Source organism: Roseicyclus mahoneyensis, assembly GCF_003148775.1.
Lineage (GTDB): Bacteria > Pseudomonadota > Alphaproteobacteria > Rhodobacterales > Rhodobacteraceae > Roseicyclus > Roseicyclus mahoneyensis.
This window is the reverse complement of the sequence record NZ_QGGW01000004.1, coordinates 54533-109625: the sequence shown is the minus strand read 5'-3', so window position 1 is coordinate 109625 and position 55093 is coordinate 54533. Positions and strand designations below refer to the sequence as shown.

The 55093-nt window shown below is 66.0% G+C and carries 58 protein-coding genes (2 of these 58 cut by a window edge); 36 read left to right on the top strand and 22 right to left on the bottom strand.

The genetic code is table 11. The annotated features are described in order from the left end of the window. Positions 1–93 carry the 5' portion of a guanine deaminase gene (gene guaD / locus C7455_RS09770; protein ID WP_109667749.1) on the bottom strand. The gene continues 1194 nt to the left of window position 1, outside the view, so the window shows 93 of its 1287 coding nt (coding positions 1–93); its start codon is at positions 91–93; its stop codon lies beyond the left edge, outside the window. Positions 94–202: 109 nt separating this feature from the next. Here guaD and mgtE point away from each other — a divergent pair, with 109 nt between their 5' ends. Continuing rightward, positions 203–1609 carry a magnesium transporter gene (gene mgtE, locus C7455_RS09765; RefSeq protein ID WP_109667748.1) on the top strand — a complete coding sequence of 469 codons (1407 nt, stop codon included), beginning with the start codon at positions 203–205 and terminating at the stop codon, positions 1607–1609. 44 nt (positions 1610–1653) lie between these two features. Here mgtE and C7455_RS09760 read toward each other — a convergent pair whose 3' ends face one another. Further along, a complete protein-coding gene (locus C7455_RS09760) occupies positions 1654–4767 on the bottom strand; it encodes a hypothetical protein (protein ID WP_109667746.1) in 3114 nt (1037 codons plus the stop codon). A 208-nt stretch (positions 4768–4975) separates the two neighbouring features. After that, complete coding sequence (locus C7455_RS09755) at positions 4976–6268, bottom strand: O-acetylhomoserine aminocarboxypropyltransferase/cysteine synthase family protein (RefSeq protein WP_109667745.1); 1293 nt, start codon at positions 6266–6268, stop codon at positions 4976–4978. A gap of 323 nt (positions 6269–6591) precedes the next feature. Between C7455_RS09755 and C7455_RS09750 the strand changes: the two genes are divergently transcribed. The 3 genes from C7455_RS09750 (at position 6592) to C7455_RS09740 (ending at position 8106) form a co-directional block, all read left to right on the top strand. Continuing rightward, positions 6592–6969 carry an NADH:ubiquinone oxidoreductase subunit NDUFA12 gene (locus tag C7455_RS09750; RefSeq protein ID WP_109667743.1) on the top strand — a complete coding sequence of 126 codons (378 nt, stop codon included), beginning with the start codon at positions 6592–6594 and terminating at the stop codon, positions 6967–6969. Positions 6970–7060: 91 nt separating this feature from the next. Next, positions 7061–7519, top strand: coding sequence for an outer membrane lipid asymmetry maintenance protein MlaD (mlaD, locus tag C7455_RS09745; RefSeq protein ID WP_109667741.1), 459 nt, complete (start codon positions 7061–7063; stop codon positions 7517–7519). Then, positions 7516–8106: a DUF2155 domain-containing protein gene (locus C7455_RS09740; RefSeq protein WP_245904284.1), complete on the top strand. Its 591-nt coding sequence runs from the start codon at positions 7516–7518 to the stop codon at positions 8104–8106. The genes mlaD and C7455_RS09740 overlap by 4 nt, the downstream gene beginning before the upstream one ends. Here C7455_RS09740 and aat read toward each other — a convergent pair. The 3 genes from aat to accB all read right to left on the bottom strand — a co-directional run bounded on the left by aat (position 8070) and on the right by accB (position 10739). Beyond that, positions 8070–8732, bottom strand: a complete 663-nt coding sequence (aat, locus tag C7455_RS09735) for a leucyl/phenylalanyl-tRNA--protein transferase (RefSeq protein ID WP_109667738.1) — start codon at positions 8730–8732, stop codon at positions 8070–8072. The two genes, C7455_RS09740 and aat, sit on opposite strands and share 37 nt — an antisense overlap. Positions 8733–8892: 160 nt before the next feature. Next, a complete protein-coding gene (gene accC / locus C7455_RS09730) occupies positions 8893–10239 on the bottom strand; it encodes an acetyl-CoA carboxylase biotin carboxylase subunit (protein ID WP_109667736.1) in 1347 nt (448 codons plus the stop codon). 11 nt (positions 10240–10250) lie between these two features. Next, entirely contained in the window at positions 10251–10739 is a 489-nt protein-coding gene (gene accB, locus C7455_RS09725) for an acetyl-CoA carboxylase biotin carboxyl carrier protein (RefSeq protein WP_109667735.1), read from the bottom strand. Positions 10740–11041: 302 nt separating this feature from the next. Here accB and C7455_RS09720 point away from each other — a divergent pair, with 302 nt between their 5' ends. Genes C7455_RS09720 through preA form a run of 3 tightly spaced genes read left to right on the top strand, consistent with a single transcriptional unit; the run spans position 11042 to position 14242 of the window. Beyond that, positions 11042–12385, top strand: a complete 1344-nt coding sequence (locus tag C7455_RS09720; protein WP_109667733.1) for an NAD(P)-dependent oxidoreductase — start codon at positions 11042–11044, stop codon at positions 12383–12385. Next, complete coding sequence (locus tag C7455_RS09715; protein WP_109667731.1) at positions 12382–12912, top strand: hypothetical protein; 531 nt, start codon at positions 12382–12384, stop codon at positions 12910–12912. Before C7455_RS09720 ends, C7455_RS09715 begins: the two co-directional genes overlap by 4 nt. A gap of 25 nt (positions 12913–12937) precedes the next feature. Beyond that, positions 12938–14242, top strand: coding sequence for an NAD-dependent dihydropyrimidine dehydrogenase subunit PreA (gene preA, locus C7455_RS09710; RefSeq protein ID WP_109667730.1), 1305 nt, complete (start codon positions 12938–12940; stop codon positions 14240–14242). A 127-nt stretch (positions 14243–14369) separates the two neighbouring features. On the opposite strand, the gene C7455_RS09705 is transcribed toward preA, so the two are convergent. Next, entirely contained in the window at positions 14370–14984 is a 615-nt protein-coding gene (locus C7455_RS09705; protein ID WP_109668163.1) for a TetR family transcriptional regulator C-terminal domain-containing protein, read from the bottom strand. Between the two features lie 277 nt (positions 14985–15261). Between C7455_RS09705 and aptA the strand changes: the two genes are divergently transcribed. Genes aptA through C7455_RS09660 form a run of 9 tightly spaced genes read left to right on the top strand, consistent with a single transcriptional unit; the run spans position 15262 to position 23703 of the window. Continuing rightward, positions 15262–16593: an omega-aminotransferase AptA gene (aptA, locus tag C7455_RS09700; RefSeq protein ID WP_109667728.1), complete on the top strand. Its 1332-nt coding sequence runs from the start codon at positions 15262–15264 to the stop codon at positions 16591–16593. Positions 16594–16628: 35 nt separating this feature from the next. Next, positions 16629–17879, top strand: coding sequence for a Zn-dependent hydrolase (locus tag C7455_RS09695; protein ID WP_109667727.1), 1251 nt, complete (start codon positions 16629–16631; stop codon positions 17877–17879). Continuing rightward, positions 17876–18133: a hypothetical protein gene (locus tag C7455_RS09690; protein WP_109667725.1), complete on the top strand. Its 258-nt coding sequence runs from the start codon at positions 17876–17878 to the stop codon at positions 18131–18133. The genes C7455_RS09695 and C7455_RS09690 overlap by 4 nt, the downstream gene beginning before the upstream one ends. A 29-nt stretch (positions 18134–18162) precedes the next feature. Continuing rightward, a complete protein-coding gene (gene hydA, locus C7455_RS09685) occupies positions 18163–19617 on the top strand; it encodes a dihydropyrimidinase (RefSeq protein ID WP_109667724.1) in 1455 nt (484 codons plus the stop codon). Beyond that, positions 19617–20438, top strand: coding sequence for an ABC transporter ATP-binding protein (locus tag C7455_RS09680; RefSeq protein ID WP_109667722.1), 822 nt, complete (start codon positions 19617–19619; stop codon positions 20436–20438). The genes hydA and C7455_RS09680 overlap by 1 nt, the downstream gene beginning before the upstream one ends. A 9-nt stretch (positions 20439–20447) precedes the next feature. After that, positions 20448–20783: an EamA family transporter gene (locus C7455_RS09675; protein ID WP_109667720.1), complete on the top strand. Its 336-nt coding sequence runs from the start codon at positions 20448–20450 to the stop codon at positions 20781–20783. Beyond that, positions 20780–21769, top strand: a complete 990-nt coding sequence (locus C7455_RS09670) for an ABC transporter permease (protein WP_109667719.1) — start codon at positions 20780–20782, stop codon at positions 21767–21769. Before C7455_RS09675 ends, C7455_RS09670 begins: the two co-directional genes overlap by 4 nt. Continuing rightward, the gene (locus C7455_RS09665; RefSeq protein ID WP_109667717.1) at positions 21766–22683 is read left to right on the top strand and encodes an ABC transporter permease; all 918 of its coding nucleotides are present in this window, start codon (positions 21766–21768) and stop codon (positions 22681–22683) included. The genes C7455_RS09670 and C7455_RS09665 overlap by 4 nt, the downstream gene beginning before the upstream one ends. A 36-nt stretch (positions 22684–22719) precedes the next feature. Next, positions 22720–23703 (top strand): ABC transporter substrate-binding protein, encoded by a 984-nt coding sequence (locus tag C7455_RS09660; protein ID WP_109667716.1) that lies wholly within the window; start codon positions 22720–22722, stop codon positions 23701–23703. A gap of 55 nt (positions 23704–23758) precedes the next feature. On the opposite strand, the gene C7455_RS09655 is transcribed toward C7455_RS09660, so the two are convergent. Next, positions 23759–24088 carry a hypothetical protein gene (locus C7455_RS09655; RefSeq protein WP_146199972.1) on the bottom strand — a complete coding sequence of 110 codons (330 nt, stop codon included), beginning with the start codon at positions 24086–24088 and terminating at the stop codon, positions 23759–23761. A 188-nt stretch (positions 24089–24276) separates the two neighbouring features. Here C7455_RS09655 and C7455_RS09650 point away from each other — a divergent pair, with 188 nt between their 5' ends. Then, a complete protein-coding gene (locus C7455_RS09650; RefSeq protein ID WP_109667713.1) occupies positions 24277–25602 on the top strand; it encodes a short-chain fatty acyl-CoA regulator family protein in 1326 nt (441 codons plus the stop codon). Between the two features lie 24 nt (positions 25603–25626). Here the strand turns inward: C7455_RS09650 and C7455_RS09645 are convergent, their stop codons facing one another. Beyond that, positions 25627–25776 carry an LPXTG cell wall anchor domain-containing protein gene (locus C7455_RS09645; RefSeq protein WP_170119048.1) on the bottom strand — a complete coding sequence of 50 codons (150 nt, stop codon included), beginning with the start codon at positions 25774–25776 and terminating at the stop codon, positions 25627–25629. Positions 25777–26026: 250 nt separating this feature from the next. Between C7455_RS09645 and acnA the strand changes: the two genes are divergently transcribed. The 4 genes from acnA (at position 26027) to C7455_RS09625 (ending at position 31197) form a co-directional block, all read left to right on the top strand. Further along, positions 26027–28726, top strand: a complete 2700-nt coding sequence (acnA, locus tag C7455_RS09640; protein ID WP_109667709.1) for an aconitate hydratase AcnA — start codon at positions 26027–26029, stop codon at positions 28724–28726. Between the two features lie 304 nt (positions 28727–29030). Then, a complete protein-coding gene (locus C7455_RS09635) occupies positions 29031–29879 on the top strand; it encodes a Hint domain-containing protein (RefSeq protein WP_109667708.1) in 849 nt (282 codons plus the stop codon). A 69-nt stretch (positions 29880–29948) separates the two neighbouring features. Beyond that, positions 29949–30401: a methyltransferase family protein gene (locus tag C7455_RS09630; protein WP_109667706.1), complete on the top strand. Its 453-nt coding sequence runs from the start codon at positions 29949–29951 to the stop codon at positions 30399–30401. Positions 30402–30489: 88 nt separating this feature from the next. Continuing rightward, a complete protein-coding gene (locus tag C7455_RS09625; RefSeq protein ID WP_109668161.1) occupies positions 30490–31197 on the top strand; it encodes a DUF1223 domain-containing protein in 708 nt (235 codons plus the stop codon). An 11-nt stretch (positions 31198–31208) separates the two neighbouring features. On the opposite strand, the gene C7455_RS09620 is transcribed toward C7455_RS09625, so the two are convergent. The 3 genes from C7455_RS09620 to C7455_RS09610 are packed head-to-tail and all read right to left on the bottom strand — an operon-like array spanning position 31209 to position 33522. Beyond that, complete coding sequence (locus tag C7455_RS09620; RefSeq protein ID WP_109667705.1) at positions 31209–32171, bottom strand: lysophospholipid acyltransferase family protein; 963 nt, start codon at positions 32169–32171, stop codon at positions 31209–31211. Between the two features lie 35 nt (positions 32172–32206). Continuing rightward, the gene (locus tag C7455_RS09615; protein ID WP_281269410.1) at positions 32207–33046 is read right to left on the bottom strand and encodes a DMT family transporter; all 840 of its coding nucleotides are present in this window, start codon (positions 33044–33046) and stop codon (positions 32207–32209) included. 44 nt (positions 33047–33090) lie between these two features. Continuing rightward, positions 33091–33522: a protein tyrosine phosphatase family protein gene (locus C7455_RS09610; protein ID WP_109668159.1), complete on the bottom strand. Its 432-nt coding sequence runs from the start codon at positions 33520–33522 to the stop codon at positions 33091–33093. A gap of 160 nt (positions 33523–33682) precedes the next feature. Between C7455_RS09610 and C7455_RS09605 the strand changes: the two genes are divergently transcribed. From C7455_RS09605 to C7455_RS20130, 3 genes are read left to right on the top strand one after another with little or no spacing between them, the layout of a single operon-like run. Further along, positions 33683–34000, top strand: a complete 318-nt coding sequence (locus C7455_RS09605) for a TraR/DksA family transcriptional regulator (protein WP_109667702.1) — start codon at positions 33683–33685, stop codon at positions 33998–34000. Positions 34001–34044: 44 nt separating this feature from the next. Beyond that, the gene (locus tag C7455_RS09600; protein WP_109667700.1) at positions 34045–34296 is read left to right on the top strand and encodes a hypothetical protein; all 252 of its coding nucleotides are present in this window, start codon (positions 34045–34047) and stop codon (positions 34294–34296) included. 42 nt (positions 34297–34338) lie between these two features. Then, positions 34339–34512, top strand: coding sequence for a hypothetical protein (locus C7455_RS20130; RefSeq protein ID WP_170119047.1), 174 nt, complete (start codon positions 34339–34341; stop codon positions 34510–34512). A 28-nt stretch (positions 34513–34540) separates the two neighbouring features. Here the strand turns inward: C7455_RS20130 and pdxA are convergent, their stop codons facing one another. From pdxA to lptF, 5 genes are all read right to left on the bottom strand, one after another. Next, a complete protein-coding gene (pdxA, locus tag C7455_RS09595; RefSeq protein ID WP_109667699.1) occupies positions 34541–35524 on the bottom strand; it encodes a 4-hydroxythreonine-4-phosphate dehydrogenase PdxA in 984 nt (327 codons plus the stop codon). Next, positions 35521–36750, bottom strand: a complete 1230-nt coding sequence (locus C7455_RS09590; protein WP_170119046.1) for a peptidylprolyl isomerase — start codon at positions 36748–36750, stop codon at positions 35521–35523. Before C7455_RS09590 ends, pdxA begins: the two co-directional genes overlap by 4 nt. A gap of 74 nt (positions 36751–36824) precedes the next feature. Then, a complete protein-coding gene (locus tag C7455_RS09585) occupies positions 36825–38972 on the bottom strand; it encodes an LPS-assembly protein LptD (RefSeq protein ID WP_109667697.1) in 2148 nt (715 codons plus the stop codon). Continuing rightward, entirely contained in the window at positions 38969–40063 is a 1095-nt protein-coding gene (gene lptG, locus C7455_RS09580) for an LPS export ABC transporter permease LptG (RefSeq protein ID WP_109668155.1), read from the bottom strand. Before lptG ends, C7455_RS09585 begins: the two co-directional genes overlap by 4 nt. Next, entirely contained in the window at positions 40060–41238 is a 1179-nt protein-coding gene (gene lptF / locus C7455_RS09575; RefSeq protein ID WP_109667696.1) for an LPS export ABC transporter permease LptF, read from the bottom strand. Before lptF ends, lptG begins: the two co-directional genes overlap by 4 nt. A gap of 135 nt (positions 41239–41373) precedes the next feature. On the opposite strand from lptF, the gene C7455_RS09570 reads away from it, so the two are divergent. Continuing rightward, positions 41374–42840 carry a leucyl aminopeptidase gene (locus tag C7455_RS09570; RefSeq protein WP_109667694.1) on the top strand — a complete coding sequence of 489 codons (1467 nt, stop codon included), beginning with the start codon at positions 41374–41376 and terminating at the stop codon, positions 42838–42840. A gap of 11 nt (positions 42841–42851) precedes the next feature. Further along, positions 42852–43310, top strand: coding sequence for a DNA polymerase III subunit chi (locus C7455_RS09565; protein WP_109667692.1), 459 nt, complete (start codon positions 42852–42854; stop codon positions 43308–43310). Here C7455_RS09565 and C7455_RS09560 read toward each other — a convergent pair. From C7455_RS09560 to C7455_RS09545, 4 genes are all read right to left on the bottom strand, one after another. Next, positions 43307–43894, bottom strand: a complete 588-nt coding sequence (locus C7455_RS09560) for a retropepsin-like aspartic protease family protein (protein WP_342767628.1) — start codon at positions 43892–43894, stop codon at positions 43307–43309. The genes C7455_RS09565 and C7455_RS09560 overlap by 4 nt on opposite strands. Positions 43895–43943: 49 nt before the next feature. Next, positions 43944–44570 carry a MarC family protein gene (locus C7455_RS09555; protein ID WP_109667691.1) on the bottom strand — a complete coding sequence of 209 codons (627 nt, stop codon included), beginning with the start codon at positions 44568–44570 and terminating at the stop codon, positions 43944–43946. A 44-nt stretch (positions 44571–44614) separates the two neighbouring features. Further along, the gene (locus tag C7455_RS09550; protein ID WP_170119044.1) at positions 44615–45106 is read right to left on the bottom strand and encodes a cytochrome b; all 492 of its coding nucleotides are present in this window, start codon (positions 45104–45106) and stop codon (positions 44615–44617) included. Between the two features lie 88 nt (positions 45107–45194). After that, on the bottom strand, positions 45195–47048 hold the full coding sequence (locus C7455_RS09545; RefSeq protein ID WP_109667688.1) for an ABC-F family ATP-binding cassette domain-containing protein: 1854 nt from the start codon (positions 47046–47048) through the stop codon (positions 45195–45197). On the opposite strand from C7455_RS09545, the gene C7455_RS09540 reads away from it, so the two are divergent. The 4 genes from C7455_RS09540 to C7455_RS09525 all read left to right on the top strand — a co-directional run bounded on the left by C7455_RS09540 (position 47029) and on the right by C7455_RS09525 (position 50043). After that, positions 47029–48363, top strand: coding sequence for a multidrug effflux MFS transporter (locus C7455_RS09540; RefSeq protein ID WP_245904282.1), 1335 nt, complete (start codon positions 47029–47031; stop codon positions 48361–48363). The two genes, C7455_RS09545 and C7455_RS09540, sit on opposite strands and share 20 nt — an antisense overlap. 73 nt (positions 48364–48436) lie before the next feature. Then, on the top strand, positions 48437–48859 hold the full coding sequence (gene ndk, locus C7455_RS09535) for a nucleoside-diphosphate kinase (protein WP_109667686.1): 423 nt from the start codon (positions 48437–48439) through the stop codon (positions 48857–48859). Between the two features lie 304 nt (positions 48860–49163). Further along, entirely contained in the window at positions 49164–49415 is a 252-nt protein-coding gene (locus C7455_RS09530; RefSeq protein WP_146199971.1) for a hypothetical protein, read from the top strand. Between the two features lie 28 nt (positions 49416–49443). Continuing rightward, on the top strand, positions 49444–50043 hold the full coding sequence (locus C7455_RS09525) for a Hint domain-containing protein (protein WP_109667683.1): 600 nt from the start codon (positions 49444–49446) through the stop codon (positions 50041–50043). 83 nt (positions 50044–50126) lie between these two features. Here C7455_RS09525 and C7455_RS09520 read toward each other — a convergent pair whose 3' ends face one another. Beyond that, complete coding sequence (locus C7455_RS09520; protein ID WP_109667681.1) at positions 50127–50864, bottom strand: hypothetical protein; 738 nt, start codon at positions 50862–50864, stop codon at positions 50127–50129. Positions 50865–50968: 104 nt separating this feature from the next. Here C7455_RS09520 and flgB point away from each other — a divergent pair, with 104 nt between their 5' ends. From flgB to flgG, 6 genes are all read left to right on the top strand, one after another. Next, positions 50969–51355, top strand: a complete 387-nt coding sequence (flgB, locus tag C7455_RS09515; RefSeq protein WP_109667679.1) for a flagellar basal body rod protein FlgB — start codon at positions 50969–50971, stop codon at positions 51353–51355. Continuing rightward, positions 51352–51771, top strand: coding sequence for a flagellar basal body rod protein FlgC (flgC, locus tag C7455_RS09510; protein WP_109667678.1), 420 nt, complete (start codon positions 51352–51354; stop codon positions 51769–51771). Before flgB ends, flgC begins: the two co-directional genes overlap by 4 nt. Before the next feature lie 28 nt (positions 51772–51799). Then, positions 51800–52486: a flagellar hook assembly protein FlgD gene (locus C7455_RS09505; protein ID WP_109667676.1), complete on the top strand. Its 687-nt coding sequence runs from the start codon at positions 51800–51802 to the stop codon at positions 52484–52486. Between the two features lie 30 nt (positions 52487–52516). Beyond that, the gene (locus tag C7455_RS09500) at positions 52517–53770 is read left to right on the top strand and encodes a flagellar hook protein FlgE (RefSeq protein ID WP_109667675.1); all 1254 of its coding nucleotides are present in this window, start codon (positions 52517–52519) and stop codon (positions 53768–53770) included. 15 nt (positions 53771–53785) lie between these two features. Further along, on the top strand, positions 53786–54547 hold the full coding sequence (locus tag C7455_RS09495; protein ID WP_109667673.1) for a flagellar hook-basal body complex protein: 762 nt from the start codon (positions 53786–53788) through the stop codon (positions 54545–54547). Between the two features lie 74 nt (positions 54548–54621). Then, a protein-coding gene (gene flgG, locus C7455_RS09490) for a flagellar basal-body rod protein FlgG (protein WP_109667672.1) crosses the window boundary here: on the top strand, positions 54622–55093 show its 5' portion. The gene runs 317 nt beyond the window's last position; 472 of the gene's 789 nt are visible here — the first part of the coding sequence; it begins with the start codon at positions 54622–54624; the stop codon falls past the right edge of the window.

Sequence of the window (55093 nt, the reverse complement as noted above, 5' to 3'; positions counted from 1 at the left end):
GCTTTGGGTCTCGTGGCGGGCGACCCCCGGCCCCTCGAGAAAAGGGTCGCCCGCAAAGGCAAGCGTCTGGCCCAGGATCAGGCGGTCGGTCATGGAGCGGGTCCCCGGTTTTCTGCCCAATACGTCGCCTCCGGTGATAGCCCCCCTTGGCGCGCTATGTTAGGGGCAAACCGGAGGAGCGACGCGAGATACGGGGGTGGCCATGGCGGACCGGGACGAGGACACGATCCTGCGCGAGCGGGCGGCCGATGAAAGCCGAGATGCCTACGCGCTGGATGACACGCTGCGCGCGCAGCTGAAGGCAATGGTCGCAGCGCGCGACGTTGCGGCCATTGATGCGCTGATGGAGCCGCTGCATGCAGCCGACATCGCCGACCTGCTGGAACAGGTCTCCGAGGGCGAGCGCGCGGCCTGGCTGGCTCTGTGGTCCAAGGGGATCGATGGCGAGGTGCTTTCGGAACTCGATTGGGGCCTGCGCGAGGAGGTCATCGATCTTCTGCCCGATCAGGTGCTGGCCGATGCGGTGCGCGAGCTTGATTCGGACGATGTGGTCGATCTGGTCGAGGATCTTGAAGAGGCGCAGATCGAGGCCATTCTCGAGGCGCTCGAACCCGCCGATCGTGTTGCGGTCGAACAGGCGCTGGCCTGGCCCGAGGAATCTGCTGGCCGTCTGATGCAGCGCGAAGTGGTCCATGCCCTCGAGCATTGGACCGTTGGCCAGATGATCGATCATTTGCGCGCCAATACCCAAGGGCTGCCCGAACAATTCTATCACGTCATCCTGACCGATCCGCGACTAAAGCCGGTCGGCTATGTGACTTTGGGACGGATGCTTGCCTCGGCCCGCACGACAGAAATGCGCGCCATCACCGAGGACAGTTTTCGCACCATCCCCGCGACCCAGCACGAGGATGACGTGGCCTACGCCTTCAACCAGTATCACCTGATTTCCGCGCCGGTGGTGGACGGGGACGGGCGGCTGGTGGGCGTCATCACCATCGACGACGCGATGATCGTGCTGGACGAGCGCAACGAGGAGGACCTGTTGCTGCTTGGCGGCGTGAACGACGAATCCAGCCTGTCGGACGGGGTGATCGAGACGACGCGCCGCCGGGTGCCCTGGCTGGTGGTGAACCTTGGGACGGCGGCCTTGGCGGCGCTGGTGATCGCGCAGTTCGAGGCGACGATTTCCGCTCTGGTGGCACTGGCGATCTTGATGCCGATCGTGGCCTCGATGGGCGGCAACGCCGGCACGCAATCCCTGACCGTGGCAGTGCGCGCCATTGCCACACGCGATTTGACGCGCGCGAACACTTGGCGCTTTGTGCTGCGCGAAGCCGGGGTGGGGGTGTTCAACGGGTTGTCGCTTGCCCTGCCGCTTGCGCTGGTGACGGGGCTGGTCTTCGGGTCTGTTGGTCTTGGGGTGGTGATCGGCGCCGCGCTGATCATAAATCTTTTCGTTGCGGCCGTGGCGGGAACCTTGGTGCCGCTCGCGCTGGACCGGCTCAACCTCGACCCGGCACTGGCCTCGGGCGTGTTCGTGACGACGGTGACGGATGTGATCGGATTCTTCGCATTTCTGGGGCTGGCGTCGCTTTTCCTGCTCTGATCCCTATCGTGAGGGCATTGACGCCGCACCCGTCGCATAATCCGTCAGCCCGGGATTTCCAGCGTCACATTGCGGCCGTTTCGCACGTATTGCAGCGAGGTCTCGCCAATGGCGGCGACACGGCCGCCATCCAGACGGTCGCCCACGCCCACCCGCACGAACCGGCCCGACGGCAGACGCACAAGCGCGCGCCGGTCGTTGGGCGTGCCGGTCACGCCGATCAGATTGACATCGCGCAGGCGGATCGCGTTGCGCTCGGTCGCCGCCCGGGTGACATCGGCGCTGGACGGAATGGAGGGTGCGCGGGCGATGGCTTCGGTGGCGACGGCCGGGCCGGGTGTTTCGGCGGCGGCAGCCACAAGCGCGTCGATATTGGCGGGCCGCGCAGCAGGCAGGCGCGACGCGGCAACGGCCAGAGGCGTGGCCTCGATCACGGCGGCGGGCGCCGCGGTTTCGGTTTCTATTTCCGGCTCGGGCTCGGTGGCAGGTGCTGCATCCGTTGCAGCTTGAGGAAAGAGCGAGGCTTGCGCCGCCGCCTCCTGCGCCGAGACGGGACGGGGATCGGGGCGCAAACCGGCCAGCTCAGTCGCGGAAAAGCCGCCCAACACCTGTCGCTCGCGCGTTTCGTCCAGATCGGCCGGGCGCGGTGATGGCTGGAAGGTGCCGAGGACCGCATCCTCGACATCCTCTTGCGGCACCGCCTCAACGGCAGGCGCGATCTCGCGCGGGCGCGGGATGGCAGCCACAGGGGGCCGCCCCAGAACGACAAAAGCCCCCTCGGGGGTCAGCACGCCTTCGGGCGTCGGAGCGATGAGCCCAAGCGCGGTGCGGTCCGGCGTGGCACCGAAAGGCGGCGGAGGCGGCACCCGTCTCAGCACCTCGCTCGGATCCAGCTGCGGATCGGACAGCGCGATGGCATCGGTGATAGGCACCTCGGGGTCGATGGAGGCGACGTAGATGTCATTGGCGCTGCTGAGCGCGCCAAGAACCGGCAGATCGGGCGGGCGCGGCCAGATGCCGTCTTCGGCATAGATGCGCTCGGTCTCCTCGAGCGACGGCAGCAGCTCTTCGGGCAAAGGCGGCAGGGGGGGCAGATCAAGCTCGGCATCGATATCCGGGAGCGGCGCTTGGGCGATCTGTTCGGGCGATGTTTCATCCGTCTCGGGCCCGTCGGTCTCGGGAACGGGCAGGACGGCTGTCTCGCTGTCGATGATGGGCGCGTCCGAGACGGCCTCCGACACGGCGCTTTCCGGATCCAGCGCACCAATTGTGGGCGGCGCACTGATCGCCAGAGGCGGCGCGGGGCTGTCGGCCCGTTGACTGGCCTCGCTGTTCGATCCGGAGCTGAACAACCGCGCGATCGGGCTGTCGGGCAGGAACATGGCAGACCAGATCGCGATCAGTGCCAGCAAGACCAGCAGGACCAACGTCAGGATCAGCCCCATGCGAAAGGACGGGCCCGAAGCCTCTGCGGGTTTGCGCGCCAGCAAGCCGCTGGCAAAGGCATTCTGGCCACTGGCGACGGAACCTGTCGACGGGGCGGGGGCCGCCTCGGATTTTCGGCGGCGCGCGAAGCCGTAGCCGCCGCGCCCGGCCGTCTGGGCATCCTTGGCGGGGACGGCGGACGCGGTGCTTTCGGGCTCGGCCCGGGTCGGACCTTCGGTCAGGGGGTCAAGGGCCGTGCCCCCGCGCGGAGGCGGCGCAACGGCCGGTTGCGGCTTTGTCTTGCTGGCATCCCTAACACGCGCCAGCTGTGCCGCCAACAAGGTGCCGGGGCGCGCCGGCGTCGTGGCGGGGGCCGGTCTGACGGGCGCCGCGTCCGGGTGCAGCACCGGGCCGCCGGTCGCGTCGGATGGGGTGCCGAAGCCAAGCCGGGATTGGCGCGTCGACACGATGTCGCCCGAGGTGGCTTTAGGGGCCTTGCCCCGCCGCGCGGCAAAGCCGAGCGTGGGGGTTGCGTCATCTGGACTGTCGGTTTCCGTGCCGTCTCCGCGCAGCTCCGTGGCCGACAGTCCGGCGGTCGGGTCGATCCCCCGCCCGGCGACCTCTTCTGGTTTGGATGCGGTCAGCGGCCGCGTCGACGGGCCTGCCACCCGCCCGCGCGTTGCCGTCGGCATCGGCGGTATGTCATCTGGAAGATCGTCAACGGGGTTTGGGGCAGGTGCCGCCTCTGGTGTCTGGGGCGTCAGATCGCCGGACGGCTCCGGGTCGAAATCCCATGGCCAGATCGTCTCGGGCGGTTCCTCCAAGCTGGTTTCTTGCTCGGGCCAGGGCCTATCGGCGTCCGACAGGGGCGCGACCGGCTGCTCCAGCGTCGGATCGGAGATCGCGACGGGGGCGTCGAACCCTGCAGGACCATCGGCTTCGACGGTCTTCGGGTCACTGGCAGCATCATCGGGCTGCTGCACCACTTCGGCAGTCGCCACCACCGCTTCAGCCGGGTTGCCCGCCGCTTCGAACAGATCCACCGGCACCGGGGGCGGCGGCTCGGGGGCCATGTCGGATGTCGGGGCGTCCGCAGGCTCTGCGTGCAGGTGTTCCGCCGGCGGCTGTAGTTCCGTGACATCTTCCGCCTCGGTCTTAGCGGGAGTAGCCGGCATCTCCGACGTTTCGGGGGCGGGCGCGATCCAATCGTCGCCGCCAAAGGCCAGCCCGCCGCGGTCAAGCCCCAGAGCGCTGCTTTCCGGCCCGAACAGCGGCATGCCGGGAAACCGTTCGGCCGGGGGCATGGCCGCAAAGCCAACCGGCTTGAAGCCATGGGCCGCCACGAACTCCGTCGCCTCGCCCAGGGTTTCGCGGGCCACGACCGCGACCTTGATCCGGTCTTCCTCGACCTTGCGCCAATCGTAGACGAGGTCGGCCACGGCATAGGGCGTCATGCCGTCCAGACCTTCGACGATCCTGTCCGCGACAAGATCGGCATCGTCCGCGGGCGCCAGGAAGGAGGTATAGAGCACCTGATCATCAGGCAGGACCAGCAGCACGGGCGCCTCCGCCCCACCGCGGTCCGCAGCAGTGGATTTCAGACCGGCCATCGCGGCCTCGAGGTCATCGGTATCCAGCCGCGCCTCTGCGACCAGCGCCCAATGGCCCTTGGGCTGGCGATGGGCCAGCGCGATGCCTTCCGGCGATACAAACAGCGCGAATTCGACAGTCACATCCGACCCCGGTCGTCCTACACAGACAGGTCACACCATGGTGTGCGCCCTTGTCACGCCGGTCTACAGCACAAATCCCGCCGGGAAAACACTTGCCCGTCGTTGTCTGCAGATATCGGCGGAAATCAGTCTATGTCCAAATGCAGCAAGAAAAAAGGGGCGCAAACACGTGGCGCCCCTTTGGATCGTCCCGATATGGCGGCGGCGATCAGCCGACCGCTTTTGCCAATGCCTGATCGAGATCGGCAATCAGGTCGGCCGCATCCTCGATTCCGATCGACAGGCGTACGACATTGGGGGCGGCGCCGGCCGCCACCTGCTGTTCCGGGGTCAATTGCCGGTGCGTGGTCGAAGCCGAGTGGATGATCAGGCTGCGCGTGTCGCCCAGATTGGCCACATGGCTGAAGATCTGCAGCGAATCGACCAGCTTGACGCAGGCCGCGTAGCCGCCCTTGACCGCAAAGGTGAACAGCGCACCCGCGCCCTTGGGGCAGACGGTCTTGGCCCGTGCGAAATAAGGCGAGCTTTCCAGCCCCGCATAGGTCACGAAATCGACGCGTGGATCGGCCTCCAGCCATTTGGCGATGGTGACCGCGTTCTGCACATGACGCTCCATCCGCAAGGACAGCGTCTCGATCCCCATCAGCGTGTAATGGGCGGCCTGCGGGTTCAGCGTCATGCCCAGATCGCGCAGCCCGATAGCGATGCCGTGGAAAGTGAAGGCCAAAGGTCCGAAGGTCTCGTGGAACTTCAACCCATGATAGGCGGGTTCTGGCGCCGAAAGGGACGGGAACTTGTCGCTGGCCGACCAGTCGAAGCGCCCCGAATCGACGACCGCGCCTCCGGTGACCGTGCCGTTGCCGGTGAGATATTTGGTGGTCGAATGTACCACCAGCGTCGCGCCATGCTCGATCGGGCGGCACAGGTAGGGGGTGGCGGTGGTGTTGTCGATGATGAGCGGGATGCCCGCCGCATCGGCGATATCTGCGATGGCGCGCACATCCATGATGTAGCCGCCGGGGTTGGCGATGGCCTCGCCAAACACCGCGCGGGTGTCCTCGTCGATGGCCGCGGCCACGGCGTCGAGATCATCGAAATCGACGAACTTGGCCGACCAGCCGAAGCGCTTGATGGTCTGCGAGAACTGCGTGACCGTCCCGCCGTAAAGCCGCGTAGAGACCACGATGTTGCGCCCCGGTGCCATCAGCGGGAACAGCGCCATGATCTGTGCTGCATGGCCCGAGGAACAGCAAACGGCTCCCACGCCGCCCTCCAGCGTGGCGATGCGTTCTTGCAACACTGCCACGGTCGGATTGGTCAGGCGCGAATAGATGTAGCCGACCTCCTGCAGGTTGAAGAGGGCGGCGGCATGTTCTGCGTCGCGGAACACATAGGCGGTGGTCTGGTAGATCGGCGTCTGCCGCGCGCCCGTCGCGGGGTCGGGCCGGGCGCCTGCATGGATCTGCAGCGTGTCAAAGCCATAGGATGGTGCGTCGGTCATGTCTGTCTCTCTCTCCGTGAAAGCCGGTCTTTGGCGCAGCATTAGGCAAACCCGACCCGCCGGGCAATCTGCGGCATGCCGGAAAGGTCGCCCGTTCGCCGCACGCAAAGTCCCGATGACGCGCATCCTGCCCATGTCCGACACCGGGTCGTGGTGTTCTTCCCTTCTTCGTTTCAAAAATATCCTCGGGGGGTCGAGGGGGGCAGACAGCCCCCCTCGCCTCCGCCCGTCATCCCGCGCGACCCCATGGCACTGGACGCCCTGCGCCACATCGGGCAAAACGCAGGGCAACAGACCATACAGCCGCCCGAAGGGTTTCGCCCATGTTCAGCTTTCTCAACCGCCTCGTGACCTGGTGGAACGGCCAGACGGTCGGCACCCAGATCTGGACCGCGCGATACGGCACCAAGGTGGGGCAAGACGATCAGGGCAACATCTACTACCGTTCCAAGGACGGAAAGCGACGCTGGGTGATCTTTAACGGCGTGGCCGAGGCCAGCAGGATCAGCCCCGACTGGCATGGCTGGTTGCACCACACCTGGGCCGAGACCCCGACCGAGCGTCCGCTGGTCCACAAGGGCTGGGAAAAGCCGCATCTGCCCAATCCTACCGGCACGCCGCTGGCGCATGCCCCGGCCGGGTCAATCCGCCGCCCCGATCCCGTCGAGCGCCGCGATTACGAGGCCTGGACGCCCGAGTGACGGCGGGTTTCGGCCACACGATGGCGCAAGACCCCTTGGAACGCCCGCGCCCAGTTGCGATAAGCGGCGGGTGACAAGAAGGGCAGGACCGATGGCCGCGCAGGACAACACGATCACCGAGGTTCTCGTCGGCGCCGCCGTCATGGCGGTGGCCGTGGGCTTTTTCGTCTATGCCTCGAACAGCACAGGCGGCGGCCCCTCGGGCGGCGCCTATGCCATGTCGGCTTCGTTCCGCAGCGCCGACGGTATCTCCGTCGGGACCGAAGTGCGGCTGGCGGGCGTGCGCGTGGGCACGGTCACGGGCATGGCGCTGAACCCCCAGACCTTCCGGGCCGAGACCACCTTCACCATCCGCGACGACATCGAACTGCCCGATGACAGCGCCATCGCCATCTCCTCCGAGGGGCTTCTGGGCGGCAATTTCGTCGAGATCATTCCCGGTGGCTCGCCCTTCAGCTATGCGCCCGGCGACCAGATCATGGACACGCAGGGCTCGGTCAGCCTGATCACCTTGCTGATGCGTTTCGTCACCGGCGACGAAGGGGAATGAGCATGCGCGCCCGGCTCCTTGTCGCTGCGCTGGCGCTGGGATGCGCGGCGCTTGCAGGGGCTGGCCCGGCCGTGGCGCAGCAGTTCGACAGTTTCGGCGACGGCCCGTTGGAAGGTTTCGCCCTCGACGATCAGGGCACGGCCGACCCGACCGCACCCAGCCTGAGCGACGAGGGCGTGCTGCAACCCGTGGGACCCGAAATCCAGCTGCAGATCACCGAAGGCCAGTCCAGCGTGACCTTGCGCAGCTTTCCGGGCACCGGCTCGCCGGTCACGTCGGTGTTCCAGCCCGAGACCTCGCAGGCGCCGCGTGTCGTCTTGCGGGCGCTGGACAAGATGTTGGGCCGGCCCACGGATGTGGATCTCGCGATGGGGGAAACGGTTGTCTTCGGCCGGCTTGCGATCCGCGCCATAGAATGCCGCTTTCCGACCGAGGACCCGTCCTCGGACGCCTTCGCGCACGTCGAGATCCTCGATACCGAGGGTGTCACGCTCTTTGACGGCTGGATGGTCGCGTCATCCCCCGCGCTCAGCGCGCTGGAGCATGCGCGTTACGATGTCTGGGTGCTGCGCTGCTCGGAGGGCTGATCGGCGCAACGCTCCGGCGCGAAGAAATCCGCCGGGCTGCTGATGGCCATTTGCAATTGGCGCCGATAATCCGCGCGCGGAACCTCGATCGCGCCCAGGCTCTCGAGATGGCCGGTGGTGAATTGCGTGTCGAACAGCTGAAAGCCCCCCATCCGCAACCGCTCCACCAGATGCACCAGCGCCAATTTCGAGCCGTCGGTGCGGCGTGAGAACATGCTCTCGCCGAAAAACGCCGCGCCCAGCGTCACACCGAACACGCCACCCGCCAGCGCGCCATCCATCCAGACCTCGACCGAATGGGCCTGTCCCAAGGCATGCAGCGCCATGTAGGTGCTGAAGATGTCGGCGTTGATCCAGGTCTCGTCGCGGTCGGCGCAGGCGGTAACGACACCGGCGAAATCGCGGTTGACTGCAATCTCGAAGCCACCCTGCCGGAGGCGGCGGCGCAGACTGCGCGAGACGTGGAACCGGTCCAGCGGGAACACCCCCCGCCGCTGCGGGTCCACCCAGAAAATGCTGTCATGCTGCGCACCGTCCGACATCGGGAAGATGCCGGCCGCATAGGCCCGTATCATCAGTTCCGGGGTCAGCGCCGGGCGGGCCGGCGTGAACATGTCATGCGCCATAGCGGGGGATATGGGGTGCCATCCCGGAAAGTCATGGGGGAAACGAAAAAGTCTTGCGAGCGGCATTCCGGTGCCAAGCTCGACCAGCGGCCTGCCCTCGGGCAGGGCCCCAATCGCCTCGGGCGGGATGGGCCGCGACAGGGGTCTGTCGCGGGAGGGATCAGCCGAGGTTCTCGGCAAGCCAGCCTTCCAGCCAGTGGATCGTGTAATCGCCCGATTGCACGGCAGGCGCGTCAAGAAGGGCGTGGAACAGCGGCACCGTGGTGTCGACGCCGTCCACGATCAACTCGCCCAATGCCCGGTGCAGACGCGCCAAAGCCTCGGGCCGGTCGCGGCCATGCACGATCAGCTTGCCGATCAGGCTGTCGTAATAGGGCGGGATGCGGTAGCCGTCATAGATCGCGCTGTCCATCCGCACGCCCAGGCCACCGGGCGCGTGATACTGGGTGATCTTGCCGGGGCTGGGCGAGAAATTCGGCAGTTTCTCGGCGTTGATCCGGACCTCGATGGCGTGGCCGTTCACCTTGAGATCCTCTTGCACAAACGACATCGGCAGGCCTGCGGCCACCCGGATCTGTTCGCGCACCAGATCGACGCCAAAGATTGCTTCGGTCACGGGATGCTCGACCTGAAGCCGGGTGTTCATCTCGATGAAGAAGAACTCGCCATCTTCATACAGGAACTCGATCGTGCCGGCCCCCTCGTAGCCCAGATCGGCCACGGCCTTGGCGCAGGTCGCGCCGATCCGCTCGCGGGTGGCGGTATCGATGCTGGGGCCGGGCGCTTCCTCGAACACCTTTTGGTGACGGCGTTGCAGCGAACAATCGCGTTCGCCCAGATGCACGGCGCGACCACGGCCGTCGCCGAAGACCTGCACCTCGATATGGCGCGGCCGACCGAGGTATTTCTCGATATAGACTTCGTCATTGCCGAAGGCGGCCTTGGCCTCGGTCCGCGCGGTGCGGAACGCGGTTTCCAGTTCCGCCTCGGAGCGCGCCAGCTTCATGCCCCGTCCGCCGCCGCCGGCGGTGGCCTTGACGATGACCGGGTAGCCCGCCTCGCGCGCCACCGTATAGGCCGTGTCGAGGTGATGCACGCCGCCCTCGGAGCCGGGCACGCAAGGCACGCCCAGCTTCTTCATCGTGTCCTTGGCGGTGATCTTGTCGCCCATCAAGCGGATATGGGCCGCCGAGGGCCCGATGAACTTGATCCCGTGATCCTCGACCGCCTGCACGAAATTGGCGTTCTCCGACAGGAAACCGTAGCCGGGGTGGATGGCTTCCGCCCCGGTGATCTCGCAGGCCGAGATCAGCGCGGGCATCGAGAGGTAGGATTGCATGCTGGGCGGTGGGCCGATGCAGATCGCCTCGTCGGCCATGCGCACATGCATCGCGTCGCTGTCGGCGGTGGAATGCACCGCGACGGTCGCCACCCCCATCTCGCGCGCGGCCCGGATGACACGCAGCGCGATCTCGCCGCGGTTGGCGATGAGGATTTTCTTGAACATGCCCGCCCCGCTTACTCGATGATCATGAGGGGCGCGCCGTATTCGACGGGCGCGCCATCCTCAACGAGGATGCGCTTGACGGTGCCCGCGCGCGGCGCGGGGATCTGGTTCATGGTCTTCATCGCCTCGACGATCAGCAACGTCTGACCCTCGACCACCTGATCGCCGACCGAGACGAAGGGTTTCGTGCCCGGCTCGGACTGCAGATAGATCGTGCCCACCATGGGCGAGGTCACGGCGCCCGGCGCTTGTGCGGGGTCGCTGACAGGCGCGGAAGAGGCCGTCGCCACCGGGGCGACATGCGTGGCGGGGGCAGGGGCGTAGGCCACGGGGGCCTGCATCATCACGCCGCCGCGGGCCACGCGCACGTTGAGCCAGTCGTTCTCGCCATACTCGCGCTTGACCTGGATCTCGGTCAGGTCGTTTTGGTCCAGAAGCTCGGCCAGAGCCTTGATGAAGGCCACGTCGCTGGCGCGGGTTGCATCCGTTTCGTCGCTCATGTCTGTCCTCGCACTCCGGGCCGGTGTCTTGGCCGCGGTCCCATCCTGCCCTGTTGGTCGGGCGTCTGGACGACGGCTATAGCGCAGGGTTTCCCCAAGGAAAACCCGCTCTGTGCACCGCATATGGGGTTGTATCGCGGTGATGTGAGTCCAAGCCTGCCCGAATTTTCGGCAAATCCTCCCCTGCGCGAGGAAATTGCCGCAACAGGGCCTTCGCCAATAAATTTACCATTTGATAAAAAATGGGACCCATGCCAGCGTCTCCCCACACCCAGCCATTCGCCGCCAGGGAGACGCGCCCGATGACGAACAGCCCCTTCACCCCCGGCATCGCGCCCGCGCGGCTTGACGCTCAGACGCTGGCCTCGAATTTCGCCGACCTGCACGGCCCCCTCGACGCGCATGAGGCGCTGGTGGCCGCCGACCGCTGCTATTTCTGCCATGACGCGCCCTGCATCACGGCTTGCCCGACCTCGATCGACATTCCGCTCTTCATCCGCCAGATCGCCACTGGCACGCCCGAGGCGGCTGCAAAGACCATCTTCGACCAGAACATTCTGGGCGGCATGTGCGCGCGGGTCTGCCCCACGGAGACACTGTGCGAGGAGGCCTGCGTGCGCGAAGCGGCCGAAGGCAAACCGGTCGAGATCGGGCGGCTGCAGCGCTACGCCACCGACACGCTGATGGCGGCGGGGGTGCATCCCTATGTGCGGGCAGCGGCCACGGGCAAGCGTGTCGCTGTCGTGGGCGCGGGGCCTGCGGGGCTTGCCTGTGCGCATAGGCTGGCCATGCAGGGGCATGACATTACGATCTTTGACGCTCGGCCCAAGGGTGGCGGGCTCAACGAATACGGGATCGCCTATTACAAGGCGGTCGGCGGTTTCGCCGGCTCGGAGGTCGACTGGCTGCTCAAGATCGGCGGGATCACGATGGAGACCGGCAAGGCGCTGGGGCGCGATATCACGCTCGACGGGTTGCGGGATGACTTCGACGCCGTGTTCCTCGGAATGGGTCTTGCGGGGGTCAACGCACTGAGCGCCGAGGGCGAGGCGCGCGCGGGCGTGTCGGACGCCGTGGGCTTCATCTCGGACCTGCGGCAGGCGTCGGACCTGACGACGCTGCCCGTGGGGCGCAACGTGGTGGTGATCGGCGGCGGCATGACCGCCATCGACGCGGCCGTGCAATCCAAGCTCTTGGGCGCGGAAAATGTCACCATCCTCTACCGCAGGGGCAGGGATGCGATGCCCGCCAGCCGCTACGAGCAGGATCTTGCGGCGTCAAAGGGGGTGCGCTTTGTCTTTGACGCGATGCCTGTAGCCATCCTCGGCAATGGGGCCGTGACGGGTGTTCGGGTGGAATACACGCGGTCCGAGGGCAAATCGCTGGTGGGCACGGGCGAAACCTTCGAGATCCCCGCCGATCAGGTGCTCAAGGCCATCGGTCAGGCCCTGCAAGGCGCACCGGGGGGCCTTGAGATCACCGGTGGCAAGATCGCGGTCAGCGACGTGGGGCGCACGTCGCTGCCCGGTGTCTGGGCGGGCGGCGATTGCGCGGCAGGCGGCGAGGATCTGACCGTGACGGCGGTGGCCGAGGGACGCGACGCCGCGATGGACATCCACGCGGCGCTCACCCATGGTATCCCATGAGCAAAAAACCCAAAAAACCCGCCCACTCCGCCGCGCCTTCCGCCGAGAAGCTGGAAAACCGCAATGCGGCTGCCTTGGCCCGTGTGGCCGACATGACCGACCCCGAGGGGCTGCGCAACCTGATGGCCAATGCCACGCGTCTTGGGGTCGAGCCGGTGCGTGAGGCCGCCTTCAAGCGCCTTGCCGCCGTGCAATCCGACGGGGATGAGGGCAGCGTTGAAAACGCGGTCTGGCAAATGATCCACGCCGTCGAGCAGATCAAGCGCGAGGACAGCGGCAAGACCATCCGCCTGAGCATGTTGCGCCGCGACATCCAGAAGGTCGGCGAGGCCGCCGCCATCGGCAAGATCGTGGCCAAGCCCGGCCCCTCTGAGCGGTTCGACGAACTGATGGCGCGCGCGCTGCCCGGCTACACCGCCGAGGCCATCGTTCTGACCCATCCCGACGCTTTCGACGACGCCACCCGCGCCGCCGCGACCGCCCGCCTGACCGACGCCGGGGTCGATCCGGCGACACTGATGACCTGAGACCCGAGCCCCAAGGAGACGCGCCATGGCCGACCTGACCTCCGACTTTCTGGGAATCAAATCGCCCAACCCGTTCTGGCTCGCCTCTGCGCCGCCGACCGACAAGGAATACAACGTGGTCCGCGCCTTCAAGGCGGGCTGGGGTGGCGTGGTCTGGAAGACGCTGGGTGAGGCGGGACCGCCGGTGGTCAACGTCAATGGCCCGCGCTACGGCGCGATCTGGGGGGCGGACCGGCGGCTTTTGGGGCTGAACAACATCGAGCTGATCACCGACCGCCCGCTGGAGGTGAACCTGCGCGAGATCAAGCAGGTCAAACGCGACTGGCCGGATCGCGCGATGATCGTGTCGATCATGGTGCCCTGCGAGGAAGCGGCGTGGAAGGCGATCTTGCCCTTGGTCGAGGAGACGGGCGCGGACGGGATCGAGCTGAACTTCGGTTGCCCGCACGGCATGAGCGAACGCGGCATGGGCAGCGCGGTGGGGCAGGTGCCCGAATACATCGAGATGGTCGCGCGCTGGTGCAAGCAAAACACCCGCATGCCCGTGATCGTCAAGCTGACGCCCAACATCACCGACATCCGCTACCCCGCCCGGGCGGCCAGGCGCGGCGGGGCGGATGCGGTCAGCCTGATCAACACAATCTCGTCGATCACGAGCGTCAATCTCGAGACGTTCAGCCCCGAGCCCTCGATCGACGGCAAGGGCAGCCACGGCGGCTATTGCGGGCCTGCGGTCAAGCCCATCGCGCTGAACATGGTGGCGGAAATCGCGCGCGACGCGGAAACCCGGGGCATGCCCATTTCGGGGATCGGGGGCGTCACCACATGGCGCGACGCGGCCGAATTCCTCGCGCTTGGGGCGGGCAACGTGCAGGTCTGCACGGCGGCGATGACCTACGGGTTCAAGATCGTCGAAGAGATGAAATCGGGCCTGTCGCAGTATCTGGACGGCCACGGCATGAGCCTGTCGGACCTGATCGGGCGCGCGGTGCCCAATGTGACCGACTGGCAATATCTGAACCTCAACTACGTCACCAAGGCGCGCATCGATCAGGACGCCTGCATCAAATGCGGACGCTGCTATGCGGCTTGCGAGGATACCTCGCACCAGGCGATTTCGATGTCGCCCGACCGGGTGTTCGAGGTGATGGATGACGAATGTGTCGCCTGCAACCTGTGCGTGAATGTCTGCCCCGTCGAGGGCTGCATCACGATGGAGGAAATGCCCGCGGGTGCCATGGACCCCCGGACCGGCAAGCCCGTCGATCCCGCCTATGCCAACTGGACGACGCATCCCAACAATCCGGCGACAATCAAGGCGGCTGAATAGGAATTTCGCCGCGCTTTGCGCGTCGACCCGAGCGAGGGGGCTGTCTGCCCCTTCGGTCGCCATCGTCACTCGGACCGATGGCGCTTCGATGGCGACCCCCGAGCATATTTTTGGAAAGGTGAGGGGATCAGGGCGCGAGAAGGCGGGTGAACAGCGTGTCCAGGAAACGCGCGGCTTCCTCGATGGGGTCGCGGTTCTGCCCAAGCACCGCACGGACCTGCACGTCGAAATCCGCGTAATGCTGGGTCAGCGCCCAGATCGAGAAGATCAGGTGATGGGGGTCCACCTGCGCGATGCGGCCGCCCTCGGCCCAACCGCGGATGACGGCCGCCTTGTCATCCACCAGCGCCTTGAGATCGGTGGCGAGCGCCGCTTGCATCCGGGGCGCGCCTTGCACGATTTCATTAGCGAAAAGCCGCGATTCGCGGGGAAAGTCGCGGCTCATCTGCAGCTTGCGCCGGACGTAGGCGAGGAGTTCGGCGATCGGGTCGCCCGCGGCGTCGAGGTCGCGCAGCGGGTCGAGCCAGGTGTCCATCAATTGGCTCAGGAGCGCGACATGGATCGCCTCCTTCGACGGGAAATAGTAGAGCAGGTTGGGTTTCGACAGGCCTGCCTCGACCGCGATCATGTCGAGCGTCGCGCCGCGGAAGCCATGCTGGGAAAACACTTCGAGCGCGGCCTCGAGAATGGTCTCGCGGTTGCGGGTCTGGATCTTGGTGCGTGGTGTCTTTTGCGGCCCCATGCGACCATCAGACCCGCGGGCGCGGAGCCGCACAAGCCCTGTTTCAGGACCCGCCGCCCGGAACGTTTCGCGCGCCGCCCATGCGTCGGGCAGGGATGCCCCGACATGCATCATTTGCCTTGTCTTTGCGCGCCTGCTCGCGGACAATCCTGTCATCGTTCCGAACAGGCCGTTGACTGGTATGGCGCCTCTGCTAGCGTGGCCTTGACCGTTTGGTCAAAAACAACACACGGGTTCGGCGGCGCGCGACCGGACCGGCAAGACAGGGACTGCCGCCATGGCGCTTGACCGATCCAACCCGGTGCCGAACGATCTGTCCGCGTTCTGGATGCCCTTCACCGCCAACCGCCAGTTCAAAAAGGCGCCGCGGATGATGGTCTCGGCCGACCGCATGCATTACAAGACGGCGGACGGGCGCGAGGTTCTGGACGGCACGGCGGGACTGTGGTGCTGCAACGCGGGCCACAACCGACCCAAGATCGTCGAGGCCATCCGCCAGCAGGCAGGCGAGCTGGATTATGCCCCTGCCTTCCAGATGGGCCACCCCAAGGCTTTCGAGCTGGCCAACCGGCTGCGCGACATGGCGCCCGAGCCGTTCGAGCATGTGTTCTTCACCAATTCCGGCTCCGAGGCGGTGGATACGGCGCTGAAAATCGCCATCGCCTATCAGCGCGCCATAGGTCAGGGTACGCGGACCCGCCTGATCGGGCGCGAGCGGGGCTATCACGGCGTGGGCTTCGGCGGCATTTCGGTGGGCGGAATCGTCAACAACCGCAAGTTCTTCGGCACGCTTCTGAACGGCGTCGACCACCTGCCGCACACGCATCTGCCGGCGCAAAACGCCTTCACCCGCGGCCAGCCCGAACACGGCGCGCATCTGGCCGATGAGCTGGAGCGCATCGTGGCGCTGCACGGGCCCGAGACCATTGCCGCCTGCATCGTGGAGCCGATGGCGGGCTCGACCGGTGTCTTGATGCCGCCCAAGGGCTATCTGGAGAAGCTGCGGTCGATCTGCACCAAGCACGGCATCTTGCTGATCTTCGACGAGGTCATCACCGGCTTCGGCCGTCTGGGCAGCCCCTTTGCCGCCGACCATTTCGGGGTGATGCCCGACATGATCACCTGCGCCAAGGGCCTGACCAATGGCGTGATCCCGATGGGCGCGGTGCTGGCCACCAAAGAGATCCACGAGGCCTTCATGCAGGGCCCAGAGCACATGATCGAGCTGTTCCACGGCTACACCTATTCGGGCAACCCGATCGCATCCGCCGCGGGCCTTGCCACGCTTGAGCTGTACCGCGAGGAAGGGCTGTTCGAGCGCGCCGCCGGAATGGCGTCCTATTGGGAGGATGCGGTGCATTCCTTGCGCGATTGCCCCCATGTGATCGACATCCGCAACATGGGGCTCATCGCCGGCATCGAGCTGGAACCCATCGCGGGCGAGCCGACCAAGCGCGCCTTCACCGCCTTCCTCGACGCCTACGAGCATAACGTGCTGATCCGGACCACGGGCGACATCATCGCGCTGTCGCCGCCGCTGATCATCGAGAAGGCGCATATCGACACGCTCTTCGGCACCTTGCGCGACATTCTCAAGCGGCTGCACTGACACCGCGCCGTCCATCACCGGATCAAGGGGAAGCCATGCCCGCCGCGGCCGAGAACATGACCATCAACGGCGAACGGCTGTGGGATGCGCTGATGGACATGGCGCAGATCGGGCCGGGCGTGGCGGGCGGCAACAACCGCCAGACCCTGACCGATGAGGATGCGGCAGGCCGCGCGCTGTTCCAAAGCTGGTGCGAGGCGGCGGGCATGACCATGGGCGTGGACGAGATGGGGACCATGTTCGCCACCCGCCCCGGCACCGACCCCGACGCGCTGCCGGTCTATATCGGCAGCCATCTGGATACGCAGCCCACGGGCGGCAAATATGACGGGGTTCTGGGCGTTCTGGCGGGGCTGGAGGTCGTGCGCACGCTCAACGATCTCGACATCAAGACCAAGCACCCCATCGTCGTGACCAACTGGACGAACGAGGAAGGCACGCGCTTTGCCCCTGCCATGCTGGCTTCGGGTGTCTTTGCGGGCGTTCTGGATCAGGACTGGGCCTATGCGCGCACCGACGCCAAGGGCCTGACATTCGGCGAGGAACTCAAGCGCATCGGCTGGAAGGGCAGCGAGAAAGTCGGCGCGCGCAAGATGCACGCGTTTTTCGAGCTGCACATCGAACAGGGTCCGATCCTCGAGGCTGAGGGCAAGGATATCGGCGTCGTGACCCATGGGCAGGGGTTGCGCTGGATCGAATGCACCGTGACGGGCAAGGGCCAGCACACGGGCTCCACGCCGATGTACATGCGCCGCAATGCTGGGCGGGCGCTGGCCCGTGTGACGGAGCTGGTGCACGAGATCGCCATGCGCCACCAGCCCAATGCCGTGGGAGCGATCGGCCATATCGATGTCTACCCAAACAGTCGCAATATCATCCCGGAAAAGATCGTCTTCACGGTGGATTTCCGCAGCCATATTCTCGAGGTCATTGAAACGATGGTGGCCGAACTGAACGCCCGCGCGCCCGCCGTCTGCGCCGAGGTGGGTGTGAAGTTCAAAGCCGAGGTCGTGGGCTTCTTCGACCCGCCTGCCTTTGACGAGACGCTGGTCGCCCGCGTGCGCGACGCGGCCGCGCGGTTGGGTTACAGCCACATGGACATCGTGTCGGGCGCGGGGCATGACGCATGCTGGATCAACCGCCTCTATCCGACCACGATGATCATGACGCCGTGTGTGGATGGGTTGAGCCATAACGAGGCCGAGGAAATCAGCCCCGGATGGGCGACCGCCGGCGCCAATGTATTGTTCCACGCCGTCGTGGAAACCGCGGAGATTGTTGAATGAACGTAATGCGTTATCTGGGTATTGCCGCGATCTTGGGCCTGTCGGCCTGTGTTTCGACCACGCCGGAAGGGCAAACCGAGGAGCTGAGCGAGGAGGTGCGCGCGCTGGCCGCCCCGAACCAGGACCTGACGCAGGTCCGCATCGAAAGCGACGGCTGCTACTGGTACCGCTACGAGGGGCGGGTGGAAACGACCTTCCTGCCGCTGATGACGCGCGACAACCGGATGATCTGCGTCCGCGCGCCGACGACCTGACCGATACGCCAAACCGGGGGAAAGATGCGATGAGCACGGTAATCAAGGGCGGCACCGTCGTCACGGCGGACCTGAGCTATGCCGCCGATGTCCGCATCGAGGGCGGGCGCATCACCGAGATCGGGCCGGACCTGAAGGGCGACACGGTTCTGGACGCCACGGGCTGCTACGTCATGCCGGGTGGCATCGACCCGCATACCCATCTGGAAATGCCCTTCATGGGCACCTATTCCGCCGATGACTTTGAATCCGGCACCCGCGCAGCGCTTTCGGGCGGCACCACGATGGTGGTCGATTTCGCACTGCCCGCGCCCGGTCAGGGGCTGCTCGACGCGCTGAAGATGTGGGACAACAAGGCCGGTCGCGCCAATTGCGATTACTCCTACCACATGGCCGTGACCTGGTGGGGCGAGCAGGTTTTCGACGAGATGAAACCCGTGATCGAGGATCGGGGCATCAACACCTTCAAGCATTTCATGGCCTACAAGGGCGCGCTCATGGTCAATGACGATGAGATGTTCGCCTCGTTCAACCGTTTGGCGGAACTGGGCGGGATCGCCATGGTCCATGCCGAGAACGGCGATGTGGTGGCCGAGTTGACCGCGAAACTGCTGGCCGCAGGCAACACCGGCCCCGAGGCGCATGCCTATTCCCGCCCCGCGCAGGTCGAGGGGGAGGCGACGAACCGCGCCATCATGATCGCCGACATGGCGGGTGTGCCGCTGTATGTCGTCCATGTCTCCTCCGAGGATGCGCATGAGGCGATCCGGCGCGCGCGCAGCCTTGGCAAGCGGGTCTGGGGCGAGCCCTTGATCCAGCACCTGACGCTGGATGAAAGCGAATATTTCCACCCCGACTGGGACCATGCCGCCCGCCGCGTGATGTCGCCGCCCTTTCGCAACAAGAAACATCAAGACAGCCTCTGGGCCGGGCTGATGTCGGGGTCGCTGAGTGTCGTGGCGACGGATCATTGCGCCTTCACCACCGAGCAGAAGCGCTACGGGGTCGGTGATTTCTCCAAGATCCCCAACGGCACCGGGGGGCTTGAGGACCGGATGCCGATGCTCTGGACGCATGGGGTTGCGACGGGGCGGCTGACGCCGAACGAATTCGTGGCGGTCACGTCAACGAACATCGCCAAGGTGCTGAATTGCTATCCGAGAAAGGGCGCGATCTTGGTGGGGGCGGATGCCGATATCGTGGTCTGGGACCCGGAAAAGGAAAAGACGATCACGGCGGGGGCGCAACAATCGGCCATCGACTACAACGTCTTTGAAGGGCACAAGGTCAAGGGTCTGCCGCGCTTTACCCTGACGCGCGGGCATGTGGCGGTGCATGACGGCGAGATTCGCACTAAAGAAGGCCATGGTGAATTCGTCAAACGGCCCGGCAACGGGACGGTGAACCGCGCGCTTTCGACGTGGAAAGAGCTGACCGCGCCGCGACCGGTGGAACGGACGGGCATCCCCGCGACGGGGGTGTGATGGCTGAACCCGCGCGCTTTATCCACACCGGTGCAGCCCCGCAAAGGCCTGTGATCGCGGCGAAAAACCTCGATCTTGTCTTTCAGACTGCCGATGGGGCGGTGCAAGCGCTCAGCAATGTGTCGCTGACCATCGACAAGGGCGAGTTTGTCAGCTTCATCGGCCCCTCGGGCTGCGGCAAGACCACCTTTCTGCGCGTCATCGCGGCGCTGGAACAGCCCACGGGCGGCTCCATCACCGTCAACGGCATGACGCCCGAAGAGGCGCGGTTGAGCCGGGCCTATGGCTATGTCTTTCAGGCCGCTGGCCTCTACCCGTGGCGGACCATCGAAAAGAACATCGCCCTGCCGCTGGAGATCATGGGCTTCGACCGGGCCGAGCAAGACAAGCGCGTGAAGAACGTCTTGCAACTAGTTGATCTGGAAGGGTTCGGCAAGAAATTCCCTTGGCAGTTGTCGGGCGGCATGCAGCAACGCGCCTCCATCGCCCGCGCGCTGGCCTTTGACGCCGACATCCTCCTGATGGACGAACCGTTCGGTGCGCTGGACGAGATCGTGCGCGACCATCTGAACGAACAGCTTCTCAAGCTATGGGCGCGGACGGAAAAGACCATCGGCTTCGTCACCCATTCGATTCCCGAGGCTGTTTACCTCTCGACGAAAATCGTCGTGATGAGCCCGCGCCCGGGCCGCATCACCGATGTGATCGAAAGCGACCTGCCGCGTGAGCGCCCGCTCGACATCCGCGACACGCCCGAATTTCTGGCCATCGCCCACCGCGTCCGCGAGGGGCTGCGCGCGGGCCATGCCTATGACGACTGAGGGGCGCGCATGAGCGGCGGGCTGTCTCTCTGGCTTGGCGGCGCGATGCTGGTGTTCCTGACCGCCAGCGCGACCCTGCGCCACTACGTCGACCAGCCCAAGCTCTGGGTGCTTCTGATCGCGCTCTGCCTCTATACGCTGGGCAATCTGATGATGGTGCGGCTGATGCGCGAAACGGGGATGGCCGTGGCGATCTCGGTCTCGGCCGTGCTGCAACTGGTGCTGGCCAGCGCCGTTGGCCTGACGGTCTTCGGCGAACGCCCGACCGGCCAGCAATTGGCGGGGCTTGCGCTGGGTATTGTCGCGGTTGCGCTGATCGTCTGGCCGCAGAGGGGGCAGGGATGACAGCCGCCGCCGACATTGCCCGCCCGCGCGGGCTCGGCGCGATTTCGGCGCTGACGGGTGCCGTGGTTCCGGTGCTGACGGTCGTTCTGGCGATTGTCGCCATCTGGTATGCGGCCAGCGTGATGATGAACCGCGCCTGGACGCTGGACCAGATCCAGCGGCAGGGCCTCGAGATGACGCAAGCGGAAATCCTGACGGCCGCGATGACCCAGGAACGCCCCGTCCTGCCCGCCCCCCATCAGGTTTTCGCCGAGATCTGGAACACCACCGTGGGCGAGCCCGTGATGCGCGAACGCCGCGGCCAGATGCAGGGCAACCCCCGCAACCTTATCTTTCACGCCTATCACACGCTATGGCCCACCATCCTCGGTTTTGGCATCGGCAGCTTTCTTGGCATCTTGCTGGCCATAGGCATCGTGCACAGCCGCGCCATGGACATGAGCGTGATGCCCTGGGCCATCGCCAGCCAGACGATCCCGATCCTTGCCATCGCGCCGATCATCGTGGTGGTGGTCTCGAACCTGCCCGCGCTGAACAGCGCGGTCAGCGCAGGATGGATCAGCGAGGATACCAAGCTTCTGGTGCCCAAGGCGCTGATTTCCTCCTATCTCAGCTTTTTTCCGGTGGTCGTCGGCATGGTCGCAGGGTTGCGCAGCCCGCAGGCGACCGATCTGGACCTGATGCGCACCTATTCAGCAAGCCGCAGCCAGACCTTGTGGAAACTGCGCCTTCCCGCCTCGGTGCCGTTCCTCTTCACCTCGCTCAAGGTGTCGATCGCCGCCGCGCTTGTGGGCACGATCGTGGCTGAATTGCCCACGGGGGCGCGTTTCGGCCTTGGCGCGCGGCTGCTGACGGGCAGCTATTACGGCCAGACGATCCAGATCTGGTCGGCCCTCTTCATGGCCGCGATCTGTGCGGCGGCGCTGGTGATCTTGCTGGGCGTGATCGAGAAAATCACCCTCCGTCGCATGGGCGCGCGGTCATGAGGGCGGCAAGCCTTCCGCCTTGGGGCCTGCCCGCGCTGGGGGCTGGCTTGATCGCGCTGGCACTGGTCAGCGACACGCGGCTTGCGGTCATCCTTGCGGTCTGGTTCGGGGCTTGGGCGCTGAACGCGGCGCTTGCCAATCGCAGCGGCGCAGGGGCCACGCGGCTTGTTGTGCCGGTGATCTTCGGGGTTACGCTGCTGGTCCTGTGGGAACTGGTGGTCCAGCTTTACCAGATCAGTTTCGTGATCCTGCCCGCGCCCTCGGCGATCTGGGCACGGATGGTGACGGAGACGCCGACGCTTTGGGCCGATTTCCAGCAAACGATCCTCAAGGGCGCGCTGGCGGGTTATGTCATGGGCTGCGGCGCGGCGTTTCTTGCCGCACTCGCCATCGACCGATCCGCCTTTCTGCAGCGGGGCCTTCTGCCGGTCGGCAATTTCATCGCAGCACTGCCCATCGTCGGCACCGCGCCCATCTTCGTGATGTGGTTCGGCTTTGGCTGGCAGTCGAAATCGGCGGTCGTCGTCGCCATGGTGTTCTTTCCCATGCTGGTAAATTGCGTGCAGGGGTTCAAGGCGTCCGACGTCATGCAGCGCGACCTGATGCGCACCTATGCGGCCAGCTACGGGCAGACGCTCGTGAAACTGCGCCTGCCCACCGCCATGCCCTTCATCTTCAACGGGTTGAAGATCTGCACGACCCTTGCGCTGATCGGGGCGATTGTGGCTGAATTTTTCGGCTCTCCCACGGTGGGGATGGGGTTTCGCATCAAGATCGAGATGGGCCGCCTTGCCATGGATATGGTCTGGGCCGAGATCGCGGTAGCGGCGCTTGCGGGTTCGGGCTTCTACGGGCTGGTGGCCCTGATCGAGAAACGACTGACATTCTGGCATCCGTCGCAAAGACGGGGATGACGGCAATAACAACCAAGACCAACAGGAGGTAATAGAATGAAGAAGACATTGATCCCGGCCCTCGCCATGGGTCTGGCCGCCACCGCGGCACAAGCGCAGGACGAAGTGCGTCTGCAACTGCAGTGGGTGACCCAGTCTCAGTTCGCGGGCTACTACGTCGCGCTGGAAAACGGCTATTACGAGGAAGAGGGGCTGGCTGTCACCATCCTGCCCGGCGGCCCCGATATCGCGCCCCCGCAGGTTCTGGCCGGTGGCGGCGCGGATGCGATGCTGAACTGGATGCCGTCGGCCTTGGCGGCCCGCGAACGCGGCCTCCCGGTCGTCAACATCGCCCAGCCCTTCGTGCGCTCCGGGCTCATGTTGACCTGCTGGGCCGATGCCGGCATCGCGGAACCCGCCGATCTGGCGGGCCACACGGTCGCGCATTGGTTCTTCGGCAACGAATACCCGTTCATGGGCTGGATGAACCAGCTTGGCATCCCGGTCGACGGGTCCGAGGGGGGCGTGACGCTTCTGCAGGCGGGCTTCAACGTGGATCCGCTGTTGCAGCGGCAGGCCGATTGCATCTCGACCATGACCTACAACGAATACTGGCAGATCATCGATGCCGGCATCGCGCCCGAGGAACTGGTGACCTTCCGCTATTCCGATTACGGCATGGACACGCTGGAAGACGGCATCTGGGTGCTTGAGGACAACCTCAACGATCCCGCCTTCTTCGACAAGATGACCCGCTTTGTGCGCGCCTCCATGCGCGGCTGGGAATGGGCGGCGGAAAACCCCGATGACGCGGCGATGATCGTGCTCGACTACGACGAGACCGGCGCGCAGACCGAAACCCACCAGCTGCGCATGATGGGCGAGGTGGCGTTGCTGGTCGCGGGCGGTGACGGGATGCTCGATCTGGAAAGCTACGAGCGCACGGTGCGCACCTTGCTGGAAGGCGGCGATGCGGTCATCACCGCCGAGCCGGAGGGTGCCTGGACCCATGCCGTGACCGAAGCCGCGCTCGCCAACTGAGCCACTGGCCAAGACCTTGCGACAGCCCCGGCGCGATCCCGGGGCTGTTTGCCTGTCAGCGCCTGAGGTCCACGCCGACAGGCGCTGGGGGCTCAAGATCGGACAGAAGGTCCGACAGGCTGATGCCCACGGGCGGCTCGGGATCGTCAAGCTTGTCAAAATCCCCCACCTGCCGGGTGTTGAGCGGCGGAATACCGAGCCCCTTGATCGGGGCCGGCAGCGTTGGGGGGAGCGGATCATGGCGCAGGTCGTGGCCGGATACGGGCGCCGTGACCGCCTGTTGACCAAGCTCGGTCCGCACTGGACCTCGCCCATGGCTGGTCTGGAGCCTGTCGTTGGGCAAGAGCGAAATTGCGCCGGGGGATGCGGCAAGCAGCGATGTCATCTCGGGCGTCTCCGATTCGGAACTGCCCCAACCCGGTTGCATGCTCTTGCCAAATGCTGCGCGAGGAAAGGGGATGGCTAAATTGCCCCGCAAATTCCAGCGACCACTTGTAAACCATGCTCTAACGCCTTCGCATGGCGACGTTTTCCTGTTAATCTCTGAATCTCCTGTTGCAGCAAGGCCCTGCCATGCCCCCCGTGTCCCCCGTAACGCCCCTTCCGCGCCGCGCGCATCTGACCGGCAACCGTATCCGCGAACGCCGTCTGGTGCTGGCGATGAAACAGGCCGATCTGGCGGTGCGGGTCGGCATCTCTCCGTCCTATCTGAACCTGATCGAACACAACCGCCGCCGCATCGGTGGCAAGCTTCTGCTCGCCATCGCCCGCGCTCTCGAAGTGGAACCGGCACAACTGTCAGAAGGGGCGGATGCGACGCTTTACGATGCGCTGCAATCGGCAGCGCAGGCTTTGCCCACCGCGTTCAGTGCCGCGCCTGAAACCGACCGGATCGACGAGTTGGCGGCCCGATTTCCCGGCTGGGCGGCCCTGATCGCCGCGCAGCGAAAGCGTAACGCCGGGCTTGAAGCGCTGGTCGAAGGATTGCGCGACCGCATCGGTCACGACCCGGTGCTGGCCGATGCCATGCATGAGGTCCTGTCGACGGTGGCCGCCATCCGGTCCACCGCCGATATCTTGGTGCGCGATCCGGGGATCGACCCCGCGTGGCGCACAAGGTTCCACCGCAACCTGCATGAAGAGGCCGAGCGCCTGTCGGTCCGGGCGACCGCCCTTCTGGGCCATTTCGAGGCCGAGGAGGATGCGGGCGCGCGCGCGTCCTCGACGCCGATAGAAACGGTCGAGGCGATGTTCGAGGCGGCCAGCCACCACTTCCCCCGCATCGAGGCTGAGGGTGCAGCGGCGATCCCATCCGTTCTGGCGCGCGCGGCCGGTATGGAGGATGCCGCCACACGGGCGCTTGGCGAGCGCTGGCTGGCGGGCTATGCGGCGGATGCGGCGCGGTTGCCGCTGGCGGTTTTGCAGCCCGCCGCCGAAGCGGCCGGGCATGATCCGGCGGCGCTGCTGCATCTTGGGCAGGGCGACGTGGCGCTGGTGCTGCGTCGTCTGGCGACGCTGCCGCGTCAGGCCGGACCCGGTGAGGGGCCGCCACCTTTCGGGCTGGCGGTGTGTGATGGGGCCGGCGCGCTGATCTTTCGCCGCCGTCTGACGGCGTTTTCCATCCCGCGTTTCGGGGCGGGCTGCCCGCTCTGGCCGCTCTACCGGGCGCTGGGCCGCCCCGGCCAGCCCGAGGCGGCACTGATCGAGATGCCGCAAGGCGCCAGGTTCCACAGCTGGGCTGTCAGCCAGCCCACAGGCCCTGCGGGTTTTGGCGCAGCGCCGGTGATGCAGGCCGTGATGCTGGTGACGCCCGCGGGCAAGGCAGCCAAGGGTCCTGCGATCGCGGCGGGGCCGGGATGTCACCTGTGCCCAAGGCAGGATTGTGCCGCGCGGCGCTGAGGCGTCTTGCCTAGATGGCGCGTGTCAGGCGCGGTTGGCCTTACGTCGGCGGGCCAAGAGCCACAGGCCCAGAGCGATCACCCCCGCGCCCGCCAAAAGCGGCGTCAGGGCTGCGTGATCCAAGTCGGCCAGTGCCGCGCTTAGCTCATGGATTGCCGTATCGACAAGGTCCATCGGTCTGCTCCGATCCTGTGACTGCCTCGAATCGCCCGGTTTTCCGGGTCTGATCATTCACTGAACGGGGCAATTGCGGCAAAACTTGGGCAGCGCCGGATCTGCGGCCTGACCGCACAGCCTCTTGCGGTATGCAATCGCATACATTAATGTCGCAGCCAATGGCTTTGCCCTTGATCGACAGCCGGTCAGGTGGCATCGCCAAGCCAGATCAGACGATCCCCACATGACCGGATGAAGGGAGGCCAAGATGCCCATTACCGTCGGCCACGATACCGCCAAGACGCGCCGCACCCTCAAGGCAGGCACGAAAAGCTACGCCTATTATTCCATCGCCGCCGCCGAGGCTGCGGGGCTGGGCGATTTCTCGCGCCTGCCCGCCGCGCTCAAGGTCGTGCTGGAAAACATGCTGCGCTACGAGGATGGCAAGACCGTCAGCGTCGATGACATCAAGGCCTTTGCGGTCTGGGCGCAGCAGGGCGGCCAGAACCCGCGCGAGATCGCCTACCGTCCCGCGCGCGTCTTGCTGCAGGATTTCACCGGCGTTCCGGCTGTGGTCGATCTGGCCGCGATGCGCGATGCGCTGGTCAAGCTGGGCGGTGATGCGCAGCGGATCAACCCGCTCGCGCCCGTCGATCTGGTGATCGACCATTCGGTGATGATCGACGAATTCGGCAATGCGCGGGCGTTCCAGATGAACGTCGACCGCGAATACGAACGCAACATGGAGCGCTACACCTTCCTCAAGTGGGGCCAGAGCGCGTTCGACAATTTCCGCGTCGTGCCGCCGGGCACCGGCATCTGCCATCAGGTCAACCTCGAATACCTGTCCAAGACGGTGTGGTCGGACAAGGACCAGACCGGTGATCTGGTTGCATATCCCGACACGCTGGTCGGCACCGACAGCCACACCACCATGGTCAATGGCGCGGCCGTTCTGGGCTGGGGCGTGGGCGGCATCGAGGCCGAGGCCGCGATGCTGGGCCAGCCGATTTCCATGCTGATCCCCGAGGTCATCGGCTTCGAGCTGACGGGCAGGATGATGGAAGGCACGACCGGCACGGATCTGGTGCTGAAAGTCGTGGAGATGCTGCGCGCCAAGGGCGTGGTGAACAAGTTCGTGGAGTTCTACGGCGAGGGCCTTGACCGCCTGCCGCTGGCCGACCGCGCGACCATCGCCAACATGGCCCCCGAATATGGCGCCACCTGCGGCTTCTTCCCGATCGACGCCGAAACGCTGCGCTACCTGCGCAACACCGGCCGCGACGAGGATACACTGGCGCTGGTCGAAGCCTATGCCAAGGAAAACGGGTTCTGGCGCGGGGCGGATTACGCACCAGTCTACACCGACACGCTGCATCTGGACATGACCTCGATCGTGCCCGCGATCTCGGGGCCGAAGCGGCCGCAAGATTACGTCGCGCTGACGGATGCCAAGACGGCCTTCACCCGTGAGATGGCCGAAACCTTCAAGCGCCCGATGCACAAGCAGGTCGCCGTCGAAGGCGAGGATTACACGATGGAATCGGGCAAGGTCGTGATCGCCGCGATCACGTCGTGCACCAACACCTCGAACCCCTATGTGATGATCGGTGCGGGCCTTGTGGCGCGCAAGGCGAACGCGCTGGGGCTCAAGCGCAAGCCCTGGGTCAAGACCTCGCTCGCGCCCGGGTCGCAGGTGGTGTCCGCCTATCTTGAGGCCGCAGAGCTACAGGATGATCTCGACGCGCTGGGCTTCAACCTTGTGGGCTATGGCTGCACCACTTGCATCGGCAATTCCGGCCCGCTGCAGCCCGAGATCACCAAGGCGATCACTGAGGGCGATCTGGTCGCCACGGCGGTCCTGTCGGGCAATCGCAACTTCGAGGGTCGGATTTCCCCCGACGTGCGGGCCAACTATCTCGCCAGCCCGCCGCTGGTCGTGGCCTATGCGATCGCGGGCACGATGGATATCGACCTCGCGCGTGACCCGATCGCGCAAACGGCCGATGGCAAGGATGTCTACCTCAAGGACATCTGGCCGACCACGGCGGAAGTGGCCGAGACGGTCGAGCGCACCGTGACGCGCGAGGCGTTCCTGACCAAATACGCCGATGTCTTCAAGGGCGACGAGAAGTGGCAGGGCGTCGATGTCCCCCAGCAGGAAGTCTACAACTGGCCCGCCACCTCGACCTACATCCAGAACCCGCCCTATTTCAAAGGCATGGGGGCGGAGCCGGGCACGATTTCCAACATCGAAGGCGCGCGCGTTCTGGCAATCCTGGGCGACATGATCACCACCGACCACATCAGCCCGGCGGGATCGTTCAAGGAGACGACCCCTGCTGGCAAGTATCTGGTGGAGCGTCAGGTGGCCCCTCGCGAGTTCAACAGCTACGGGGCGCGGCGCGGCAACCACGAGATCATGATGCGCGGCACCTTCGCCAATATCCGCATCAAGAACGAGATGCTGGACGGCGTCGAGGGCGGCTATTCGCTCGGGCCGGACGGTGCGCAGACCTCGATCTTCGACGCGGCGATGGCGTGGCAGGAGGCAGGCGTTCCGCTGGTGATCTTCGGTGGCGAGCAGTATGGCGCGGGGTCCTCGCGCGACTGGGCTGCCAAGGGCACGGCGCTTTTGGGGGTCAAGGCCGTGATTGCCGAAAGCTTCGAGCGCATCCACCGCTCGAACTTGGTGGGCATGGGCGTCATCCCCTTCGAATTCACCGGGGGCGACACGCGCAAATCCTTGGGCCTGAAGGGCGACGAGACGGTGGATATCCACGGGCTCGATGCCGTGACGCCGCTGATGGAGACCAAGGCCACCATCACCTATGGCGACGGTTCGGTGAAGGAGATCATGCTGAAGTGCCGGATCGATACGGCCATCGAGATCGAATACATCGAACATGGCGGCGTGCTGCATTACGTGCTGCGCGATCTGGCCAAGGCGCCCGCCGCGGCTGAGTGACGTGGGGCTACAAGGTCCGCATCAAGACCAATAACAGTGATCACGGGCGCCTAACGGCGCCCGTTTTCATGTCGCGATGCACGCATACATCCGGCGATCGCAAGACCGGCTGCGTTTCGGGCCTTTGCCTGGGCCCATGTTTCGCGGTGCGCCACATTTTTTTGCGTATCCGAAACCATATTGTCGCCGCGGCAATCGTGTCGTGCAAAAATACTTGCCACGTTGCTCAATGCTGTGCGCTCATATGCCCGAACTTAACTATCGGGCTGCTTCTTGGTGGCATGCGTTTGCGAGGGCATTGGATATGGCAACATTCAACTACACCCACGTCGTGCGATACTTCGGAAACGGAGATGGTGCGAGCTTCGGGACCATCACGGTTTCCTCCGGCACATTGGACGATGGGGATGCGGACACGACTTTTGAAGCTGACGACACGGTAACGGGTCTTTTTTTCGATGTGGGATACATTGGAACCGTCGTGATTGACGGTGAGACTTGGCCAGCCTTTTTCGATATGTTCTTCCTCGAGACACAGGTCTACATGTCTCAAGCGCCTGTTTCGCCGCCTGCCACCTTGCAGGTCGACGAAACCGCAATCTTCTGCTTCGTGGCCGGCACCCAGATCGACACGCCGACGGGCGGTGTCGCCATCGAACGGCTTGCCATCGGCGATCTGGTCACCACCGCCGATGGCCGCGCTGTGCCGGTCAAATGGCTGGGCCGCCAGACGCTCGCCCCTTTGTTCAAGCCACTGCGCCTGATCCGCGTCGCTGCCGGTGCCTTGAGCAACGGCCTGCCGCTGCGCGACCTGACCATGACCGCTGACCATGCGCTGATGATCGACGGGCTGCTGGTCAACGCAGGTGCCCTGGTTAACGGCACCACGATCACGGTGGTCACGGACCTGCCCGAGCGCGTCACGATCTACCATGTCGAGACCGAAGCCCACGACGTGATCCTTGCCGAAGGCACGCCCGCCGAGACCTACATCGACTACGCCTGGCGGCAGGCCTTCGACAATTACGCCGAGTATGTCGCGCTCTACGGCGAGGATCGCGCGATCGCGGAGAACCCCGCCCCGCGGATCACCTCGGCGCGGCAACTGCCCGTCGAGGTGCAGGCGCGGCTGGGGATCGTGCGCGCCGCCTGATCGCGGGCGTTGCGGGGGCAGGGGGCAGGCGGTAGTCTGCCCTTCAGCTTCCCCACAAGAGATGCCGCCATGCTCAAGGGCTTTCCCGACCTGCCGCCGCTTTGGTTCTTGCTGGCGCTTGGCCTTGTGTGGGTCTTGGGCAGCTACCTGCCGCTTGTGCGCCTGTTCGGCCCTGTGTTTCAGGCGGCCGGCATCCTTCTGACCTTAACGGGGCTGGGCCTGATCGGATGGGCCGCCCTGTGGTTCTGGCGCAAGCGCACCACGATCGAGCCGCATCACGCGCCGACCAGCCTGATCGTCGAGGGACCCTACCGGCTGTCGCGCAACCCGATCTATCTGGGCCTGCTGGCAATCGTGGCGGGTGCGGTCCTGTGGCAGGGCGCGGCCAGCGCCGTGCCGGTGCCCTTTGCCTTCGCCGCCATCCTCTCGCGGCGCTTCATCGAGCCCGAGGAAGCCGCCCTGCGCCGCGCCTTTGGTCCGGAGGCCGAGCGCTACCTGACGGCCACACGGCGCTGGTTGTAACGCAGTCTCGCAAAGGCTTGATTGGCAACCGGGTCTGCGGGCAACTAGGTCTGGAATGCGGCATGGGGCCGTCGGGACGGAGACGGTGATGAAAACCACACTGGCAGGAGCTTTGGCGGTGCTGATCCTTCTGGGGCAGGCCGCGGGCGCGCAGGACCGGCAGGGTCCGGTGGTGGTGGAGCTCTTCACCTCGCAAGGCTGTTCCTCCTGCCCTCCGGCGGATGCGCTGCTGGGCGAATTGGCGATGCGCGAAGATGTGATCGCCTTGGCGTTGCATGTCGATTACTGGGATTACATCGGCTGGGAAGACACCTTCGCTATGCCCGAGATGACCCAGCGCCAGCACGGATATGCCTACGCTGCCGGGTCCACGGTGGTCTACACGCCGCAGATCATCATCGGCGGGCAGGACCATGTCGTGGGCGTGCGCCCGATGGCGGTGGCCGATCTTATACAGGCTCATGCCTCGGCGCCTGACCCGGTCAGCGTGTCCCTGATCCGCGACGCGGGCGGCCTTGCCCTGAGGGCCGAGGCGCATATGGACCCGCCACGCCCGCAGATGGTGGTGCAGGTCGTGACCTTCAGCCCCCATGAAGAGATGGCCATCGAACGCGGCGAGCGTGCGGGCACAACGGCGCACCACTATAATGTCGTGACATCCTGGCAGGTGGTTGCCGAATGGGACGGCGCGAACCCCTTTGCCGCGCGGATCGAACCGCAAAGCGACCTGCCTCTGGTCGTCATCGTGCAACAGCGCGATCACGGCCCGATCCTTGGTGCGGCGCGGCTCGACTGAGCACCCGATCGTCACTGCGACGACGTTGTGTGGGTCTCTTCAGCCTCGGGCAGGGCTTCGGTGGCCGGGCTGTCGGGGTCGAGCGGCGGGAACTGGCCCGCCTGCCGCAGCGGTTTCCAGCGCCGGTGAACCCAGAACCATTGGTCCGGCCGGGCGCGGACCCGGGCGCCGAGACTGTCGTTAAGCGCCTGCGTCATGGTGCGGGCGTCGGTGTGCGGGATCGGCGTCTCGATCGTCACGTCGAAATCGAGGCCATTGTCCTGCCGCTCGGCATAGATCGGCACCAAAAGCGCGTCGTATTTCAACGCCAGTTCGCCCGCCGACAGCACCGTGGGGGCCGGTTTGCCCAGAAAATCGAGCGGCTCGCCGCCCGAAAAATACTGGTCGATCAAGATCGCGCCCTGTCCGCCGTCGCGCAAGACCCGCACGAACCCCGCCAGCCCGCGCCGGTCGCGCGGGAAGGCGCGGCCGCCCACCCCCTCGACCGAGGCGACATAATGGGCGTTGGCATAGGGGTTGTTCATCAGCCGGTATAGCCCGCCCATCTGGTAGCCGCGCACGTTCATGGCCGCGCGCGCCGCCTGATAATTGCCGAAATGCCCCGACACGAAGAGGATCGCGCGCCCTGCGCGGCGCGCCTGCTCGCAGGTCTCAAGGCCGGGCCCCCGCGGTTGCCAGCATTTTGCCCATTCCAACTGGTCCGTGGTCGAATAATTCTCGATCAGCACCCGGCCGAAATTGTCGAGCACTGCGTCTGCGATGCGCCGCCGCTCATCGGCGCGCATCTCGGGGTGGATATAGGCCAGCTGTTCCTCGGCCCGCGTCCGAAAGCCGGTGATCCCGCCAAGGGCGCGGAATACCGCCCCCATCATCGGCACGCGGCGCGCATAGGGCAGGCGGAAGGCCGCCCAGAGCAGGCCGCGGGCACAACGATCGACGGTCCAGTCGACCCAGAGGCGGCGGGGTTTGGCCATCGGTCCGTAAGGTCAGTCCGTCTTGGGCGCGGGTGTCATGCCGTAGCAGCGGCGGCCCGCGCGCGGGTTTCGCGGTGCCAGACATAAAGACCCGCCCCCACGATCACAAGCGCCCCGAGGAAGGTCCAGCGGTCCGGCACCTCGTCAAAGGCCAAGAACCCCCAGAGGCTGGCAAAGACCACGCCCGCATAGCCAAAGGGGGCAACCGCGCCTGCTTCGGCCATGGTCAGCGAGCGGATCAGCAAGAACTGCCCCAGCGCCCCGACCGCGCCCAGCCCCAGAAAGATCGCGGCATCGCCCACGCTTGGTGTCTGCCAGACCGGCACGGTCAGCACGCTGGCCACCAGCGTGCCGATGATCGCGGTATAGAGGAACGAGGTCAGGATCGGCTCGTCGCGCCCCAAAAAGCGCGTGGTCAGCGCGTAGCTGGCGTAGAACGCGCCCCCCAGAAGCGGCAGCAGCGCGGTCCAGGAAAACAGATCCGCGCCCGGGCGGATCACGATCAGCGCGCCGCTCAGCGCTGCCAGGATCCCGAAGATCCGTCGCGGCCCCAGCGGTTCGCGCAGCAAAAGCGCCGCGCCAAGCGTCAGGATCACGGGATGCACCTGCATCACGGCGGTGGCGGCGGCGATGTCCATCGTGCTGATCGCGGTGAAAAACGACAGGGTCGCGGCGAACAGGAAGGCCGACCGCAGCAGTTGTAGCCCGAGGTGACGGGTGCGCAGCAAGGGCCCCAGCCTCGGCGCGAGGATCACGGCCACCACCGTCATCATGCCGGCATAGCGCGCCCAGACCACCTGCATCGGCGCGTAGCGGTCCATCAACGCCTTGGCGGTGGCATCCATGGTAGAAAAAAGAAAGATCGCCGCGAGCATCAAGACAATGCCCTGTGCCGTGGGCGACAGGCGCGCCAAGCGCCTCAGTCCGCCCGTTCCGCAAGTGCCTCGATCTGCGGGCGCAGCCATTCCAGCTGGTAGCCCCATGTCTCGCCGCGGGAGATGATCTCGTCGGTCGGAAGATCGCCAGACATCCCCAGCGCCCAGACGATGGTCGACCGGTTGCCCGAGGCGCAATAGGCCACCACCGGCCCTTCGGCGGCATCGATCGCGTCGCGCTGTTCCTCGACATTGTCCATGGTCAACTGGCCGCCCACGACCGGGTTGAAGACAAAGGCAAGGCCCGCAGCCTCGGCCGCGGCCTGCATGGAGGCCGCCTGATGCGACGGCGGGTTTTCGCCGTCGGGGCGGTTGCAGATTACGGTGGTGACGCCGGAGGCTGCCAGCGTTACCATATCGGCAGGGTCAAGTTGCGGGGCGACGGCGTAGCTGTCGGTGATCGGGCGCAGATCCATCATGGGCTCCTGTCAGCGGTGTCGGGGGCACCATGCCGCAAGCCCGGCTCGAGGGAAAGACCACGTTGACCCATGTCAAAGTGACCGCCGCGCGCCCCTGCTAGGCTATGTCAGTCAGGTCAGCCCTGCCCAAGACCACACATCAAGGAGGAGGCCCGCGATGACCGATCTTGCCACCCGCCGCGCCCAGTTGGACGAGCGCCTCGCCTTTCTGGTGGACCGCCTGCGCGAGCTTGATGCCGAACTCGACAGCCACCAGTCCAAGGACTGGGAGGAACTGGCCACCGAGCGCGAGGGCGACGAGGTGCTGGAACGTCTGGGCCAGTCCGGACAGACCGAGATCGCGCGGATCCGCGCGGCCCTCGTGCGGATGGACGCGGGCGAATACGGCGATTGTGTCAAATGCGGCGAGGAGATTTCGGAAGAACGGCTGGATCTGCTGCCCTACACGCCGTTTTGCCGGACCTGCGCCCGCTAGCGACCCGAGGTCGCGTCCACACCCCCTCGACCGGAGCTTTGCCGATGTCGAACCCAGATCCCGACCGCGACCAGAGCCATATCCATCGTGTCCTGGAGGCGATCTTGCTGTCGCCGGTCACCGGGCGTGCGGTTGCCCGGACGCTGCTGTCTCAGGCCACAGAGCGCGAGACCCCGACCATCGTCTCCGACATTCGGGCGCATCGCGCCGACAAGGCCGCAGGCAAAGACGCTGAAGCCCGCCACGGCGCTGACGCAAGCCGCGGCCCGACATCGCCTTGGGCGCGGTCGGGCTGATCGGGGGCTTGCCCCCACATTCGAGCCAAGGGAGGCCGAACCATGCCCAATGACAAACCCGCAGCCGCCAAGGCGCATACCGAGTTGCGACGCCGCAGTCGCCCCGAGGAAAAGCCTTCGACCGAGGCAGAGGTGCCAAAGCTGAAACCGCGTGTGCCCGAGGACCGTGTGCCCGGCGGGGATGAGGACGACCTGTTCAACGACATGCCGGTCTGACTGGCCCCAAGCCTTCGGCCTTCGGCCCTCAGGTCGCGTGCCGCTGGCGGGCCATGTCGCGCGCCATCTCCAGCGCGGCGATCAGGCTGGTGGCATCGGCCCGGCCCGTGCCCGCGATGTCGAAGGCGGTGCCATGATCGGGCGAAGTGCGGATGAAGGGCAGGCCCAGCGTCACGTTCACGCCGCCCGCGAAATCGATCGTCTTGATCGGGATCAGCGCCTGATCGTGATACATGGCAATCGCCGCATCATAGCCCGCCCGCGCGCCGGCATGGAACATCGTGTCGGCGGAATGGGGCCCGCTGACGGCCAGCCCCTCGGCGCGCAGCGCGCGGATCACCGGGCCGATCACCTCGATCTCGTCGCGCCCCATCGCCCCGCCTTCGCCCGCATGGGGGTTCAGGCCCGCCACCGCGATGCGTGGCGCGGGGATGGCAAAATCGCTGATCAGGCTGGCATGCGTGATGCGGATCGTGTCGGTCAAGAGCTGGGGGGTCAGCGCGGCCTGAACCTGCGACAACGCAATGTGGATCGTCGCCGGCACCACCCGCAAGTCGGGGCAGGCCAGCATCATCACCACCCGCTCGACCCCCGCCAGATGGGCGAGATATTCGGTGTGCCCCGGAAACCGGAATCCCGCGCCATCCATCAGCGCCTTCTTGTGGATCGGGGCCGTGGTCAGCGCGCTTGCCTCGCCGCGCATGACCAGATCCACGCCGCGGGCGATGACGTCGATCACGCTCGCGGCATTCTCGGGCGCGGGTTGGCCGGGGATTGCGGGGGCCGGAAAGGCATGGGGCAGCACGGGCAGGCCGCGGCGCGCGGCGGCAGCCGCATCGGCGGGTCGTGCGATCGGCACCGGCTCCACGCCGTATCCTGCCAGATGCGCGGGGTCGCCGATGACAAAGAAGGGCAGACGCGACCCCAGCCGCTGCCATGCCTTGCACAGGATCTCGGGCGCGATGCCCGACGGCTCGCCGATGCTGACGGCAACGGGGGGCTCGGCGCTCATTCGTAGGTGATGATCGCGTCGGCGCGCAGTTCTTCCAACAGCGCGTCCGCGTAGCCTTCCAGCTGCTGGACGATCAACTGCTGACGCAGGGCATCGCGGCCCGCCTCCGGCTCGGCGACATTGCGGGCGCAGAGCATGACTGCAAGCGTCGTGGTCCCTGCGTTACGGGTCACCGAAAAGCTCATCTCGCCTGCATCCAGCGCTGCCAGCGCCATGGCGATGTCGCCGGGGATCGCGCCCAACGGTTGGTCAAATCTTTCGAAGGCGCCGGGCCGTTGACCATAGAGATCGTCGCAGACGTCGATGTCGGCACGCAGCGCGGCGGCGGCGGCAGCCCCGTCCTCGGTGCTGATGGACGGCAGGGGCACCGTCACATAATCGACCGAGGTCACGGCCTGCGCGCGATAAGCGCCCTCGGACAGGCCGCGCATCTGGAAGATGGCGATGGCCGGTCCCAGCGACACGGGCCCGTAGGTTTCGCCAAACGCCAAAAGCACCATGTCCTCGCGCAGCTGCGGCGGCACGGCGTTCAGCGGACGCCAGCCGGTCAACCCGTCGTTTTCCCGCGTGGTGGCAGCCGAAAACCGCCGCGCCGCCTCGGAAAAGGTCTCGGTGTCGAAATTCAGGTCCGCCGCCAGCCGGGCAAGTTCGCTGCGCAGGGTTTCCTCGTTCTCGGGTGTCCGCGGCACCACGATCTCGGCCAGAAGGATGGTCGCGCCGTCAAGTCGCGGGGTAAACTGCAGGGCCTCGTCGATGTCGGCGTCGGTGATCTGGACGCGCGCGCCAAAGCGGCGGCGCACCACGTTGCGCCACGAGATGCCGTTGGCGACGAAATCGCGGAAGGTTTCGGGCGCAACGCCTTCCTCGCCTATGGCGCGAATGAACTGTTCGGCTCCCAAATCTGCACGGGCGGCGAATTCCTCCACGCCGGCCTCGATCTCTTCGGGCGAGGCCAGCGCACCGACGCGCCGGGCCTCGGCCACCTGCAGGCGTTCGTTGACAAGCGTCTCAAGCGCCTCGGCGCGCAGGTCGCCCGGCGCGCGCAGCACCTCGAGGAAAAGGGCGCGCTGGTCGATCTCGTACCAGGTCACGATGCTGTCATTGACCCGGACGGCGGCGGAAAAGGGCGATTGCGCAGAGGCCGTCACGGCAGGCAGGGCCAGAGGCGCGGCCAGCGCAAGCATGCGCAGGAAACGGCGGATCGGGGTCTGGGGGATCTGGATCATCGCGTCTGTCGTCCGGTCTGCTCTGGGGCTTTGCGTGCGGGCGGGGCCCGCTGTCCTTGTTGTGGACCGCCTGCCTAGCGAAGGCAACTGCGGCTGTGGGTGCGGCTCGATCGTTGCGCCCCAAATCCGTTGAGCGAGACGGTCAGCCCGAATTCCGTCGCCGGGGCGACGGTGGTGGAGGTGGTATACCGGCGCGCGACGGAAAATTCCATGTCGACGCATTCGTTGCTGTAACCCAGCGCAAGGCCCGCGCGGGTCGGCGCGCTCTCGACGAAATCGTAGCGCCAGTCGGCCGCGGCGACCCAGCCCCGCTCGATCTCGTATTCGGCGTCAAAAGCCCATTCCCCCATGTCGAGCGGGCGCCCCTCGGCCGGGTCGGCCTGCAGCCAAGTGTAGCTGGTTTCCATCACATGCCGGTCGCCGCGCCACCCCAGCGACAGTTCGTTCGAGGTGAACGAAAAACTGCTGTCGAAGAGCGCCCGGTTGATCACGCGCCACCGGTCCCCTTGGGTGAAATGGGCCGCCAGCAAGAAATCGGACTGGATGCCGTCGAGGCCCGAGCCCGGGGTGTATTGTGCAAGGTCTTCCTGAAACAAGACGATGCCCGCCGTCACGCCCAGCGACCAGCCCAACGGATCGGTGCGGGTATATCCCAGGCCAAGGTTCGCGCGCAGGCCGGCCTCGCGCCGATCCTCACCCGGAAAGCGGTCGAGCGCAAACAGGTTGGCCTCGTCGAATTCCACGATCAGGCTGTCCTCGTTGGGCACCGCCCCGCCCGACACATCCGACCAGACCAGTTGCGCGACGGGTTCCAGCAGATGGGTGACGCCGCTCGCCGTCGTCCGTGCCAGCGGATAGCGCAATTCCACGCCCAGAAACGGCGCGATGCGGGTCTCGGTGCCGCTCAGGGCCGCACCCTGTCGCGTGTTGTAGATATCGGCGTAGAGCGCCCCTTCGAAGGCCAACAGCACGCCTCCCGGCAGAACCGCGTCGCGCCGCCAGTCGACAAAGCCCGAGAGCCGCGCCACGTCCCGCCCGTCCGGCCCGTCCACGTCGGACTGGCGGTAATAGCTCAACCCTTCCAGCCCCATGGTTGCGATGCCACCAAGGCCGCCCGGCACGAACCGACGGGTGTATTCGCCGTGCAGGACCCGGTTGGGCAATATCTCGTTGTCGTCGCCTTCGCGCTGCGAACTGTAGAGCGTGGCGCCGAAACCGAGGTACTCGTCGCGGCTGGCACGGCTGACCCGGAGATAGCTTTCGAGGATATCGGGCGCAGTGAATCCGTAGGTCGTCAGATAACCACGGTCGGAAGCGCCCTGAATACCGAAATCGAGTGTGAACTCACGGGGCAGCGCGAATTGCCCGCGGGCGAAGAGATAGCCGCGCAGATCGGCATCGGTCAGATCGTCGTCGGTGATCGCGCCATCGACCTGAATGGTTCCTGTGCTGAAGGCCTGCCTGTAGCGCAGTTCGACCGTCCGCGTCTCCCCCACCCCGATCCAGGGTGTCAGCGTCACGTCCGCCGACGGGCCGAGCGTAATGAAATAGGGCAGGCGCAGATGCGTGCCGGTGTCGTCATTGGCTCTGAGCGATGGGGTCAGCACGCCATTGGCGCGCTCCAGCGTCGGATCGGGCACGCGCAGGCGCGGAAGATAGGCAACGGGCAGGCCCATCACGCGGAAACTGGCGTCGTCGAAATAGATCTGGCGCTCCAGCCGGTCATGCACGACGCGGCGCGCGCGGATTTCCCACAGGGGCACAGGGTTGTCGAAACAGACCTCGCAAGACGAGGCGACGCCCTGATACATCTGGGTATAGCGGCCATCGGACCGTTCGATCTCGGTCGCGGCGATCTGAAGCTGTCGGTCCAGAACCAGACGGGCGGAGCGCAGGACGCCGTCCTGAAGGTCGGCTGACAACTCCGCGAAATCGGCGAAGATGACCGAGCGGCCAGTCTGTTCGGTCAGTGTGATGGGGCCGGTGACCTGCACCCGGTCGGTCGCGCCGTCATAGATGACCGCAGCCGCACGCAACCGGGCGCCCTGAAAGAAGATCTCCACCCCGCCCTCGGCCCGGATCACCTGATCGGCTTGGGTAAAGCGGATGCTGTCGGCGATCAGCGTGGCGGGCGGTGTCGTCGCGTCCTGCGCACGGGCAGGCAGCGCCAGGATCAGCGCGGCAAGGGCGGTTGCGGCCAGATGACGGGCGGCGGGTCTCATCCGTCCTCCGTGTGCAGCAAGAAGGCCAACGCCATCAAGATCGCCGCCACCGGCGGGGCCCAGGCCACAAGGGCCACGGGCAGTTGCCCGGTCTCGCCCAGAACCTGCGCGAAGGACCGGATGAAAAAGGTGCCGAACCCCAGCAAGATCGCCGCGAGAACCATCACGCCCGTGCGCCCGAACCGCGTGTGGCGCATGGTGAAACCCGCACCGATCAGCACCATCGCGGCCAGCATGAGCGGCGAGGACAGTTCCATCTGCAACCACACGCGGTGTTGCAGGGCCGCAAAGCCCGCATCGTTCAGTTGCGCGATGAAGGCCGGCAATTCATAGAGCGGCACCGTCTCGGGCTTGCCGAAACTGTCGCGGATCTGTTCGCGTGTCAGCGTCGAGGGCAGGCTCAGATGCTCGAAGCTCTCGGCGGCGGCCTCGGGGTTGCCGATGTCCGCCAGCGGCCAGCGACGCACCCCCGACAGGTCCCATGCGCCATCCATCAGAACCGCCTCGCGCGCGTTGATGCGGTTGACCACACGACCCTCGGGATCGAAGGTGAAAAAGCTCGCGTCAAACAGATGCGTGCCATCTGAATTGGTCGCTCCCGCCCGGATCACTGTCTGATCGCCCGCACTGCCCTGCCTGAGCCACAGCCCCTCGGCGCTGACGGAAACGGTGCGTTCCTCGGCCCCCAGATAGCGCGCGCTGCGCAGATCGAATTGCTGCTCGGTGGCCGCCACGATGGGGTTCAGCACGGCAATCACGAGCACGCCCAGCAAGCCCGCCACCACCACCGGCGAGGCGGCTGCCCGCAGCGCCGACCGGCCTGCGGCGCGCACCACCACCAATTCGGAACTGCGCGCGAGACCGAGGAACATCAACAAGGTTCCCAGCAGCACGAACAGCGGGATCATCTCGTAGAGTTTGCCCGGAAGGTTCAGCAGCGCCAGTTCCAGCACCGGGGAAAACCCCTGCTCCGGGCCGATCCGGCGCAACTGTTCGGCCAGATCGAGCGGCAACAAGATTGCCACGAACACCGCCGTGACGATCCCCAGCGCCCGCAGGAAACGGCGCGCGATGTAGAGGTGCAAGATCATGCCGGCACTCCCTGCGGCCCGTGCCGTCGCGGTCTTTTGCGCCGCATCGCCAACCATGTCAGCGCGCCCGTCAACACGGCTGCCACCAGCGGTTGCAGATAGGCAAGGTATTGCAGATCGACATTCCGGATCGCCAAACTCTCCGCCGCGTTCCAGATCATCTGGAGCGGGATCACAAGGCCCACAGCAAGCAAGATCTGTGGCCAGACGCCAAAGCGCGAAAACCCGCCGAGCATCAGGCAGGCAGCCGCGATCAGCGGCGGGAAGATCACGAAGAGCGCGCGTGCGATCCGCTCATGGCCCGCCAGCCGCATGGCCGCCAGCCCTTGCCCAAGCTGGTCTGCGGTCTGGGCATCCGCCGTCAACAAGACCCATGTCGGCAATTCGCGCAGATCGAAGCTGCGAAACCCGCCATCGCCGATCAGCGCGCCGATGTCATAGGTGAAATCCTCGAACCGCACCGTCGACAGGCGCCCGGTCGCGATGTTGAGCGTCTGGGCCAGCCCGTCGAACATGACCAGACGCGGGCCGGTCTCGGATCGCAGCAAAAGCGCGCGCGTCGCGGTATAGGTGGTCTCGCTCTGCGCGTCCGAACGGTCTTGCAAGAACAGGTCGCGGAACTCGCCCAGATCGGTGATCTCGCGGATATAGACCGTCAGACCGGCGGTGGGGTGCAGGAACTGCCCCTCGCGCAGGAAGCGCCCGGTCATGTCCTGCTGGACCTGCTGGCTGCGGTCGATGAACTGCCCGCGCGCGATGGGGGCCAGGAAATTGCCCAAGACGGCCACCACCAGCCCGAGGATCAGGCCGAAGGCCAGAACCGGGCGCAACAGCCGCGCCGCCGACAGGCCGGCGGTCTGCAACACCACCATTTCGCTGTCGCCGATCAGACGGTTGAAGATGTAGAGCGTGGCCACGAATCCCGCGACCGGCAGGACCATGACCATGATCTGCGGCAGGCTCAGCGCGGTGAATTCCAGAAACACCGAAAGGGTCTGCCCATCCGCGATCAGCGAATCGAACAGATCGACGGCTTCGTTGACCCAATAGACCGAGATCAGAACCAGGCTGAAAAAGCCGAACAGAACGACCAACTGGGACAAGATATAGCGGTCATACCGCCCCAAAACGTGACATCCCCCAATATCTTTGACCGGCTGGCAGGCCGATAGCATCGTTTGTAAGACAAACGACCGGCCTGCGCGAGGGTGATCTGGTCAAGGCAAGACACCCGCCCTAGTCTTGCGGCACGCAGGCCACGGCGTCCCGCCCGGCCCCTGCGCATGCCATCGCCACGAGGACCGCGCCCCATGACCAAACCGATTGCCGTCACCTTCACCCAGACCGATCTCGATGCGCTCGCGTCGGCGGAGGGCAATCTGGCCGTGCTTGTGCCGCCCGACGGCAAGCTCGATCCGGCGGGGCGGCGGCTGAACAAGCTGACGCGCGGTGCACTCGCACGTTTGCTGGACAGCGACCGCTGGGAAAAGGTCAAGGTCGGCGAGGGGTTCACGATGGGATTTCCCGTCGGCATCGAGGCCAAGGCGCTGTTGATCGCAAAGCTGCCTCGCCGCCCCTCGTCCGAGGAGGCGCGCAAGGCCGGCGCGGCGCTGGCCAAGTTCAAGGGCGCAGAGGCGCTGACGCTGGCCACGGGTGGAACGACCCGCTTGGCCGATCTGGCGCTTGGCCTTGTTCTGCGGTCCTATGACTTTACCGATCACAAGACCGCACCCGCCGAGGCCCAGAAGGATGCCGTCATCATGGTGTCCGATCCCGATGCCCTGCGCGCCGAGGCAGCCCCGCTGCTGGCGCTGGCCGAGGGCGTGTTCTTCACCCGCGATCTGGTCAACGAGCCCGCCAACATCCTGACCACCAGGGATTTCGCCGACCGTCTCTTTGCAATGCGCGATCTGGGCCTCGAGATCGAGATCCTCGAGGAAGACGAGATGCAGAGCCTCGGCATGGGCGCGCTGCTGGGGGTCGGGCAGGGGTCCGACAGCCCGTCCAAGATCGTGGTGATGCAATGGAAGGGCGGCGCGGACGAGGCGCCGCTTGCCCTGATCGGCAAGGGCGTGGTCTTCGACACCGGCGGTATCAGCCTCAAGCCCGCCGCCGGTATGGAAGACATGACCATGGACATGGGCGGCGCGGGCGTGGTGGCGGGCGTCATGCGCACGCTGGCGCTGCGCAAGGCCAAGGCCAATGTCGTCGGTCTGGTCGGGCTGGTCGAGAACATGCCCGGCCCCAATGCGCAGCGCCCCGGCGATGTGGTGCGCTCGATGAAGGGCGACACGATCGAGGTCATCAACACCGATGCCGAGGGTCGCCTCGTTCTGGCCGATGTGATGTGGTATGCCCAAGACCGGTTCCAGCCCTCGGGCATGATCGACCTTGCCACGCTGACAGGCGCCATCATCATCGCGCTGGGTCATGAGAACGCGGGCGTCTTTTCAAACAACGACGCGCTCTGCGACGCCTTCCTCAAGGCGGCAAAAGCCGAGGGCGAGGGTGCCTGGCGGATGCCGCTGGGGGCTGCCTATGACGAAAAGCTCAAAAGTCGCGTCGCCGACATGAAGAATGTCGGTGGCCGCGACGGGGGCGCGATCACGGCGGCGCAGTTCCTGCAGCGCTTCGTCAAGCCCGAGGTGCCGTGGATCCACCTCGACATCGCGGGGGTCGCCTCGGTGAAATCCGACACCATGCTGGCGCCCAAGGGCGCGACGGGCTGGGGGGTCATGGCGCTGGACAAGATGATCCGCGACCAGTTCGAGGGCTGAGGGGGGCAGGCGTGGCCGAGGTCTTCTTTTACCACCTGACGCAGTCTCCGCTGGAGGGAGCTTTGCGTCTTTTGGTCGAGAAATCGCTGGGCGCGGGCTGGCGCGTCGCGGTGCGGGGGCGGACGGACGCCATGCTCGACCGGCTGGATGCCGCGCTCTGGCTTGGGGATGAGGCGGGGTTCTTGCCGCACGGGCGGGCGGGGGGGGCGCATGACGCGGACCAGCCCGTGTTGCTGACGACCGGGGCCGAGGCTGCGAACCGGCCCGATTGTGTTCTGGCCGTCGAAGGCGCGGAAATCGCGACGGGCGAGTTGGCAAGCCTCAAGCGCGCCATGGTCCTTTTCGATGGGTATCACCCTCAGGCGGTGCAGGGCGCGCGCGACCAGTGGCGTCTCTACAAGGACGCGGGCGTCAAGGCGAAATACTGGTCCGAGGAAAGCGGGCGCTGGACGATGAAGGCGGAAACCTAGCGCTCCAGCACCATGCGCCCGCCTGCAATCTCCAGCCGGTCGAAACGGCGCAGGTAGCTCATGCCCAGAAGGCTCTCGAACAGATCGCCGCCGTTGACCACGGCCCGCACGCCAGTGTCGACATGGGGGCCAAGCGCCACCGTCTCGATCCTGACCGGTGCGGTCGCGACCTGACCGTTGGCGGTCAGCGCCCGGCCAGAAAAGACCAGCGCGTCTTGGCTGATGCCGATGCGCGCGGCATCCTCCGCTGACAGCACCATCTCGGAGGCGCCGGTATCGACGACAAAGCGCACCGGCACGCCGTTCAATTCGAGCGTCAGGTAGAAATGCCCGTCAGGCGCCATGGGAATGACGACCTGCGCGCCGTCCTGCATCAGGGTTTGCCGCGGTGCCACGGTGTCGCGCACATCGGTCCACATGCCCACGGCGACGATCGCACCCAGAAAAATGAAGACCCAGATCGCGGCATGCTGCGCCACGCGGCCCAATTGCCTGCGGTTGGCCACCAGATACCAGCCCGCGATCACCGTGCCCAGCAAAAGCAGGTAGATCATCGATCCGATCTGGTCCCCGGTCATGTCCATGGCACGCGTCCTTTTTGGCTTTCATTGCGCATATAGGGTGGCGCGCGCCTCAGATCACGGCCAGGTCGCGCATTCCGTCGATCACGAACTGCACCGACAGCGCCGCGAGCAACATGCCGAGCAGCCGCGTGACCACGTTGATGCCGGTCGGGCCCAGCAACCGCTCCAGTGGGGCAGCGAGCAGGAACAACGCCATGACCACCACGAGAACGGCCAGCATTACGAGATGCACCAGCAAGACATGGGTGAAATCGCCGCCTTCCTGCCCGGTCAGCAAGATCATCGTGGCAATCGCGCCCGGTCCCGCGATCAGCGGAATGGCCAGCGGAAAGACCGAAGGATCGTCGCGGTGGTCAGCCTCCGCCTGATCGGCCTGACCCTTGCGGCGCGGCCCGCGGCGTTCGAAAAGCATGTCGAGCGCGGTCAGGAACAGCAAGATGCCCCCCGCCATGCGGAACGCGGGCATTGAGATGCCGAGAAAGTTTAGCACCGCTTCGCCTGCCAGCCCGAACAGCGTCAGGATGCCGAAGGCGACGACGCAGGCCCGAATGGCGATGGCGCGGCGCTGGCGCGCGGTCTGGCCGGCGGTCAGCGCCACGAACAAGGGCGCCATGCCGATCGGGTCGATCACGACGAACAATGCCACGAAGGCGGGGATATACAGGGCGAGATCCATGGCTTCGCGCCATGCCCTGCCGCCCGCCCAAGGTCAAGGACCGCTCAGGCGACGGGCCGTGTCATCCGCGCCATCAGATTGGTCTTGAAGATGAACTGGTGGACCAGCGCCGCCACCACATGCAGCGCGATGAGCGCCAGAAGGGCGATTTTCAACACGTTATGGGCCTGCGCGGCCCCTTCGACGCTGTTGAACCACGCCACCGCACCCGAGACGGGCATCAAGATCAGCAGCGCATAGAACCCCCAATGGGTTGCTTGCGCCACGATCTTGAGCGCCGCGTGTTCCGAGGCGGGCGGCGGCGGCGCACCATGGTTCAACCGCAGGCCAAGCCGCACGAAGGTCAGCACCGCGACCAGCGCGCCGGTGGCGACATGCTGTGCCACCAACGGGTTGAACACGACGTCGCGCCCGTCGATCAAGGCCGCCCACGCCACCGACATGCTGTCGTGCAAGATGTATTGCAGCGCGACCAGCACAAGCGTGATCCAGTGAAGCGCGATCTGCGCGCGGGTATATCCGGTGGGCTGGGCCATGGCGGGCGTCCGATCAGGGGTTGCGTTTGACATTGTCAATAAAGTGACCGGCGATTGGGCGCGATAGGGCAGTGTGTCACGCGGTGGCTCAATCGGCCAGCGCGCCTTCCAGCTTTTCGGACGCCGCCAGCCACAGCGCCTCGGCCCGACCAAGGCCGTCCATCACCTCGGCGTATTTCTTCTGCCATGTCGCAAGTTCGCCCGCGCGGCCGTCCTCGTAGAGATCGGGATCGGCAAGTTTGGTGGCCAGCTTGCCGCGCATCTCCTCGATCTTGGCGATCCGCGCCTCGCAGCGCCTGACCTCGGCGCGCAGCTCCTTGACCTGCTCCTGCGTCAGGACGGGTTTTTTCTTTTCCTTGTCTTTCTGAACCTTTGCGGGCTTTTCGTCACCCTTGAGCAGCATCGCCCGATAGGTTTCCAGATCTCCCTCATAGGGGCTGACCGCGCCATCCTTGACCAGCCAGAGGCGGTCTGCGGCAAGGCTGAGAAGATGCATGTCATGGCTGACCAAGATCACAGCGCCGGAATAGGCGGTCAGCGCCTCGACCAGCGCCTCGCGGCTTTCGATGTCGAGGTGGTTTGTGGGTTCGTCGAGGATCAGCATATGGGGCGCGTCAAGCGTCGCCAAGCACAGGGAGAGACGCGCCTTTTGCCCACCCGACAGGCGCCCGACCTCGGTCTCGGCCTGATCTGCGCCAAGGCCGAAGCCGGCAAGGATCGCGCGCAGTTTGGGCGGGGTCACGCCGGGCCGCATGCGCTGGATATGGGCCAGCGGCGTCTCGTCGATGTGAAGCTCATCCACCTGATGCTGCGCGAAATAGCCCACGCGCAGCTTCGAGGACGACGTGACCTTGCCCTCCATAACATGAAGTTTGTCCGCCAAAAGCTTGGAGAGCGTGGATTTTCCCTCACCATTGCGCCCCAGAAGGGCGATCCGGTCATCTTGATCGATCCGAAGCGACAATTTCTTGAGCACGGGCGTGCCGTCATAGCCCACGGCCGCGCCTTCCAGCGCAAGGATGGGGGGCGACAGCTGGTCTGGCGCGGGAAAGGTGAAGACGGTGCGCGCCGCATCCTCGGGGGCGCGGATCGGCGTCATCTTTTCCAGCATCTTGACGCGCGATTGCGCCTGTTTGGCCTTGCTCGCCTTGGCCTTGAACCGGTCCACGAAGGATTGCAGATGCGCGCGCTGGAGGTCCTGCTTCTTGGCCGCCGCCGTCAGGATCGCGCGCGCCTCGGCCCTCGCGCGGGCGAAATCATCGTAGCCGCCGGTGTAGAGCGTCAGCTTGCGGTTCTCGAGGTGCAAGATGAAGCCCACGGCCCGGTTCAGGAGTTCCCGGTCGTGGCTGATGATGAGAACCGTGTGCGGATAGCGCGCCAGATAGCTTTCCAGCCAAAGCGCGCCTTCGAGGTCGAGGTAGTTGGTGGGTTCGTCCAGAAGCAGCACATCGGGCTGCGAGAACAACACGCCCGCCAGCGCCACGCGCATCCGCCAGCCGCCCGAAAAGGCGGAGCAGGGCATGCGCTGTTCCTCGTCGGTGAAGCCCAGACCCTTGAGGATGGAGGCCGCGCGCGCCTCGGCAGACCAGGCGTCGATGTCTTGCAGGCGGGTCTGGATCTCGGCCATGCGGTGGCCGGTGGCGCCCTCGGCCTCGGCCATCAGGCTTGCGCGTTCCTCATCGGCGGCGAGAACCGTGTCGATCAGCGACACCTCGCTGCCGGGCACCTCTTGCGCGACGCCGCCGATGCGGGCGCGCGACGGCAATTCGATGCTGCCGCCATCGAGCACCAGTTCGCCCCGGATCAGCTTGAACAGCGTGGTCTTGCCCGCGCCGTTGCGGCCCACGATGCCGACCTTGTGGCCTGCGGGAATCGTGGCGCTTGCCCCTTCGAACAGGGGGCGGCCGGCGACGGAATAGGAGATGTCTTTGATGCGCAACATGGGCGCGATGTGGCAGGGTGGGCCCGCGTGGTCAATGCCATGTTCGGGCCTGCTCTGGCGCGGCAGCTCGGGGGGTGGTAGCGCAGACGCGTTCGACCTGTTCAGGACCCCCGCCGCCGTGATCGCGCCTGCCCGCACCCCGCCTCATCTCGGCACGATGATCTTGCTGGTTGCGATGGTGGTTCTGACGCTCAACATGTTTCTGCCCGCCCTGCCGCACATGGCAGAAGACTTCGGCGTCAGCGAGGCGACGATGGGGCTGGCGGTGTCGGCCTATATGGTGGCGGCGGGCGTGTTGCAGCTGATCCTTGGGCCGATCTCGGATCTGCTGGGACGACGGCGGGTGATTCTCGTCGCGGTGGCGGTCTATGCGCTGGCGTCGCTCGGGGCGGCTGTGGCGACGGATTTCAGTGTCTTTCTGGCGTGCCGTCTGGTGCAGGCGCTGGTGCTGGCGGGCAGCGTGGTGGGGCTGGCGGCGCTGCGCGACATGTATACGACACGCGAGGCGGCGGGAAAGATGGGTACGATCGCCGCTGCCATGGCCATCGCGCCGATGATCGGCCCGACCTTTGGCGGCGTGCTGGATACGCTGATCGGCTGGCGCGCTATCTTTGCGCTCTATGCGGGGTTGGGGGCGGCATGTCTTGTGCTGTGCTGGTTCGACTGGGGCGAAACGCGCGTGCAGGTGCGGCGCAGCCCGCAAGAACAGATGGCGGCCTATCGCGCGCTTTTGGGGTCCGGCCTGTTCTGGGCCTATGCGATGTGCACCGGTGTCTCTGTCGGCACCTTCTACATCTTCCTGACGGGCGCGCCCTTCGTGGCGCAGGCGAGTTTCGGCCTGTCGACGACATGGATCGGTGTCGGGCTGGGGTCGATCACGGGCGGCTACATGATCGGGTCGACGGTCACCGCCCGACTCGCGCCGCGGCTCGGCGTGAGTGTGTTGATTCTGACAGGTCGCAGCTTTGCGCTGGCGGGGCTGTGCGTGGGGGCGGGTTTGTTCCTGATCGGCGTGTCGCATCCGATGGTGCTGTTCGGGGCCACGATCTGCGTGGGACTGGGAAACGGCCTGACGATCTCCAACACCAATGCAGGCCTGATCTCGGTACGGCCCGATCTCGCGGGCAGTGCCGCGGGCCTGTCGGGCGCGCTGCAACTGTTCGGCGGCGCGGTGCTGACGGGGCTGACGCTGCCGTGGATGGCGGCGGGGGCCACTCCGCTGCGCCTGCTTGCGCTGATGATCGTGGCCTCTGTCGTGGCATTGGGCCTGGCGGTGCTGGCCGCCCGCGGGGCGGCGCGGCAGCCGCAAGAATGACGCCTTTCCAAGCGTCGCGGTGCATGCTACCCGGCGCGCAAACCCCATCCCTCATGCAGGCGAGACACCTCACATGGCCATTCAGCGCACCTTTTCCATCATCAAGCCCGATGCCACCAAGCGCAATCTTACCGGCGCGATCAACGCGAAGATCGAGGCGGCGGGCCTGCGCATCATCGCGCAAAAGCGCATTCACATGACCCCGGCGCAGGCCGGTCATTTCTACGCTGTCCACAAGGAGCGCCCCTTTTACGGTGAGCTGTGCGAATTCATGGCCTCGGAACCCGTTGTCGTGCAGGTGCTGGAAGGCGAGAACGCCATCGCAAAATACCGCGAAGTGATGGGCGCGACCGATCCGGCCGAAGCCGCAGCGGGCACGATCCGCAAGGATTTCGCCGTGAGCAAGGGCGAGAACTCGGTCCATGGCTCCGACGCGCCGGAAACCGCTGCCGAAGAAATCGCCTATTTCTTCGCCGGTCTTGAACTGGTCGGCTGAAACCGCCCGGGAATCATCACATTGACAAAGGGCTGTCCCATTGGGGGCGGCCCTTTTTCTTTGATCCTTCGCGCAAGTCCCGCACGCAGGTTCAGGGCGCGATCTCGACCCTTTGGCGCGGCGAAAGGTATCTAAAGTTAAACATGCCCATCGAAGGGTGGATGATATGCGATTTCGGACCCGGTCGTCATACCCATATCCACGCGCGTCATACTCTCCGCTTTCGTAGTGTCTGCTCATGGCGACACGGATCCCTCCGGATGCCGCCGCCACGACACACACGTCAGACCACGGAGAGAACACCATGGCCAACACTGCACGTTTTGACAGCTTTCACTCGACCTTCGACACGAGCGTGCCGTCTGCAGTGTTGTCGCGGCACACCCATCTCTTCTGGGTCGTGATCGCCACGCTGGCGGGTATCGCTGCGGTGGTGATGACGTTCTTCACCTTCCAGTCGATCGATCCGATGGTCGCAGGTCTGATGGACAACCTCTCCAGCGTGACCCATGCGCGCAACGCAAACGGTTTCTTCACACTTCCTGCCGTGAACTGAGCCAGCACCCCTGTCAGGAGGCTTCGAGATGATCCCTGTTCTGCGCCACGACTTTCCCATCGCCACCGAACGCCGCCAGGTGTTGCCCGCAGCCCTGCCTTTTGCCTGCGGACTTGCCGCCGGGACGAGGGTTGAAACGGCCGATGGCCTTGTCGCGGTCGAGGATCTGGTACCCGGTCAGCTGCTCGAGACGACGGAAGGTCACCAGCCTTTGCTGCGTCTGCTGCGCTGCCTGCCCGGCTCGCCTTCCGCGACCTCGCAGGTCATGCTGCCCGCCGGTATTCTTGGCCGCGGCAAGCCCCTGATCCTCGCGGCCGAGCAAGAGATTGTTGTATCCGGCTGGATCGCCGAGCTGCATTTCGGCGCTGATGCGGTGACGCTGACGCCTGCCATGTTGCTGCGGCAGGGTCTGGCCCGCGTCGTCGGTCCGGCGCAGGAAACCAGCCTCTACATGCCGGTCGTTGCGCGGCCCTCCGCCGTTTATGCAGGCGCACTCGCGTTGACCATCGCGTGCGTTGGCGGTGAGACCGCGCAAGATCACGACGCGGCCCTACCCGGCACGATCGAGCTTAATGATGCGGAGGCGGCACTTGTCCTGTCGCTGCTCGGGGCGGCCACGCTGCACTGATAGATATCTTTCAAGCCCATCCGGGCGTTTGTTGCGACACCACGGTGCGAGGCTCTCGCACCGTGTTTTCGTTTTTGCCTGCGTTAGCCCTGCGCGCGCGCGTCGTCCCCACCGGGCTGCCCGCTGTCCGTGGGGGTGTCTTCGTCGCCGCCAAGCTGCGCGAGAAGATCGAAGGGATCGGCTGCCGCACCGGCGGAGGGAGCCATTTTTGCCGGGATGTCCTTGTCATCGCCAAGCTCCGACAGCAAGGCGAAGGGATCTTCCATCTCTGAGGGGGCGATTGTCGCCTCGTCCGTCGAAGGGTCGTCGCCCCCAAGTTCCGACAGCAGGGCGAAGGGATCGACCGCCGCTGCAGGCGGCGGCGGGGCGGGTGGCTCTTCCGGAGCCGACAGCGCGCTCAGCATGCCGAAGATCGACGGGTCCGAGGGATCGAGGGTGTTCAGCGTAATCGCCCGGGCGCGGGGCGCGGGCTTGGGCGGCGGCTCGGGTGTCGGTACCGGCTCCGGGGGGGGCAGGTTGACCGGTTTGGCCGTCTTTCGCACGCGCTTGACGGGTGCAGGGGCGGGGGGCTGCGCGCCCTCCAGCCCGTCGGCGATCAGCCGCAACCGCAAGCGCAGCGCCAGCAGGCGCGCCTCGGGTGTGCGCAGCCCGGCCGAGGCCTCGGCCAGCAGGTCCAGCGCCTCGGGCGCGGGCAGGACGCGCAGGCGCTCGTGCAACCGCTTGAGCGCTCGTGGCAGGGCGGTCTTGCGCCGCGCGCGCACGGGCACCGCGATCGGCGCGGGCGGGCTTTCGGTCGGGTGGTCCTCGGGGCTTTGGGTCATCTTCAAACTCCGCACGGGGCATTTGGCACGGCGGTTGCAAGTTCCGGACCAGACGGGCGCGCGCCCGGCCAAAAAACCCGCAAGACCCCGATACCGGACCCAAGATGACCTCGATCCGCGATCACCTGGCGCTTCATGCCACCGCCCTGCAATTGCGCGAGACACGCAACGGCGTGCTGATGTCCAACCTCGCCAATGCGGCGACGCCGGGCTTTCAGGCGCGGGATTTCGATTTCCAGACCACACTTGCCGCGCGGGTGGGTGCGGGCGGCGCACTTGCCATCAGCGACGCGCGCCACATCGCAACCGGCGGTGCCACGCCCGGCCAGCTTGGCTACCGGGTGCCGGTCACACCCGCGCTTGACGGCAACACGGTCGAGGCGGGCGTCGAACAGATGGAATTCGCCGAGAACACCCTGCGCTACCAGACCAGCCTGATGTTTCTGAACCGCCGCATCTCGGGCCTGATGCGCGCCATGCGAGGAGAATGAGGATGACAATCGAAAATGTCTTCGACGTGGCGGGCCGCGCGATGTCGGCCCAGATGGTGCGGCTGAACACCGTCGCCACCAACCTTGCCAACATGGGCGCCGTCAGCGGCACCGAGGAAGGCGCTTTTCGCCCGATCCGGCCGGTGTTCCGCAGCGAATATGACAGCGCGGTGGGGCAGACCGGGCTTGCGACCGTCACGGTCGACAGCATCGTCCCGCTCGACCGGGCGCCCGAACGCATTCACATGCCCGAACATCCCGACGCCGACGCCGACGGCTACATCTTCCGCGCCTCCGTCAACCAGGAGGAAGAGATGGTCGAGATGATGGATGCCAGCCGCCAGTACCAGACCACGCTCGAGGCCGTCTCGACGCTGCGCACCTTGATGGCGCGCACCATGTCGATGGGCCAGTGACCCCAATTCCCGCCAGAAAGCCCACGCCATGACGCTCAGCCCGACCACCTTGTCCAATGCCGCCGGCGGCCTGCGCGATGCGCAGTCTCTGGTCCAGACCCGCACCAGCGGCACCTCCGATCTGGGGCAGGGCGATTTCTTGCTGCTGATGACCACGCAATTGCAAAACCAGGACCCGTTCGCGCCGATGGAAAACGGCGAGTTTCTGGCCCAGATGGCGCAGTTCTCGACCGTGTCGGGGCTGGAATCGGTCAACCAGACCTTGGGCATGATCTCGGGCCAGATCGGCGGCAGCCGCATCGCCACGGGGGCCTCTCTGCTGGGTCAGCAGGTGCTGGTGCCCGGCACGCTGGCGCGGCCCGACGATCAGGGCGCCATCCACGGGGTCGTCGAATTGCCCGAAAGCGTCACTGCGCTCAGCGTGCGATTCATCGACCCCGACACCGGCGAGACCCTGCACACGCGCGAACTTGGCCCGCAGCAGGCCGGGCTGGTCGGGTTTTCATGGGATGCCGTCCCCGATGCCATTGCCGCCGACCGCCGCCCCCTGCGCTTGCAGGTCATCGCCGAGGGCGCAGGCGGTCCGCTGGCGCTTGGCCCCTCTGTCTATGCCCGTATCGTGGGCGTCCAACTGCCCCAGACCGGCAGCGACCTGATGCTCAACATCGAGGACTACGGGGTTCTGAGCAGCCTCGAGGTCAACGCGCTGCGCTGACCGCCCCCCATATTTAAAGGAGACAGCCCCATGTCCTTTCTCACCGCTCTGTCGGGTCTGAACGCGGCGCAGGCCGACATCTCGACCACGTCGAACAACATCGCCAACGTCGGCACCGTGGGGTTCCACGGCAGCCGCGCGGCCTTCGCCGACATCTATACCTCGTCGCCCCTGTCCAATCCCGCGACCCAGATCGGGGCTGGCACACGCGTGACCGGGATCGAGCGCAGCTTTTCCCAAGGCGCGGTCACGGTCACGTCCAATACGCTGGATCTGGCGCTGCAAGGCCCCGGCTTTTTCCGTCTGCAGACCGACGCCGCGGGCGGGCAGGCCGTCTATACCCGTGCGGGCGCCTTCGGGATCAATGCCGCCGGGCAGGTCGTGAACGCGGCCGGTCACCATCTGGCGGTCTATCCCACCGCCGAGGATGGCGCGCCGCTGAGCTTGCAGGCCACGCGTGCCCTGACCGTGCCCATGACCCGTGGCGAGACGACGGCGACCGCGCGCGTCGATATGTCCGTGCGCTTGCCGTCCGGTGCCGGTGGACAGGGCAGTCAGGGCGCGGTGCCACCTGCACCCTTCGACGCGGCCGATCCCGCCACCTACGCCTTCGCCACACCCGTCAACCTGATCGACGCCGACGGCCGCCCGCGCGAGGCGATGGTCTATTTCGTCCAGACCGACGTGCCCGACGTGGCTGACCCCGCCACCCGCTACGAGATGCGGCTGGTCGTCGACGGTGCGGAATCCGTGCCCGAGGGCGGCGCGGCCCCGGTTCTGGAGTTCGACGCCGATGGCGCGCTTGCGGCAGGCAGCGGTCTTGGCGTGTTTTCATCCTTCGGCTCGGACCTGACGCTGGATCTTTCCGGCTCGACCCTGGGCGGCGCGGCCTTCGGTGTCGCCGGGATGCAAAGCGATGGCGAGATGCCGCGCGCGCTTTCGGGTCTCGAGGTCGACCAGTCGGGTGTCGTCTGGGCCAGCTACGGCGGCACCGAGGCGATTGCGCTGGGCAAGATCGCGGTGGCCAATTTCACCAACCCCGGCGGCCTTCGCAGCCTTGGTGACAGTTCCTACGCGCAGACCCGCGACAGCGGGCCGGCAAGCTTTGGCGAGGCGATGGTCGACGGGTTCGGTCAGATCCGCTCGGGCGCGCTGGAACAATCCAACGTCAACCTGACCGAGGAACTGGTGAACCTGATCACCGCGCAGCGCAACTACCAGGCCTCGGCCAAGGCGCTCGAGACCAATCAGGCGCTGTCGCAAACCATCATGAACATCCGCTGATAGGGGGCCTGCGCCATGGACCGGATGATCTACACGGCGCTGAACGCGCTGGCGGGCAACCGCGATGCACGTCTGAGCCAGGCGCAGAACCTCGCCAACATGCAGGTGCCGGGCTACCGGCGCGACCTGCCCAATGACGGGCAGACGCGGTTTCTCGAACAGGCGGGCGCGCTGAATGTGCGCGCCTTTCAGGTCGAACGCGGCGTGACGCGCGTGTCGCAGACCCCGGGCGACTTGCGCCAGACGGGGGCCGATTTCGACGTCGGCATCGACGGGAATGGCTGGTTCTTTGCCCAGCCCGACGGCGGCGCGCCCGCGCTCAGCCGTCGCGGCGATCTGCGCCGGGACATCGACGGCACGCTGCGCAACGGTGCGGGTGACGCGATGCTGGGGGCCGATCTGGCGCCCATCGTGCTGCCCCAGATGCGGTCGATGTCGATCACCGATCTGGGCGAGATATGGATCGAGCCGCTGGACGGCGAACCGGGTGAGACGGTGATGGCGGGCATGCTGGCCACGGTCGGCGACACCGGCGACTTTGCCCTGCAACGTGACCTTGACGGCCGCATCCGCGGCGAAGACGGCGCGCTGCCTGCCGCCGATCAGGCCGCCTTGGTCCGCCAAGGCGTGCTCGAGACGAGCAACGTCAATGCCGTCGAAGAGATGCTGACCGGCATCGAACACCAACGCGGCTTTGAGATCGGGATGCGGATGATCCTGGCCGCCCGCGAGCTGGACGAGGCGGGCGCGCGCATCTTGCAGGCGCCAGCGACCTGACACCCTATCACACGGGGCGCTTGGCACGGCGGTTGCAACAGCTTGGGTGACCCATCCCTGTCGGAGGACCCCAAATGTCTGCCAGCGCCATGCACGTCGCCATGACCGGCCTGAATGCCCAGCAGTCGCGCATTCAGGTGATCTCGAACAACCTTGCGAACGTGAACACCACCGGCTTCCGCAGGGATCGCGCGCATTTCGAGACGCTCCTTTATCAGGAATACCGCCCTGCGGGCGCGCAGACCTCCGAAGGGACGGCGATGACCTCGGCGCTTGCGCTGGGCACCGGGGTGCGCATGGTGGCGACCGAAAAGATCCACACCCAAGGCAGCCTGACCACGACCGACAACGCGCTGGATCTTGCGATCGAGGGCGACGGCTTCTTGCAGGTGCTGATGCCCGACGGGCAGATCGGCTACACCCGCAACGGCGCGCTGTCGCGCAATGCCGAGGGCGTGCTGACCACCTCCAGTGGCTACGTCCTGCAACCCGAAATCCAGATTCCCGAGGATGCGATGTCGATCTCGGTCTCGCGCGACGGGATCG

Coding starts and splice junctions, on each gene's coding strand:
- mgtE (WP_109667748.1), top strand. CDS start 203: ATGGCGGACCGGGACGAGGACACGATCCTGCGCGAGCGGGCGGCCGAT.
- C7455_RS09755 (WP_109667745.1), bottom strand. CDS start 6,268: ATGACCGACGCACCATCCTATGGCTTTGACACGCTGCAGATCCATGCA.
- C7455_RS09750 (WP_109667743.1), top strand. CDS start 6,592: ATGTTCAGCTTTCTCAACCGCCTCGTGACCTGGTGGAACGGCCAGACG.
- mlaD (WP_109667741.1), top strand. CDS start 7,061: ATGGCCGCGCAGGACAACACGATCACCGAGGTTCTCGTCGGCGCCGCC.
- C7455_RS09740 (WP_245904284.1), top strand. CDS start 7,516: ATGAGCATGCGCGCCCGGCTCCTTGTCGCTGCGCTGGCGCTGGGATGC.
- aat (WP_109667738.1), bottom strand. CDS start 8,732: ATGGCGCATGACATGTTCACGCCGGCCCGCCCGGCGCTGACCCCGGAA.
- accC (WP_109667736.1), bottom strand. CDS start 10,239: ATGTTCAAGAAAATCCTCATCGCCAACCGCGGCGAGATCGCGCTGCGT.
- accB (WP_109667735.1), bottom strand. CDS start 10,739: ATGAGCGACGAAACGGATGCAACCCGCGCCAGCGACGTGGCCTTCATC.
- C7455_RS09720 (WP_109667733.1), top strand. CDS start 11,042: ATGACGAACAGCCCCTTCACCCCCGGCATCGCGCCCGCGCGGCTTGAC.
- C7455_RS09715 (WP_109667731.1), top strand. CDS start 12,382: ATGAGCAAAAAACCCAAAAAACCCGCCCACTCCGCCGCGCCTTCCGCC.
- preA (WP_109667730.1), top strand. CDS start 12,938: ATGGCCGACCTGACCTCCGACTTTCTGGGAATCAAATCGCCCAACCCG.
- C7455_RS09705 (WP_109668163.1), bottom strand. CDS start 14,984: ATGGGGCCGCAAAAGACACCACGCACCAAGATCCAGACCCGCAACCGC.
- aptA (WP_109667728.1), top strand. CDS start 15,262: ATGGCGCTTGACCGATCCAACCCGGTGCCGAACGATCTGTCCGCGTTC.
- C7455_RS09695 (WP_109667727.1), top strand. CDS start 16,629: ATGCCCGCCGCGGCCGAGAACATGACCATCAACGGCGAACGGCTGTGG.
- C7455_RS09690 (WP_109667725.1), top strand. CDS start 17,876: ATGAACGTAATGCGTTATCTGGGTATTGCCGCGATCTTGGGCCTGTCG.
- hydA (WP_109667724.1), top strand. CDS start 18,163: ATGAGCACGGTAATCAAGGGCGGCACCGTCGTCACGGCGGACCTGAGC.
- C7455_RS09680 (WP_109667722.1), top strand. CDS start 19,617: ATGGCTGAACCCGCGCGCTTTATCCACACCGGTGCAGCCCCGCAAAGG.
- C7455_RS09675 (WP_109667720.1), top strand. CDS start 20,448: ATGAGCGGCGGGCTGTCTCTCTGGCTTGGCGGCGCGATGCTGGTGTTC.
- C7455_RS09670 (WP_109667719.1), top strand. CDS start 20,780: ATGACAGCCGCCGCCGACATTGCCCGCCCGCGCGGGCTCGGCGCGATT.
- C7455_RS09665 (WP_109667717.1), top strand. CDS start 21,766: ATGAGGGCGGCAAGCCTTCCGCCTTGGGGCCTGCCCGCGCTGGGGGCT.
- C7455_RS09660 (WP_109667716.1), top strand. CDS start 22,720: ATGAAGAAGACATTGATCCCGGCCCTCGCCATGGGTCTGGCCGCCACC.
- C7455_RS09655 (WP_146199972.1), bottom strand. CDS start 24,088: ATGACATCGCTGCTTGCCGCATCCCCCGGCGCAATTTCGCTCTTGCCC.
- C7455_RS09650 (WP_109667713.1), top strand. CDS start 24,277: ATGCCCCCCGTGTCCCCCGTAACGCCCCTTCCGCGCCGCGCGCATCTG.
- C7455_RS09645 (WP_170119048.1), bottom strand. CDS start 25,776: ATGGACCTTGTCGATACGGCAATCCATGAGCTAAGCGCGGCACTGGCC.
- acnA (WP_109667709.1), top strand. CDS start 26,027: ATGCCCATTACCGTCGGCCACGATACCGCCAAGACGCGCCGCACCCTC.
- C7455_RS09635 (WP_109667708.1), top strand. CDS start 29,031: ATGGCAACATTCAACTACACCCACGTCGTGCGATACTTCGGAAACGGA.
- C7455_RS09630 (WP_109667706.1), top strand. CDS start 29,949: ATGCTCAAGGGCTTTCCCGACCTGCCGCCGCTTTGGTTCTTGCTGGCG.
- C7455_RS09625 (WP_109668161.1), top strand. CDS start 30,490: ATGAAAACCACACTGGCAGGAGCTTTGGCGGTGCTGATCCTTCTGGGG.
- C7455_RS09620 (WP_109667705.1), bottom strand. CDS start 32,171: ATGGCCAAACCCCGCCGCCTCTGGGTCGACTGGACCGTCGATCGTTGT.
- C7455_RS09615 (WP_281269410.1), bottom strand. CDS start 33,046: ATGCTCGCGGCGATCTTTCTTTTTTCTACCATGGATGCCACCGCCAAG.
- C7455_RS09610 (WP_109668159.1), bottom strand. CDS start 33,522: ATGGATCTGCGCCCGATCACCGACAGCTACGCCGTCGCCCCGCAACTT.
- C7455_RS09605 (WP_109667702.1), top strand. CDS start 33,683: ATGACCGATCTTGCCACCCGCCGCGCCCAGTTGGACGAGCGCCTCGCC.
- C7455_RS09600 (WP_109667700.1), top strand. CDS start 34,045: ATGTCGAACCCAGATCCCGACCGCGACCAGAGCCATATCCATCGTGTC.
- C7455_RS20130 (WP_170119047.1), top strand. CDS start 34,339: ATGCCCAATGACAAACCCGCAGCCGCCAAGGCGCATACCGAGTTGCGA.
- pdxA (WP_109667699.1), bottom strand. CDS start 35,524: ATGAGCGCCGAGCCCCCCGTTGCCGTCAGCATCGGCGAGCCGTCGGGC.
- C7455_RS09590 (WP_170119046.1), bottom strand. CDS start 36,750: ATGATCCAGATCCCCCAGACCCCGATCCGCCGTTTCCTGCGCATGCTT.
- C7455_RS09585 (WP_109667697.1), bottom strand. CDS start 38,972: ATGAGACCCGCCGCCCGTCATCTGGCCGCAACCGCCCTTGCCGCGCTG.
- lptG (WP_109668155.1), bottom strand. CDS start 40,063: ATGATCTTGCACCTCTACATCGCGCGCCGTTTCCTGCGGGCGCTGGGG.
- lptF (WP_109667696.1), bottom strand. CDS start 41,238: ATGCTATCGGCCTGCCAGCCGGTCAAAGATATTGGGGGATGTCACGTT.
- C7455_RS09570 (WP_109667694.1), top strand. CDS start 41,374: ATGACCAAACCGATTGCCGTCACCTTCACCCAGACCGATCTCGATGCG.
- C7455_RS09560 (WP_342767628.1), bottom strand. CDS start 43,894: ATGGACATGACCGGGGACCAGATCGGATCGATGATCTACCTGCTTTTG.
- C7455_RS09555 (WP_109667691.1), bottom strand. CDS start 44,570: ATGGATCTCGCCCTGTATATCCCCGCCTTCGTGGCATTGTTCGTCGTG.
- C7455_RS09550 (WP_170119044.1), bottom strand. CDS start 45,106: ATGGCCCAGCCCACCGGATATACCCGCGCGCAGATCGCGCTTCACTGG.
- C7455_RS09540 (WP_245904282.1), top strand. CDS start 47,029: ATGTCTTTGATGCGCAACATGGGCGCGATGTGGCAGGGTGGGCCCGCG.
- C7455_RS09545 (WP_109667688.1), bottom strand. CDS start 47,048: ATGTTGCGCATCAAAGACATCTCCTATTCCGTCGCCGGCCGCCCCCTG.
- ndk (WP_109667686.1), top strand. CDS start 48,437: ATGGCCATTCAGCGCACCTTTTCCATCATCAAGCCCGATGCCACCAAG.
- C7455_RS09530 (WP_146199971.1), top strand. CDS start 49,164: ATGGCCAACACTGCACGTTTTGACAGCTTTCACTCGACCTTCGACACG.
- C7455_RS09525 (WP_109667683.1), top strand. CDS start 49,444: ATGATCCCTGTTCTGCGCCACGACTTTCCCATCGCCACCGAACGCCGC.
- C7455_RS09520 (WP_109667681.1), bottom strand. CDS start 50,864: ATGACCCAAAGCCCCGAGGACCACCCGACCGAAAGCCCGCCCGCGCCG.
- flgB (WP_109667679.1), top strand. CDS start 50,969: ATGACCTCGATCCGCGATCACCTGGCGCTTCATGCCACCGCCCTGCAA.
- flgC (WP_109667678.1), top strand. CDS start 51,352: ATGAGGATGACAATCGAAAATGTCTTCGACGTGGCGGGCCGCGCGATG.
- C7455_RS09505 (WP_109667676.1), top strand. CDS start 51,800: ATGACGCTCAGCCCGACCACCTTGTCCAATGCCGCCGGCGGCCTGCGC.
- C7455_RS09500 (WP_109667675.1), top strand. CDS start 52,517: ATGTCCTTTCTCACCGCTCTGTCGGGTCTGAACGCGGCGCAGGCCGAC.
- C7455_RS09495 (WP_109667673.1), top strand. CDS start 53,786: ATGGACCGGATGATCTACACGGCGCTGAACGCGCTGGCGGGCAACCGC.